This is a genomic window from Mycobacterium sp. 1245111.1, assembly GCF_001673405.1.
Classification (GTDB): Bacteria; Actinomycetota; Actinomycetes; order Mycobacteriales; family Mycobacteriaceae; genus Mycobacterium.
This window is the reverse complement of record NZ_LZLV01000044.1, coordinates 57,299-113,287: the sequence shown is the minus strand read 5'-3', so window position 1 is coordinate 113,287 and position 55,989 is coordinate 57,299. Positions and strand designations below refer to the sequence as shown.

General features: G+C 64.4%; 52 protein-coding genes and 2 pseudogenes (1 of these 54 running past the window's edge). 34 read left to right on the top strand and 20 right to left on the bottom strand.

Annotation, left to right across the window (positions count from 1 at the left end; translation table 11 throughout):
- Positions 1-586 (top strand): ATP-dependent DNA helicase (locus A5658_RS09275; RefSeq protein WP_304442070.1); only part of this gene is annotated, 586 nt, incomplete at its 5' end.
- Here A5658_RS09275 and A5658_RS09270 read toward each other — a convergent pair.
- Positions 583-3,195, bottom strand: coding sequence for a glycosyltransferase family 1 protein (locus tag A5658_RS09270; RefSeq protein WP_067333201.1), 2,613 nt, complete (start codon positions 3,193-3,195; stop codon positions 583-585). The genes A5658_RS09275 and A5658_RS09270 overlap by 4 nt on opposite strands.
- Before the next feature lie 178 nt (positions 3,196-3,373).
- Between A5658_RS09270 and A5658_RS09265 the strand changes: the two genes are divergently transcribed.
- A complete protein-coding gene (locus A5658_RS09265; protein ID WP_067333199.1) occupies positions 3,374-5,461 on the top strand; it encodes an alpha-1,4-glucan--maltose-1-phosphate maltosyltransferase in 2,088 nt (695 codons plus the stop codon).
- A 7-nt stretch (positions 5,462-5,468) separates the two neighbouring features.
- Positions 5,469-7,673 carry a 1,4-alpha-glucan branching protein GlgB gene (gene glgB, locus A5658_RS09260; RefSeq protein WP_067333196.1) on the top strand — a complete coding sequence of 735 codons (2,205 nt, stop codon included), beginning with the start codon at positions 5,469-5,471 and terminating at the stop codon, positions 7,671-7,673.
- Positions 7,674-7,683: 10 nt separating this feature from the next.
- Here glgB and A5658_RS09255 read toward each other — a convergent pair whose 3' ends face one another.
- Positions 7,684-8,583, bottom strand: a complete 900-nt coding sequence (locus tag A5658_RS09255; protein ID WP_067333194.1) for a tetratricopeptide repeat protein — start codon at positions 8,581-8,583, stop codon at positions 7,684-7,686.
- 162 nt (positions 8,584-8,745) lie between these two features.
- Positions 8,746-9,927 carry an acetyl-CoA C-acetyltransferase gene (locus tag A5658_RS09250; protein ID WP_067333188.1) on the bottom strand — a complete coding sequence of 394 codons (1,182 nt, stop codon included), beginning with the start codon at positions 9,925-9,927 and terminating at the stop codon, positions 8,746-8,748.
- Positions 9,928-10,006: 79 nt separating this feature from the next.
- Here A5658_RS09250 and mce point away from each other — a divergent pair, with 79 nt between their 5' ends.
- A complete protein-coding gene (gene mce, locus A5658_RS09245) occupies positions 10,007-10,492 on the top strand; it encodes a methylmalonyl-CoA epimerase (RefSeq protein WP_197503083.1) in 486 nt (161 codons plus the stop codon).
- Here mce and A5658_RS09240 read toward each other — a convergent pair.
- Entirely contained in the window at positions 10,489-10,785 is a 297-nt protein-coding gene (locus tag A5658_RS09240) for a hypothetical protein (RefSeq protein ID WP_067333183.1), read from the bottom strand. The two genes, mce and A5658_RS09240, sit on opposite strands and share 4 nt — an antisense overlap.
- A 23-nt stretch (positions 10,786-10,808) precedes the next feature.
- Entirely contained in the window at positions 10,809-11,480 is a 672-nt protein-coding gene (gene nucS / locus A5658_RS09235; RefSeq protein WP_067333237.1) for an endonuclease NucS, read from the bottom strand.
- Between the two features lie 43 nt (positions 11,481-11,523).
- Here nucS and A5658_RS09230 point away from each other — a divergent pair, with 43 nt between their 5' ends.
- The gene (locus A5658_RS09230) at positions 11,524-13,131 is read left to right on the top strand and encodes an adenylate/guanylate cyclase domain-containing protein (RefSeq protein WP_067333182.1); all 1,608 of its coding nucleotides are present in this window, start codon (positions 11,524-11,526) and stop codon (positions 13,129-13,131) included.
- A gap of 7 nt (positions 13,132-13,138) precedes the next feature.
- On the opposite strand, the gene A5658_RS09225 is transcribed toward A5658_RS09230, so the two are convergent.
- Positions 13,139-13,753, bottom strand: coding sequence for a TetR/AcrR family transcriptional regulator (locus A5658_RS09225; RefSeq protein WP_067333181.1), 615 nt, complete (start codon positions 13,751-13,753; stop codon positions 13,139-13,141).
- A gap of 89 nt (positions 13,754-13,842) precedes the next feature.
- On the opposite strand from A5658_RS09225, the gene A5658_RS09220 reads away from it, so the two are divergent.
- The 3 genes from A5658_RS09220 to A5658_RS09210 all read left to right on the top strand — a co-directional run bounded on the left by A5658_RS09220 (position 13,843) and on the right by A5658_RS09210 (position 16,851).
- The gene (locus tag A5658_RS09220) at positions 13,843-14,295 is read left to right on the top strand and encodes a PAS domain S-box protein (protein ID WP_082993037.1); all 453 of its coding nucleotides are present in this window, start codon (positions 13,843-13,845) and stop codon (positions 14,293-14,295) included.
- A gap of 67 nt (positions 14,296-14,362) precedes the next feature.
- On the top strand, positions 14,363-15,979 hold the full coding sequence (locus A5658_RS09215) for a chloride channel protein (RefSeq protein ID WP_067333235.1): 1,617 nt from the start codon (positions 14,363-14,365) through the stop codon (positions 15,977-15,979).
- Between the two features lie 95 nt (positions 15,980-16,074).
- Complete coding sequence (locus tag A5658_RS09210; RefSeq protein WP_067333179.1) at positions 16,075-16,851, top strand: SDR family NAD(P)-dependent oxidoreductase; 777 nt, start codon at positions 16,075-16,077, stop codon at positions 16,849-16,851.
- A gap of 485 nt (positions 16,852-17,336) precedes the next feature.
- Here the strand turns inward: A5658_RS09210 and fadD4 are convergent.
- The 4 genes and pseudogenes from fadD4 to A5658_RS09190 form a co-directional block, all read right to left on the bottom strand.
- Positions 17,337-18,848, bottom strand: a pseudogene (gene fadD4 / locus A5658_RS09205) (fatty-acid--CoA ligase FadD4); the annotation flags it as partial.
- Positions 18,849-18,876: 28 nt separating this feature from the next.
- Positions 18,877-19,815: a TIGR03619 family F420-dependent LLM class oxidoreductase gene (locus A5658_RS09200; RefSeq protein WP_197503082.1), complete on the bottom strand. Its 939-nt coding sequence runs from the start codon at positions 19,813-19,815 to the stop codon at positions 18,877-18,879.
- Positions 19,812-20,423: a nitroreductase family protein gene (locus A5658_RS09195; RefSeq protein WP_067333231.1), complete on the bottom strand. Its 612-nt coding sequence runs from the start codon at positions 20,421-20,423 to the stop codon at positions 19,812-19,814. Before A5658_RS09195 ends, A5658_RS09200 begins: the two co-directional genes overlap by 4 nt.
- A gap of 44 nt (positions 20,424-20,467) precedes the next feature.
- Positions 20,468-21,580 carry a dihydrodipicolinate reductase gene (locus A5658_RS09190; RefSeq protein WP_067333178.1) on the bottom strand — a complete coding sequence of 371 codons (1,113 nt, stop codon included), beginning with the start codon at positions 21,578-21,580 and terminating at the stop codon, positions 20,468-20,470.
- A gap of 96 nt (positions 21,581-21,676) precedes the next feature.
- On the opposite strand from A5658_RS09190, the gene A5658_RS09185 reads away from it, so the two are divergent.
- Both A5658_RS09185 and A5658_RS09180 read left to right on the top strand, forming a co-directional pair.
- Complete coding sequence (locus tag A5658_RS09185) at positions 21,677-22,585, top strand: enoyl-CoA hydratase (protein ID WP_067333229.1); 909 nt, start codon at positions 21,677-21,679, stop codon at positions 22,583-22,585.
- A gap of 17 nt (positions 22,586-22,602) precedes the next feature.
- A complete protein-coding gene (locus A5658_RS09180) occupies positions 22,603-23,013 on the top strand; it encodes a PaaI family thioesterase (protein ID WP_067333177.1) in 411 nt (136 codons plus the stop codon).
- Here A5658_RS09180 and A5658_RS09175 read toward each other — a convergent pair.
- Entirely contained in the window at positions 22,992-24,011 is a 1,020-nt protein-coding gene (locus A5658_RS09175; RefSeq protein ID WP_067333176.1) for an acyl-CoA dehydrogenase family protein, read from the bottom strand. The two genes, A5658_RS09180 and A5658_RS09175, sit on opposite strands and share 22 nt — an antisense overlap.
- 105 nt (positions 24,012-24,116) lie before the next feature.
- On the opposite strand from A5658_RS09175, the gene A5658_RS09170 reads away from it, so the two are divergent.
- Positions 24,117-25,274 (top strand): acyl-CoA dehydrogenase family protein, encoded by a 1,158-nt coding sequence (locus A5658_RS09170; protein WP_067333175.1) that lies wholly within the window; start codon positions 24,117-24,119, stop codon positions 25,272-25,274.
- Here A5658_RS09170 and A5658_RS09165 read toward each other — a convergent pair.
- A complete protein-coding gene (locus tag A5658_RS09165; protein ID WP_067333174.1) occupies positions 25,263-26,042 on the bottom strand; it encodes a TetR/AcrR family transcriptional regulator in 780 nt (259 codons plus the stop codon). The two genes, A5658_RS09170 and A5658_RS09165, sit on opposite strands and share 12 nt — an antisense overlap.
- A gap of 309 nt (positions 26,043-26,351) precedes the next feature.
- On the opposite strand from A5658_RS09165, the gene A5658_RS09160 reads away from it, so the two are divergent.
- Complete coding sequence (locus A5658_RS09160) at positions 26,352-27,539, top strand: amidohydrolase family protein (protein ID WP_067333173.1); 1,188 nt, start codon at positions 26,352-26,354, stop codon at positions 27,537-27,539.
- 10 nt (positions 27,540-27,549) lie between these two features.
- On the opposite strand, the gene A5658_RS09155 is transcribed toward A5658_RS09160, so the two are convergent.
- The 4 genes and pseudogenes from A5658_RS09155 to A5658_RS09140 all read right to left on the bottom strand — a co-directional run bounded on the left by A5658_RS09155 (position 27,550) and on the right by A5658_RS09140 (position 31,527).
- Positions 27,550-28,374, bottom strand: a complete 825-nt coding sequence (locus tag A5658_RS09155; RefSeq protein WP_067333172.1) for an enoyl-CoA hydratase/isomerase family protein — start codon at positions 28,372-28,374, stop codon at positions 27,550-27,552.
- Positions 28,375-28,392: 18 nt separating this feature from the next.
- Positions 28,393-29,478 carry a hydroxyacid dehydrogenase gene (locus A5658_RS09150; RefSeq protein ID WP_067333171.1) on the bottom strand — a complete coding sequence of 362 codons (1,086 nt, stop codon included), beginning with the start codon at positions 29,476-29,478 and terminating at the stop codon, positions 28,393-28,395.
- Positions 29,479-29,509: 31 nt separating this feature from the next.
- The gene (locus tag A5658_RS09145; RefSeq protein WP_067333170.1) at positions 29,510-30,625 is read right to left on the bottom strand and encodes a TauD/TfdA family dioxygenase; all 1,116 of its coding nucleotides are present in this window, start codon (positions 30,623-30,625) and stop codon (positions 29,510-29,512) included.
- Between the two features lie 52 nt (positions 30,626-30,677).
- Positions 30,678-31,527: pseudogene (locus A5658_RS09140) on the bottom strand (HpcH/HpaI aldolase/citrate lyase family protein).
- Between the two features lie 35 nt (positions 31,528-31,562).
- On the opposite strand from A5658_RS09140, the gene A5658_RS09135 reads away from it, so the two are divergent.
- The 3 genes from A5658_RS09135 (at position 31,563) to A5658_RS09125 (ending at position 34,402) form a co-directional block, all read left to right on the top strand.
- Positions 31,563-32,708, top strand: coding sequence for an acetyl-CoA acetyltransferase (locus A5658_RS09135; protein WP_067333168.1), 1,146 nt, complete (start codon positions 31,563-31,565; stop codon positions 32,706-32,708).
- Positions 32,708-33,112, top strand: coding sequence for a Zn-ribbon domain-containing OB-fold protein (locus A5658_RS09130; RefSeq protein WP_067333167.1), 405 nt, complete (start codon positions 32,708-32,710; stop codon positions 33,110-33,112). Before A5658_RS09135 ends, A5658_RS09130 begins: the two co-directional genes overlap by 1 nt.
- Before the next feature lie 309 nt (positions 33,113-33,421).
- On the top strand, positions 33,422-34,402 hold the full coding sequence (locus A5658_RS09125) for a PE-PPE domain-containing protein (protein ID WP_231997258.1): 981 nt from the start codon (positions 33,422-33,424) through the stop codon (positions 34,400-34,402).
- On the opposite strand, the gene A5658_RS09120 is transcribed toward A5658_RS09125, so the two are convergent.
- Positions 34,399-35,943, bottom strand: coding sequence for a class I adenylate-forming enzyme family protein (locus A5658_RS09120; protein ID WP_082993043.1), 1,545 nt, complete (start codon positions 35,941-35,943; stop codon positions 34,399-34,401). The genes A5658_RS09125 and A5658_RS09120 overlap by 4 nt on opposite strands.
- A 109-nt stretch (positions 35,944-36,052) precedes the next feature.
- Here A5658_RS09120 and A5658_RS09115 point away from each other — a divergent pair, with 109 nt between their 5' ends.
- The gene (locus A5658_RS09115; protein ID WP_067333165.1) at positions 36,053-36,919 is read left to right on the top strand and encodes an SDR family NAD(P)-dependent oxidoreductase; all 867 of its coding nucleotides are present in this window, start codon (positions 36,053-36,055) and stop codon (positions 36,917-36,919) included.
- 3 nt (positions 36,920-36,922) lie between these two features.
- Here A5658_RS09115 and A5658_RS09110 read toward each other — a convergent pair whose 3' ends face one another.
- The gene (locus A5658_RS09110) at positions 36,923-37,750 is read right to left on the bottom strand and encodes an enoyl-CoA hydratase/isomerase family protein (RefSeq protein ID WP_067333164.1); all 828 of its coding nucleotides are present in this window, start codon (positions 37,748-37,750) and stop codon (positions 36,923-36,925) included.
- A gap of 51 nt (positions 37,751-37,801) precedes the next feature.
- Between A5658_RS09110 and A5658_RS09105 the strand changes: the two genes are divergently transcribed.
- From A5658_RS09105 to A5658_RS09055, 11 genes are all read left to right on the top strand, one after another.
- The gene (locus A5658_RS09105) at positions 37,802-39,052 is read left to right on the top strand and encodes a hypothetical protein (protein ID WP_067333163.1); all 1,251 of its coding nucleotides are present in this window, start codon (positions 37,802-37,804) and stop codon (positions 39,050-39,052) included.
- 4 nt (positions 39,053-39,056) lie between these two features.
- Positions 39,057-39,863 (top strand): enoyl-CoA hydratase/isomerase family protein, encoded by an 807-nt coding sequence (locus A5658_RS09100; RefSeq protein WP_067333162.1) that lies wholly within the window; start codon positions 39,057-39,059, stop codon positions 39,861-39,863.
- The gene (locus tag A5658_RS09095; protein ID WP_067333161.1) at positions 39,860-41,107 is read left to right on the top strand and encodes an acyl-CoA dehydrogenase family protein; all 1,248 of its coding nucleotides are present in this window, start codon (positions 39,860-39,862) and stop codon (positions 41,105-41,107) included. Before A5658_RS09100 ends, A5658_RS09095 begins: the two co-directional genes overlap by 4 nt.
- Complete coding sequence (locus A5658_RS09090) at positions 41,104-41,919, top strand: enoyl-CoA hydratase/isomerase family protein (protein WP_067333160.1); 816 nt, start codon at positions 41,104-41,106, stop codon at positions 41,917-41,919. Before A5658_RS09095 ends, A5658_RS09090 begins: the two co-directional genes overlap by 4 nt.
- Positions 41,916-42,716: an enoyl-CoA hydratase/isomerase family protein gene (locus tag A5658_RS09085; RefSeq protein WP_067333159.1), complete on the top strand. Its 801-nt coding sequence runs from the start codon at positions 41,916-41,918 to the stop codon at positions 42,714-42,716. The genes A5658_RS09090 and A5658_RS09085 overlap by 4 nt, the downstream gene beginning before the upstream one ends.
- The gene (locus tag A5658_RS09080; protein WP_067333158.1) at positions 42,713-44,164 is read left to right on the top strand and encodes a class I adenylate-forming enzyme family protein; all 1,452 of its coding nucleotides are present in this window, start codon (positions 42,713-42,715) and stop codon (positions 44,162-44,164) included. The genes A5658_RS09085 and A5658_RS09080 overlap by 4 nt, the downstream gene beginning before the upstream one ends.
- A 360-nt stretch (positions 44,165-44,524) precedes the next feature.
- Positions 44,525-45,226 carry a hypothetical protein gene (locus A5658_RS09075; RefSeq protein ID WP_231997257.1) on the top strand — a complete coding sequence of 234 codons (702 nt, stop codon included), beginning with the start codon at positions 44,525-44,527 and terminating at the stop codon, positions 45,224-45,226.
- A 93-nt stretch (positions 45,227-45,319) separates the two neighbouring features.
- A complete protein-coding gene (locus tag A5658_RS09070) occupies positions 45,320-45,682 on the top strand; it encodes a hypothetical protein (protein WP_156751331.1) in 363 nt (120 codons plus the stop codon).
- Between the two features lie 13 nt (positions 45,683-45,695).
- Entirely contained in the window at positions 45,696-46,298 is a 603-nt protein-coding gene (locus tag A5658_RS09065; protein WP_067333218.1) for an SDR family oxidoreductase, read from the top strand.
- A complete protein-coding gene (locus A5658_RS09060; protein ID WP_067333157.1) occupies positions 46,295-47,053 on the top strand; it encodes an SDR family NAD(P)-dependent oxidoreductase in 759 nt (252 codons plus the stop codon). Before A5658_RS09065 ends, A5658_RS09060 begins: the two co-directional genes overlap by 4 nt.
- A gap of 153 nt (positions 47,054-47,206) precedes the next feature.
- The gene (locus A5658_RS09055) at positions 47,207-48,385 is read left to right on the top strand and encodes an amidohydrolase family protein (RefSeq protein WP_067333156.1); all 1,179 of its coding nucleotides are present in this window, start codon (positions 47,207-47,209) and stop codon (positions 48,383-48,385) included.
- 9 nt (positions 48,386-48,394) lie between these two features.
- Here the strand turns inward: A5658_RS09055 and A5658_RS09050 are convergent, their stop codons facing one another.
- Entirely contained in the window at positions 48,395-49,270 is an 876-nt protein-coding gene (locus A5658_RS09050) for a helix-turn-helix domain-containing protein (RefSeq protein WP_067333155.1), read from the bottom strand.
- Between the two features lie 104 nt (positions 49,271-49,374).
- On the opposite strand from A5658_RS09050, the gene A5658_RS09045 reads away from it, so the two are divergent.
- From A5658_RS09045 to A5658_RS09015, 7 genes are all read left to right on the top strand, one after another.
- Positions 49,375-50,415, top strand: coding sequence for a zinc-binding dehydrogenase (locus A5658_RS09045; protein ID WP_067333215.1), 1,041 nt, complete (start codon positions 49,375-49,377; stop codon positions 50,413-50,415).
- Positions 50,415-50,822: a nuclear transport factor 2 family protein gene (locus tag A5658_RS09040; protein ID WP_067333154.1), complete on the top strand. Its 408-nt coding sequence runs from the start codon at positions 50,415-50,417 to the stop codon at positions 50,820-50,822. The genes A5658_RS09045 and A5658_RS09040 overlap by 1 nt, the downstream gene beginning before the upstream one ends.
- Positions 50,815-51,648 (top strand): SDR family oxidoreductase, encoded by an 834-nt coding sequence (locus A5658_RS09035; RefSeq protein WP_067333153.1) that lies wholly within the window; start codon positions 50,815-50,817, stop codon positions 51,646-51,648. Before A5658_RS09040 ends, A5658_RS09035 begins: the two co-directional genes overlap by 8 nt.
- Positions 51,649-51,656: 8 nt before the next feature.
- The gene (locus A5658_RS09030; protein WP_067333152.1) at positions 51,657-52,610 is read left to right on the top strand and encodes an LLM class flavin-dependent oxidoreductase; all 954 of its coding nucleotides are present in this window, start codon (positions 51,657-51,659) and stop codon (positions 52,608-52,610) included.
- A gap of 15 nt (positions 52,611-52,625) precedes the next feature.
- A complete protein-coding gene (locus tag A5658_RS09025; protein ID WP_067333151.1) occupies positions 52,626-53,177 on the top strand; it encodes a hypothetical protein in 552 nt (183 codons plus the stop codon).
- A gap of 167 nt (positions 53,178-53,344) precedes the next feature.
- Positions 53,345-54,613, top strand: a complete 1,269-nt coding sequence (locus tag A5658_RS09020; RefSeq protein WP_067333150.1) for a cytochrome P450 — start codon at positions 53,345-53,347, stop codon at positions 54,611-54,613.
- A 3-nt stretch (positions 54,614-54,616) separates the two neighbouring features.
- Positions 54,617-55,741, top strand: coding sequence for a dihydrodipicolinate reductase (locus A5658_RS09015; RefSeq protein ID WP_231997255.1), 1,125 nt, complete (start codon positions 54,617-54,619; stop codon positions 55,739-55,741).
- Positions 55,742-55,753: 12 nt separating this feature from the next.
- Here A5658_RS09015 and A5658_RS09010 read toward each other — a convergent pair whose 3' ends face one another.
- Positions 55,754-55,989: the 3' end of a class I adenylate-forming enzyme family protein gene (locus tag A5658_RS09010; RefSeq protein ID WP_067333149.1), read on the bottom strand. Its footprint extends 1,321 nt past the window's final position; 236 of the gene's 1,557 nt are visible here — the last part of the coding sequence; its start codon lies beyond the right edge, outside the window; it ends in the stop codon at positions 55,754-55,756.

The following is a 55,989-nucleotide window of genomic DNA, read 5'->3' as shown; positions in this document are numbered from 1 at the left end:
CCGGGACGGCACTGGCACAGCCGAACAGCTGACCGAAATCGCCGAACTGATCACCGCGGCGGGCGGCCGGACGCTCGGGCTGTTCTCGTCGATGCGGGCCGCCCGCGCCGCCGCCGAGGCGATGACCGAGCGGCTGACCACACCCGTGCTGTGTCAGGGCGACGACACCACCGCCACGCTGGTCGAGCGGTTCGCCGCCGACGCGGCCACCTCGCTGTTCGGCACGCTGTCGCTGTGGCAGGGCGTCGACGTGCCGGGCTCGTCGCTGTCGCTGGTCATCATCGACCGCATCCCGTTTCCGCGGCCCGACGACCCGCTGCTGTCGGCCCGGCAGCGGGCGGTGGCGGCCGCCGGTGGCAACGGATTCATGGCCGTGGCGGCCAGCCACGCCGCACTGCTGCTGGCACAGGGTGCGGGCCGGCTGCTGCGGCGCGTCGACGACCGCGGAGTGGTCGCGGTGCTCGACTCGCGCATGGCGACCGCTCGCTACGGCAACTACCTGCGGGCGTCGCTGCCGCCGTTCTGGGCGACCACCGATGCGGGCGCCGTGCGTGCGGCGTTGGAGCGGTTGCGCGGCGACAGCTAGGCCAGCGTGATCAGCCCGAGCTCGGCGTCGGAGGCCAGCATCGGGTGATGCGGCAGCACCCGCACGGTATAGCCGACCGACCCCGCGACCGGCAGCGGCGTCGTCGTGGCGAACACGTGGTCACCACCGGAAGCCGTTCCGGTGTAAGGCATTTCGACGGTGACCGGGTCGACCAGCTCGTCACCGACCTCCACCCGGCCGACGACTGCCTGCACGGTGACCTCTTCCGGCCGTAAGCCAGCCAGCTGGACCGTCGCGGTCAGGGTCAGCTTCGATCCGAGGACCGGCGTGTCGGGCAGACCCGTGCTGTCTACATCGGTGATCTGGATATTCGGCCACGCATCGAAGGCGCGACGTCGGTAGACCGCCAGTTCGCGAGCCGGGTCGAACGCGACCTGGCCGTCACCGTCGACCGAGACCGTGCGTCGCAGCGACTCGGCCGCCGGCAGGTAATAGTCCTCGGTGTAATCGCGAACCATCCTCGAGGCCAAGACTTTCGGCCCCAGTGTCTGCAGGGTATGGCGGACCATCTCGATCCACCGGCGCGGCACACCGTGTTCGTCACGCTCGTAAAACTTTGGCGCGACCGACTTCTCGAGCAGGTCGTACAGCGCGGCCGCTTCCAGGTCGTCGCGGCGTTCCTCGTCGGCGACGCCGGAGGCCGACGGGATGGCCCAGCCGTTTTCGCCGTCGTACCACTCGTCCCACCACCCGTCGAGGATCGACAAGTTGAGGCCGCCGTTGAGCGCGCTCTTCATCCCCGACGTGCCACACGCCTCCAGTGGACGCAGCGGGTTGTTCAGCCAAACGTCACAACCCCAGTACAGCAGCCGGGCCATGGACATGTCGTAGTCGGGCAGGAACGCGATCCGGTGCCGCACCTCGTGCCGGTCGGCGAACTGCACCACCTGCTGAATCAGCGCCTTTCCGCCGTCGTCGGCGGGGTGCGACTTGCCGGCAACGATCAACTGGATCGGCCGGTCCTCGTTGAGCAGCAACTGCTCCAGCCGGGCCGGGTCGCGCAGCATCAGCGTCAGGCGTTTGTAGGTCGGCACCCGACGGGCGAACCCGATCGTCAGCACGTTCGGATCGAATGCGTTTGCAATCCAGCCTAATTCGGCTTCCGGCGCACCGCGGACCAACCACGAGCGATGCAGCCGCGCCCGGACGTCTTCGACCAGCAGGGCGCGCAGTTGCGACCGGATCCACCAAAGATGGCTGCCGTCAACTTCATTCACCCGCAGCCAGACGCCGGGGTCGCTGAACGAGTCTGACCCGAGCAATTCCTGGCCCAGCTGCAGCCATTGCGGCGCCGCCCAGGTGCGGGCATGGACGCCGTTGGTGATCGAACCGATCGGCACCTCGTCGGCGTCGAAGCCGGCCCACAGTTCGTTGAACATCTCCCGGCTGACCTCGCCGTGCAGCAGCGAAACGCCATTGGCGCGCTGGGCAAGTCGCAGACCCATGTGGGCCATGTTGAACTTCTCCGGGTCGTCCTCCGCACCCAGCGCGAGGATTCTCCCGACCGGCACGCCGGGTAGCAGCACCGACCCGGCGGCGACTCCTGCGGCGTCCGTCGGGCTGCCGGCGAAGTACCGCTGCACCATCTCCACCGGGAATCGGTCGATGCCCGCCGGTACCGGGGTGTGCGTGGTGAACACCGTGCTGGACCGCACTACGGTCAGCGCGGTGTCGAAATCCAAACCGGCGTCGACGAGTTCGCGGATCCGTTCGGCACCAAGGAAACCGGCGTGGCCCTCGTTCATGTGGAACACCTCGGGCGCGGGCAGGCCTTCGATCGCGGTGTAGGCGCGAATGGCCCGCACGCCGCCGATCCCGGCGAGGATCTCCTGCTGCATGCGGTGCTCCTGGTCGCCGCCGTAGAGGCGGTCGGTGACCCCCCGCATGTCGTGCTCGTTTTCCGGGATGTCGGAATCCAGCAGCAGCAGTGGCACCCGACCGACCTGCGCGACCCAGATCCGGGCCCGCAGCGAGCCGGATTCCGGCAGCGCCAACTCGACCAGCGCCGGCGCGCCCGAGCTGTCGGTGAGCAGACGCAGCGGCAATCCCGCGGGGTCGAGCGACGGGTACTCCTCGTGCTGCCAGCCGTCGGCGGTCAGCGACTGCCGGAAGTAACCGGAGCGGTAGTACAGGCCGACCGCGATCAGCGGCAGCCCCAGATCCGAGGCTGCCTTCAGGTGGTCGCCGGCCAGGATCCCCAGACCGCCGGAGTAATTCGGGAGCACCTCGGCGACGCCGAACTCCATCGAGAAATATGCGATGCCGTTCGGCATCGGAGTGCCGCGGCTCTGCTGCTGCTGATACCACTGCGGACGGCTCAGATAGTCGTTGAGTTCGCCGGCCAGATGATCGAGCCAGTCCAGAAAACCGCTGTCGAGTGCCAACTCGTCGAGCCGGGTCGGGCTGACCGCGCCGAGCAGGGCGACCGGATCTCGCCCGCACTGCGTCCACAGCGTCGGGTCGATCGTCTCGAAGAGATCCTGCGTCGGCTTGTCCCACGACCATCGCAGGTTGATCGACAGCTGCTCGAGCGCCGCCAGGCGCTCGGGAAGGTGGGCGCGGACCGTGAACCGACGAAGTGCTTTCACGCATCATCACCTTACTGACGGGCATGCAGGTTTCGCCTACCGAACAAGCCGCGCCACCCGACCTCAGGTGTGGCTCGACACTACGGTGGGTATTGGGCGCAGAGTGCATTTCGAAGACGCGCAGGTCGCGGTTCGACCGCGCCCAGGACGACAACCGACTAGCTCAGAAGGAGTAGCGGTGCCCGGTCGTGTCGAGATCGACGACGTCGCACCCGTCGTGTCATGTGGCGCCTACCCGGCTAAAGCCGTGGTGGACGAGGTGGTTCCGGTTCGCGCGGCGGTGTGGCGCGAAGGCCACGACGCGGTGGCGGCCACGCTGGTAGTGCGTTACCTGGGGCTGCGCTACCCGCAGGTCGGCGAGACGCGCCGGCTCAAGGCGACGCCGGCACCGGCCGTCGCAGAGCCCACCGCCGAACCCGCGGTCCGGGTCAAGCCGCTGCATGTGCCGATGAGTCCGGACGGCCTGGAGCCCTATGTTTTCCACGGCGCGTTCACGCCCGATCGCGTCGGGCTGTGGACCTACCGGGTCGACGGCTGGGGCGACCCGATCCACACCTGGCGGCACGCCGTCGAGGCCAAGCTGGACGCCGGACAGGGCGAGAGCGAAATGTCCAACGATCTGCTAGTCGGTGCGCAACTCATGGAGCGCGCCGCGGCCGGGGTCCCCCGCGCCCGGCGCGACCCGCTACTCAAGGCCGCGGACGCGTTGCGCGCGCCCGGCGACCCGGTAACCCGAGCGGCGCTGGCGTTGACCACCGAGATCGACGAGCTACTGACCCAATTCCCGCTGCGCGAGCTGGTCACCCGCGGCGAGCAGTACGGGATCTGGGTCGACCGGCCGCTGGCCCGCTTCGGATCGTGGTACGAGATGTTCCCCCGCTCGACCGGCGGCTGGGACGCCAAGGGCAATCCGGTGCACGGCACCTTCGCCACCGCCGCGGCGGCCCTGCCCCGGATCGCGCAGATGGGCTTCGACGTGGTGTACCTGCCGCCGATCCACCCGATCGGCAAGGTGCACCGCAAAGGCCGCAACAACACCGCGACGGCCGCGCCCGGTGACGTCGGGTCGCCGTGGGCGATCGGCAGCGACGAGGGCGGTCATGACGCCATCCACCCGCAGCTGGGCACGATCGCCGACTTCGACAAGTTCGTCGCCGCCGTCGAAGATCTCGGCATGGAGGTGGCGCTCGACCTGGCCCTGCAATGCGCGCCGGATCACCCGTGGGCCAAGAACCACCGCGAGTGGTTCACCGAACTCCCGGACGGCACGATCGCCTACGCCGAGAACCCGCCGAAGAAGTATCAGGACATCTACCCGATCAACTTCGACAACGACCCGGCCGGGTTGTACGACGAAGTGCTGCGTGTGGTGCGGTTCTGGATGGACCACGGCGTCAAGGTCTTTCGTGTCGACAACCCCCACACCAAGCCGCCGAACTTCTGGGCCTGGCTGATCGCACAGGCCAAGGCGGCCGATCCCGACGTGCTGTTCTTGTCCGAGGCGTTCACCCCGCCGGCCCGCCAATTCGGTTTGGCCAAGCTGGGATTCACCCAGTCCTACACCTACTTCACCTGGCGCACGTCGAAGTGGGAACTCACCGAATTCGCCCAGCAGATTCCGGCAATCGCCGACTTCCGGCGACCCAATCTGTTCGTGAACACCCCCGACATCCTGCACGCCAGCCTGCAGCACAACGGACCGGGCATGTTCGCAATCCGGGCGGTGCTGGCGTCGACGATGAGCCCGACCTGGGGCGTGTACTCCGGCTACGAGCTGTTCGAGGGCCGCGCCGTCGCCGAAGGCAGCGAGGAGTACCTCGACTCCGAGAAATACGAGCTGCGACCCCGCGACTATGCCGGGGCGCTGGCGGCTGGGCGATCACTCGAGCCATTCATCGCACGGCTCAACAGTATTCGCCGATTGCATCCAGCCCTTCAGCAACTGCGCAACATCACGTTCCACGCCATCGACAACGACGCGTTGCTGGCCTACAGCAAGTTCGACCCGATCACCGGCGACTGCGTGCTGGTCGTCGTGACGCTCAACGCGTTCGGGCCCGAAGAAGCCACCTTGTGGTTGAACATGGACGCATTGGGTATGGAACACCACGAGCGGTTCTGGGTGCGAGACGAGATCACCGGCGAGGAATACCAGTGGGGTGCGGCCAATTACATCCGCATCGATCCTGGCCACGCCGTGGCTCACGTGATCAATATGCCGCTCATCCCGTCCGAATCACGAATCAGGCTATTGCGCCGGAGGTGACGCCGCGATGAAGGCAGGAAACCAACTCGCCGGGGCCCGCTTGGCGCCCGAGCCAGGCGATCTGGCCCGGTTGATCGCCGGGGAACACCACAACCCGCACGGCACCCTGGGCGCCCACGAATACGGCGACCACACCGTCATCCGCGCCTACCGCCCACACGCTGCCGAAGTCGTCGCCCTGGTCGGCGGCGACCGATTCCCGTTGCAGCACATCGACTCCGGCCTGTTCGCCGTCGCACTGCCGTTCGTCAACCTGATCGACTACCGCCTCGAGGTGCGCTACGACCACGGCGAACCACGCGTCGTCGCCGACGCCTACCGGTTCCTCCCGACGCTGGGCGAGATGGACCTGCATCTGTTCAACGAGGGCCGCCACGAACGGCTGTGGGAAGTCCTTGGCGCGCATCCGCGTTCATTCAAGACAGCCGACGGCATCGTCGACGGCGTGTCCTTCGCGGTGTGGGCTCCTAATGCCAAGGGGGTCAGCCTGATCGCGGAGTTCAACGGCTGGAACGGCAACGAGGCACCGATGCGGGTGCTCGGCTCGTCCGGGGTCTGGGAGTTGTTCTGGCCCGAGTTCCCGCACGACGGCCTGTACAAGTTCCGGGTGCACGGCGCCGACGGCTCGGTGACCGACCGCGCCGATCCGATGGCGTTCGCGACCGAGGTGCCGCCGCAGACCGCGTCACGGGTGAACGTGAGCAGCTACCGCTGGGGCGACGAAGCCTGGATGACGGCCCGCGCCAAGCGCAATGCGGTATTTGAGCCGATGAGCACCTACGAGGTGCACCTTGGCTCCTGGCGGCCAGGCCTGTCGTACCGCGACCTCGCTCGCGAGCTGACGGACTACGTTCTGGCGCAAGGATTTACCCATGTGGAGCTGTTGCCTGTGGCCGAGCACCCGTTCGGCGGCTCGTGGGGGTATCAGGTCACGTCGTACTACGCGCCCTCGTCGCGGTTCGGCACCCCGGACGACTTGCGCGGGCTGATCGACGCGCTGCACCAAGCCGGCATCGGCGTGATTATCGACTGGGTGCCGGCCCACTTTCCCAAGGACTCGTGGGCGCTGGGTCGCTTCGACGGAACCCCCCTCTACGAACACTCCGACCCGCGTCGCGGCGAGCAACTCGATTGGGGCACATACGTCTTCGACTTCGGCCGTGCCGAGGTACGCAACTTCCTCGTCGCCAACGCGCTGTACTGGCTCGAGCAGTACCACGTCGACGGCCTGCGGGTGGACGCCGTCGCATCGATGCTCTACCTGGACTACTCGAGGCCAGAAGGCGGTTGGACGCCGAACATCCATGGCGGCCGGGAGAACCTGGAGGCCGTGCAGTTCCTGCAGGAGATGAACGCGACCGCGCATCGGGCGGCACCCGGCATTGTCACCATTGCCGAGGAGTCGACGTCATGGCCGGGTGTGACACGCCCGACTACCGTTGGCGGCCTGGGCTTCTCGATGAAGTGGAACATGGGCTGGATGCACGACACGCTCGACTACATCGGTCGCGACCCGGTGTATCGCAGTTACCACCATCACGCGATCACGTTCTCGATGCTGTATGCGTACAGCGAGAACTTCGTCCTGCCGATCAGCCACGACGAGGTCGTGCATGGCAAGGGCACGTTGTGGGGGCGGATGCCCGGCAACGACCACGTGAAGGCGGCCGGGCTGCGCAGTCTGCTGGCCTACCAGTGGGCCCACCCGGGCAAGCAATTGCTGTTCATGGGGCAGGAATTCGGCCAGCGCGCCGAATGGTCCGAGGAACGCGGCCTCGACTGGTTCCAACTCGACGAGCACAGCTTCTCCACCGGGATCTCGCAACTAGTGCGCGATCTCAACGAGATCTACCGGGCGTCGTCGGCGCTGTGGAGTCAGGACATCAAGCCGGAGGGCTATTCCTGGATCGACGCCAACGACTCGGCCAACAATGTGTTGAGTTTCCTTCGGTACGGCAGCGACGGCTCGGTGATGGCCTGCGTGTTCAACTTCGCCGGCGCCGAACACAGCGGATACCGCCTTGGTCTACCCGGCGCCGGACGCTGGCGCGAGGTGCTCAACACCGACGCCACCGTCTACAACGGCAGCGGGATCGGCAACCTGGGCGGCGTCGATGCGACCAATCATCCATGGCACGGGCGCCCGGCCTCGGCGGTGTTGGCGCTGCCGCCCATGTCGGCGCTCTGGCTCGAACCCGCGGGGCCGCCGTGAACAGGGCCGCCTAGTACAACGCGTTAGCCAGGTTGCGTCGCCCGGCGATGACGTCTGGGTCGGCGGGATCGAACAGCTCGAACAGCTCGATCAGGCGCGTGCGCACCAATGTCCGCTCGTCGCCGGAGGTCCGGCGCACCAATGTGACCAGACGATCGAAAGCGCCCGACACGTCCTGGCTGAGGAGCTGCACGTCGGCCGCGGCGAACGCGGCCTCGATGTCGCCGGGAGCGGCGTCGGCGGCCGCGATCACCTCCGGCCCGTGGGCGGTCGCGCGCATCAAGAACGCGATCTGGCGCACCGCGCCCTTGGCTTCGGCGTGGTTCGGATCCTCGTCCAGAATCGCCTGATACGAATCGAGCGCCGCGCCGAGCTCATTGTCCTCAAGCTGCCGACGGGCCTGCGCGAGCGCCGGGTCGACTTGCTCGGGCTCGTCGGAATCGGTTGCGCCGCTGAGCTTTCCCGCGGTCGCAGAGAGCAGCGAGTCAATCCAGCGGCGTAACTGCTCCGGCGGCTGGGCGCCCTGGAAGCTGGACAGCGGCTGTCCGGCGGCCAACGCCACGACGGTGGGCACCACCTCGACGCCGAAGATCTGTGCCACCCGGGGAGACACGTCGACGTTGACGCTGGCCAGCGACCACTTTCCGGTGTCGTCGGCGGCCAGGCCGGACAGAATGTCGGCCAGTTGCAGGCAGACTTCGCTGCGCGGCGACCACAACAGCACGACCACCGGCACCTGGTTGGAGCGCAGCAGTACTTCTTCTTCGAAGTTGGTCTCGTTGACCTCGACGCCCGCGGACGCGGAGGCCTCCCCGCGGCTGTCGCCGCTGGAGGGAGGGGGCTGCTTGAGGGCGGACAAATCGACCGCGCCGGACAACGCGGGCCCGATCGGGGGGCGTGGACGGCTCACGTGATCAAGTCTGGCACGGCGGCGTCAGTGCCGTTTCATCCGGTTCAGACGCCCCTATGAGCAACATCACATCAACCGCCGCCAACCGACCCTCGACACCCTTCCAGCAAACTTCTGGACGTCTGTCCAGTCACACCGGCCACAAACCGTACTGGCCGGTAACTAGCCAGCGCGCAAGATCAGGGCGTCGCCTTGACCGCCCGCCCCGCACAGCGCAGCAACGCCGTAGCCGGACCCCCGGCGGGCCAGTTCGAGCGCCACATGCAGGGCGATCCGGGCGCCGGACATGCCGATCGGATGGCCGATCGCGATGGCACCGCCGTTGACGTTGACGATCTCAGGGTCAACTCCCAGCTCCTGCATTGACGCCAGGGCCACCGCGGAGAACGCCTCGTTGATCTCGATGACGTCGAGCTGGTCGACGGAGATGCCTTCGCGCTCGATCGCCTTCTTGATGGCGTTCGCCGGCTGCGACTGCAGCGTCGAGTCCGGGCCGGCCACCACGCCGTGCGCGCCGATCTCGACCAGCCAGGTCAGGCCCAGCTCGATCGCCTTGTCCTTGTTCATCACCACGACGGCGGCGGCGCCGTCGGAGATCTGCGACGCCGACCCGGCGGTGATGGTGCCGTCCTTGCGGAATGCCGGCTTGAGCCCGGACAACGACTCCGCCGTGGTGTTGGCCCGGATGCCCTCGTCCTCGGTGAACTGCAGCGGATCACCCTTGCGCTGCGGGATGCTCACCGGCACCACCTCGTCGGCGAAAACGCCGTCCTTCCACGCCGCGGCGGCCTTCTGGTGGGACCGCGCCGCGAATTCGTCCTGCTGCAGCCGGGTGAACTTGTCGACGTCGTTGCGCTGCTCGGTGAGCGCGCCCATCGGCTGGTCGGTGAACACGTCGTGCAGCCCGTCGTAGGCCATGTGGTCGCGCACGGTGACGTCGCCGTATTTGTAACCCGAGCGACTGTCGATCAGCAGGTGCGGCGCCTTCGTCATCGACTCCTGACCGCCGGCCACCACCACGTCGAACTCTCCCGCGCGAATGAGCTGGTCAGCCAGCGCGATGGCGTCGATGCCGGACAGACACATCTTGTTGATGGTCAAAGCCGGCACGTCCCAGCCGATACCGGCGTCGACGGCCGACTGCCGGGCCGGCATCTGGCCGGCACCGGCCGTCAGCACCTGGCCCATGATCACGTACTCGACCAGCGACGCCGGTACCTTCGCTTTCTCCAGAGCGCCCTTGATCGCGATGGCACCCAAATCGCTGGCGCTGAAGTCCTTCAGCGAGCCCATCAGCTTGCCGACCGGCGTCCGTGCTCCAGCAACGATCACCGATGTCGTCATGACTACCTCCACAGCGTGATTCAGGGACCGATCGCCAAGATCGGGAGAAGCGGATTCTCATCGGTCAGGTTACCGTTACGTGATGACCACCGATCAAGTTGACACCCGTCGAGTACTCAGCACCGCACTGGTGACGGCTGTCGACCATGTCGGCATCGCGGTTCCTGACCTCGACGATGCGATCGCGTGGTACCACGACCATCTCGGCATGATCGTCCTGCACGAGGAAGTCAACGACGATCAGGGCATTCGCGAGGCGATGCTGTCGGTGCGCGGCGCCGCCGTCGGCAGCGCCCAGGTCCAGCTGATGGCCCCGATCGACGAGTCATCGGCAATCGCGAAATTCCTCGACAAGCGTGGTCCCGGCATCCAGCAGATCGCCTACCGCGTCAGCGACCTCGACGCCCTCACCGAGCGCCTGCGCGACCAGGACATCCGGTTGCTCTACGACGCGCCTCGTCGCGGCACCGCGAACTCGCGGATCAATTTCATCCACCCCAAGGACGCGGGCGGCGTGCTGATCGAGTTGGTCGAACCGGCCGACGACTCAGCGTCCGCGCACTAAGACCACTTTCGGGTCGGGCTGCGCGTTGCGCGGTTGGCCCAGCACGGCGTGTGCCAGTGCCGTCGGTCGTCGACGGCCACCTCACCGAAATCGGCCAGCCACACCACGACATGGGCTGTGCGGATGCGTATTTCATGATCACAGCCCGGGCAGCGGTAGGTTTTGAGCGCTCGCGCTGCGGCCACCGGCCGCACTTCGTAGTCCTGCCCATCCGGGCCCATCTCGATGCGGCGCGGGGCGGGCAGCGGCCCAGGAGACTGCTGCCGACGCGGTGAACTGCGGCGTCGAGCCATGGTCGCAAGTCTAGTGAGGCAGCTCAGAACAGCCGGAACTCGTCGGAGTCCATGCCTCGCATCTTGTCGTAATCCAATGTCAGACAACGGATTCCACGATCGGTCGCTAAAGTTTTCGCCTGCGGCTTAATCTGCTGGGCCGCGAACACCCCGCTCACCGGCGCCAGCAGGCTGTCTCTGTTGAGCAACTCCAGGTAACGGGTGAGCTGCTCGACTCCGTCGATTTCGCCGCGGCGCTTGATCTCCACCGCCACCGAGCGCCCCTGGTCGTCGCGACACAACAGGTCGACCGGTCCGATCGGCGTCATGTACTCGCGACGGACCAAGGTGTAGCCGGCTCCGAGTAGCTCGACGTGCTCGGCGAGTAACACCTGCAGGTGGGCTTCGACGCCGTCCTTGACCAGACCCGGGTCCACTCCGAGCTCGTGGCTGGAGTCGTGCTCGATGTCCTCGACGGTGATGCGCAGTTGTTCGCCGGCCTTGTTCTGCACCACCCAGACCGGCGCCTCGCCCCCGGTCTCCTCGGAAAGCCAGCACGGTGGACTCATCCAATTGAGCGGCTTGTAGGCACGGTCGTCGGCGTGCACACTCACCGATCCGTCGGCCTTGAAGAGCAGTAACCGACGGGCCGACGGCAGGTGAGCGGTGAGGCGTCCGACGTAATCGACGGTGCAGCGGGCGATGACGAGGCGCACCAACACACCTTAAGCGCGGCCGTCCACATAGGCTGACGCCACCATGATGGCTAAGCGATCGACCGCGCAACGGCTGGGGCGAGTGCTGGAACGGGTGACTCGGCAGAGCGGTCGGCTGCCGGATACCCCGGCCTACGGGTCGTGGCTGCTGGGGAGGGTGTCGGAGAGCCAGGCCCGCCGGCGGGTGCGCATCCAAACCATCCTGACGGTGTTCATCGTGGGCGCGAACGTGATCGGAATCGGCGTCGCGGCGCTGCTGCTGACCGTCGCGTTCCCGAGTCCGAGCGTGTTCAGCGACGCGCCGCTGTGGATCACCTTCGGCGTGGCACCGGCATACTGTGCCGTCGCGTTGGCCATCGGCACGTTTTGGATCACCCACCGGACCATCGCCGGATTACGGTGGGCGATCGAGGAGCAGGAGCCCACCCCGGCGGATGAACGGGCCACCTTCGTCGCCCCATTCTGGCTGGCCTTCGGGGTGTTGATGTTGTGGGTGATCGGCGCCGCATTGCTGACCACGCTCTACGGGCTGGCTAACAGTACGTTCATCCCGATCCTGGGGTTCTGCATCAGCTTTCCCGGCATCCTGGTGTCGACCGCCTGCTATTTGTTCACCGAGTTCGCACTTCGACCGGTGGCCGCCCAGGCGCTCGAGGCTGGGCGGGCGCCGCGACGATTGGCGCCGGGAATCATGGGCCGCACACTCACGGTCTGGCTCCTCGGCTCTGGTGTACCGGTCTTCGGGATTGCCCTCACCGCATTGCTGGGCGGCCTGCTGCTCGACAACCTGAGTAAGGACCAGTTAGCGGTCGCCATCCTCGTAATATCCACTGCCGCATTGATTTTCGGGTTCGTGCTGATGTGGATTCTGGCCTGGCTGACCGCGACGCCGGTGCGGGTCGTGCGGGCCGCACTCAAGCGCGTCGAGGACGGCGACCTGCGCGGCGAGCTGGTGGTGTTCGACGGCACCGAACTCGGCGAGCTGCAGCGCGGATTCAACGCGATGGTCGACGGATTGCGCGAACGCGAGCGGGTGCGCGACTTGTTCGGTCGTCATGTCGGACGCGAAGTCGCTGCGGCCGCGGAGCGAGACAAGCCCGAACTCGGCGGGGAGGAGCGCCACGTCGGCGTGGTGTTCATCGACATCGTCGGCTCGACGCAGCTGGTGACGAGCCGGCCCGCCGCCGAGGTGGTGCAACTGCTCAATCGCTTCTTCGCGGTGATCGTGGAGGAGGTTGACCGCCACTGCGGGCTCGTCAACAAATTCGAGGGCGACGCGGTGCTGGCGGTGTTCGGCGCGCCCAACCATCTCGACCGACCCGAAGATCAGGCTCTCGCCGCAGCCCGCGCGATCGCCTGTCGTCTCGACGACGAAATACCCGAAATCAAGGCCGGCATCGGTGTCGCGGCCGGCAACGCCGTCGCCGGAAACGTCGGGGCCAAGGAAAGATTCGAATACACGGTGATCGGCGAACCCGTCAACGAGGCGGCACGGCTCTGCGAGCTGGCCAAGAACGAGCCCCGCCGACTGCTGGCATCGTCGGACTCCGTCGATGCGGCGAGCGACGACGAAAAGGCCCGCTGGGCATTGGGCGACACCGTCACGCTGCGCGGCCACGATCAACCCACCCGACTGGCGACGCTCGTCTAACGCCGGCCTAGTCGGTGGGAACCCCGTGGGTGAACACCGCACGGCTGAGCCGCAGCCACGCATCCCGGAAGCGGTCGGGATCCATCTCACCCGGCGGGCGTCCGAGCAGGACTTGCATGATCGGCATATAACTCAGTGCGGCCAACAACACCGCGCTGATCGCCTCGGGGTCCTCGACCTCGGAACCGTTCTCGTTTGCGGTGACGCGCAGCGTATGCCCCATCGTGGTGTACGCAAAAGCCAAGTTGCGCATCCACAACTCGTCCACGAGGTCTCGTGCGGCATCGGGTTCGTGCAACATGAGCCGAACCAGATCAGCGTTCTCGATGACGGTCTGGTGCGCCGCATCGGCGACTCGGTTCAGCGCCTCCAACCGGTCGGCCGGCGTGGTGGCCTGCCGCCACGCCCTTGAGTCCCTCATCCGGTCCAGACCTCGGCGGAGCGCAGCTCGCAAGACCTCGTTCTTACTGCGGAAATGCCGGTAGAGCGCGCCAGAGCCGGGCGACATTCCGGAGGCCTTCTGGATTTCTGCGGTCGAGGTGGCCGCGTATCCCCGACTGGCAAAAAGCTCGAGTGCGACGTCAAGAAGCCGATCGCGACTGGAGGGGTCAGCCGATTGCACGCGATTGACGCTACTCGATTGAAACGTGACCAGTAAGTAAGTACTCTCTCACTTCAGGGGCTCGGGGATCACCGAAAGGCAACGCGACCATGAGGTCTCAATCGGCGTCCGCAGCGGTGGACCGGCGCAAAGCCCAGTCTCGCGGCGAGTCGGCAACTGAGGTACTACGCGACTTCTCCGCCCTCCTCGCCCTGAGTCGACTCCCCGTCCCGATCCTGGCCGTCGACGACAGGGGCGTCATCGACTTCGCCAACGAGGCCTTCGCGGCGATGGTCGGCTACGACCGTCAGGACCTGCTCCTGATGACCGCGCAGTCATTGGTCGACTGCGCCGCGTCGCTCGAACGCGGCATCGTCGCCATGTTGCGCGGGCGCGCGAACTCGGTCATCCGGGTGCGACACGCGGACGGCTGGACCATGCCGGCACTGCTCAGTGAATCGGTGTTGGTCCGCGACAACGAGAAATTCGCGGTCGTCGCGTTGACCGATCTCACCGAGATCGCCTGGCACACATCACCCAACGACGAATTGCTGCCCGGCTAGCTTTCCGTCGCCATCGACCTGGGTCCCCCGACACAAGATCTCCAGGTTGGTGCGCGATACTGCGGCGATGAGCACTCGGTTGGCAGACTTCGTCGTTGATCGACGGATGCTGCTCATGGTCACCCTCGCGGTGCCGATCGGCGCGCTGGCCGCGGGTGCGGCGTGGTGCCTGCTCCGGCTCATCGGGTTGGTGACCAACCTCGTCTTCTATCAACGCTGGGGCGTCGGCCTGGTAGCCCCGGGTGCTCAACACCATCCGTGGTGGCTGGTGTTGGGCGCACCGGTGGCCGGCGGCCTGGTTGTCGGTGTGATGGCCCGGCTTGGATCGGAGAAGATCCGCGGCCACGGCATGCCCGAGGCGATCGAGGCCATTCTCACCCAGGGTAGCCGAGTCGAGCCGAAAGTTGCTGTGCTGAAGCCTATTTCGGCGGCAATCAGCATCGGCACCGGCGGGCCGTTCGGCGCCGAGGGTCCGATCATCATGACGGGCGGGGCGCTCGGTTCGATCCTCGCGCAGCATCTGCATTTGACCGCCGACGAGCGGAAGATTCTGTTGGTGTCCGGCGCTGCCGGCGGAATGGCGGCGACGTTCAACTCTCCGTTGGCGTCCATCCTGCTCGCCATCGAACTGCTGTTGTTCGAGTGGCGCCCGCGCAGCACGGTCCCGGTCACCGCCTCAGTCGCGACGGCGATCATCGTGCGCGAATTCATTCTCGGCAGCGAGCCGGTATTTCAGGTGACTCAACACGTCACCCATATCGGGTGGAACATCGACGTTTTGGCTTTGGTGGCCGGCGTGTGTGGTGCCGCGATCGCGATCGTCGCCACCCGATTGGTGTATCTGTCCGAAGATCTGTTCGCGCGCTTGCCGTTTCACTGGATGTGGTGGCCGGCGATCGGCGGCCTTATCATCGGGATCGGCGGCCTCATCGAGCCGCGCGCCCTGGGCGTCGGATACGACGTGATCGGTGCGCTGCTCACCGGCAACGCCACGCTGTCGCTGATCGTCGGAATTCTTGTTGTGAAGACCGCGATCTGGTCGCTGTCGCTGGGATCGGGTACCTCGGGCGGTGTGCTCGCCCCGCTGTTCATGATCGGCGGTGCGCTCGGAGGCCTTGTCGGACACTGGTTCCCAGTGGTGTTCCCAGGATTCTGGGCGCTACTGGGATTGGCTGCGGTGGTGGGCGCCGCGATGCGCGCACCGCTGACCGGAATCGTCTTCACGCTCGAACTCACTCACGCCTGGCCGGCGCTGTTCCCGCTGACCATCGCCTCCTTCGCGGCATACGCGGCGTCGGTGCTGATCCTCGACCGCTCGGTGCTGACTGAGAAGATCGCCCGACGCGGCCTACATCTGACGTGTGACTACACCACGGACCCACTCGAAGCCTTCTTCGTCGAAGAGGTGATGCGTACCGAACCGCCCCCCGTAGCGGTGGGAGGCACGATCAGCACCCGGGACACCTTGCGGCATGCGGCGAATGTGTTGGCCGAGGCCGGTGGACGTCCGTTACTCGTCCTGTCACCGGATGGCAGCGAGCGCGGCCACCTTGTGATGGACGACCTGCTAGTGGCCCGACTGCACGACCTGAACGAAGACACCCTGCGGACTCGTCACTTCGTCACCTTCGCCCGTCCGCGGCCGATGACCGACCGTCCCGGACGGGGTACGGCTCCCCACTGACCTAATTCAGCAGTGGCACACGGTATTTCGACCAGGCCCGGCGGTAGATAACCGCTGCCGTGAAGCCGAAAGTATCCACTGCTTAGGATGTCGACGTGGATATCAATGGAGCTAGCGCTGTCGTCACCGGCGGCGCGTCAGGAATCGGTGCGGCGACTGCCCGTCAGTTGGCCGCCAAGGGTGCCCGGGTCGTCGTCGCCGACCTTCAGGCCGACAAAGGCGAGGCACTCGCCCAGGAGATCGGCGGCGTCTTCGTCACCGTCGACGTCACGAAGACGGACCAGATCATCGACGCGGTCAAGACCGCCGCGGACCTCGGCCCGCTGCGCGCGCTGGTCAACTCGGCCGGCATCGGCTGGGCGCAGCGCACCATCGGCAAGGACGGCGAGTTCTCGTCGGCCCACGACCTCGGCGCCTACAAGAAGGTGCTCGAGATCAACCTGGTCGGCACCTTCGACTGCATCCGCATCGCGGCGACCCAGATGAGCAAGAACGACTTCACCGAGACCGGTGAGCGTGGCGCGATCGTCAACATGACCAGCGTCGCGGCCTTCGACGGCCAGATCGGGCAGGCCGCCTACTCGTCGTCCAAGGGCGGCGTCGTCGGCCTGACGTTGCCGGTCGCCCGCGACCTGTCGGCCGTCGGTGTCCGCGTCAACACCGTTGCCCCCGGCCTGATCGATACCCCGATCTACGGCGAGGGTGAGGCCTCGGAGGCGTTCAAAGCCAAGCTCGGCGAGTCGGTGCTGTTCCCGCACCGGCTGGGCAAGCCCGACGAGCTGGCTTCGATGGTCATCGAGCTGCTCACCAACTCGTACATGAACGCCGAGGTGGTCCGCGTCGACGGCGGCATCCGGATGCCACCGAAGTAGGCCTGCAACGCCGAAAGGCCACCGCGGCTACAGCGGCCGTAGGTTCATACTCCTTGTCATACGGCGTCGCTTTGCCCTGCAGTGATGACGCTTGCCTCATGCTGTGTCACACGGAAGTTGTCTCGACTTCGTGTCATATCCTCGGCCTAGTTCGACGGCCCATCATGGGACGGTATGGGCCTGTTGAGACCGAGGCGGCTGGCACAGACCCGTTGGCCGACGGCTGGCGACAAAGCAAGGCCCATTGAACGCCGAGGCGATCAAGGCGGCCGCGATCAAATGCTGATATGCGGCACGGATGACCGAGCGGGCGTTGGGATGTCGTGATTGTTGCCAGGGTCTTATTGCGAACGATGAAGTGGGAGAACGTCTCTAGATACCTAAGAGGGTTTCCCTGAAGAGGGTTGTCGCCACGTTGGCTGTTGACCTCCGCATCCCTCCGGTCGCTCAACCTTGCTGACTCCACTTCTAGTCTCGTAGATGGCCGCATACCTGGCGATCAACTCCCGCTTGTAAAGCTTGCCGGCATCCGTCCGCGGCAGCTGAGTCTCGAAGTGCAGAGCGCGGGGACATTTATAGTGCGCCATACGACTTCGCAGCCACGCGATCAATTCTTCAGCGAGCCCCGTAGACGCGAGGGTGGGATCGGCCAGCTGTACGACAGCGGTCACCGACTGGCCCATCACCGGATCCGGAACGCCGAACACTGCGGCGTCGACTACCAGTGGGTGACTGACGAGAAGGTTCTCCGTCTCCTGCGGGTAGATGTTCACTCCCCCGGAGATGATCATGTGGCTGCGCCGATCGGTGAGGTACAGGTAACCCTCTTCGTCGAGGTAGCCGACGTCTCCGACCGTGACCCAACCTTGCGGGCTGCGCGCCGCGGCGGTCTTAGCCTCGTCGTTGAGGTACTCGAACGGGTAACCACCCTCGTAGTAGATCTCGCCAACGTGCCGTGGCCCGAGCTCGACGCCTTGGTCGTCGAGGATGTGAGGTGTACCAAGCAGCGGCTTGCCCACCGATCCCGGATGTGCCAGCCACTCCTCGGCGCGGATGAATGAGATACCTGCGCCTTCCGATGACCCGTAGTACTCGTCGACGATCGGTCCCCACCAGTCGATCATCTGGCGCTTGATCTCGGGAGGACATGGCGCGGAGGCGTGCACGACGCGTTGCAGGGTCGACACGTCGTAGCGCCTCTGAGTTTCTTCGGGTAGCCGCAACATTCGTACAAACATCGTCGGCACGAACTGCGCGTGCGTCACCCCGTAGCGTTGTATGCACTCTAGGGCACCTTCGGCGTCGAACTTCTCCATCAAAATCGTTGTCGCACCGGCAGCTTGGGCCGCCATGGTCCACATCGCTGGCGCGGTGTGGTAGGTCGGAGCAGGGCTCAGATAGACCGAGCCTTCAGTCACGCCGAGTGCTTCGAAGACGGGTGTCGACAGACTCGAAAGGCCCGCGCGCGGCGGTTCTAAGGGCCGGCGTATCCCCTTCGGTCGACCGGTGCTGCCCGCCGAATACTGCAAAAGCTGCCCATCGCATTCATGGTCAATCGGTGTCGAAGGCTCGCCCGCGACGCATGCAGGATAGCGCTCCCAGCCTGCCAGTTCGTCGTCAGCGATCAGCGCAACGAAGGGTAGTCCTGCCGGAAGTTGTTCTGCCAGTTGCCCGCACACATCCCGCATCCCGCGGGAGGAGATGATGGCCTTCGCGCTTGAATCGTCCACGATGTACGCGATCTCGGAGACGCTGAGATGTGTGTTGACCAGGGTGTAGTACAGCCCGCTCCGCTTGGCCGCCCACATCGCGGCGTGGATGTGCTCGTTGTTCTCCATCAGCACCGCGATGCTGTCGCCGGCAACCAGACCCGTATGCCGCAAGAATTGGGCAAGCCTGTTGGCGCTAGCTTCAAGATCCGCAAAGCTGACCTTGACGCCGGAATGGTAGAGAATCACAGCGGGTTTCGAGGAAGCCGCGTGATCACGTAGCTGCATGAATAAGCCTTTAGCGGGTAGACGCTTCTTAACGGGTGACGCCGCAGAACGCCTCGACAAGCGGGGACAGGACCTCGACAGCGTGCAAACCATTGTCGGGCACCGCAATAGTGAACCGAATATCGGTCACGCCGGCGGCAACCAGTGCGGGTACCGATGCGACGGACGCGGCGTAGTCGATCGATCCGTCATCGCCCTTGACGGCTCGCGCGGCGCCTTGAACCTGCAGATTGCTGGGGTCGCCGCCGTGGTCGACCACTTTGTCTTTCATCGCCGTGATTGCGGTGGGCAGGTCAGCGAACGCGGAGCCCCAGGGGATCCAGCCACTGCCGAATCGCGCGATTCGCTTTGCGACGGCGTCGTTGACGGTGCCGCTGATCCAGCAGGGCACGCCGCCGGACTGGACCGGCTTGGGCATCTGGTGGATCCCCTCGAAGGACAGTTCGGGTGAATCGTAGGACGCGCGCTGTTCGGTCCATAGCGCCTTGCAGACTTCGAGAGTGTGATCCAACAGTCGACCGCGACGAGCAAATGACAGACCGGCGGCGTCGTATTCTTCGCGCTGCCAACCCACTCCGACACCGAGATCGACTCGGCCGCCGGATATCACGTCGATTGTTGCGAGTTGCTTGGCCAGCACGGCGGGTCGCCGAAGCGCGGCCAGCAGTATCGACGTTCCGAGTCGGATCCGAGTCGTGGTGGCCGCGATCGCCGTCAGAACAGCGAGCGGTTCCAACCAGCTTCCGTCGGGCCCGGTGGGTTGGCGACCCCCGGATACCCCGCCCACGGCCGGGTCGGCATAGGCCTCGGGATGTTCTCCGAACACAACGTGATCGGACACCACGACGCGATCGATGCCCGCGATGTCCATCGCTTGTGCGATAGCCAGCGTTGCGCGCCAATCATATTGGGGGCCGTCGGTGAAGGTCTTCAGGTACAGCGAGATCTCCGGGGTGCTTACCGTCATGTCGCCTTCGTCCCCCAGGATTGATCCCAACGGTCGGTCGCCGCGACCTCATTGAGCGGCTTTCGCCGAACCGGGTGATGTCCGCCCTTGGGCCAGCCGACCGTCAGCAGAGTGGCGATCTTCCAGTCGTCGGGAATGCCGACCATGGAACGTAATTCGTCTTCACACGACCCGTGCCACAGGGTGATCGCCGCGCCGAGACCTTGCGCACGCGCCGCCAGGAGGAAGTTCTGCACGGCGGGAAAGATCGAGCCGCCCTGCTGTAATTCCGTGGTACCTCGCTGCGGCTGGACGCAGAACAGCACCAGCACCGGCGCTGCCCCGCCGACGCGCATGTGTTCGGCCATCGCCCGCAGAACGCGTGACTTGGGGTCGTCTGCCGTGTCCTCGGGCATCGAGAACTTGTAGAACTCGGCCATCACGTCCCATGTCTGGTGGGCCGCGGTGGTGATCACATCGCGCACGCTGCTCGACCTAAGGACGACGAACTTCCACGGCTGCTGGTTGCCACCGGACGGCGCCCAACTCGCCGCGCGCAGACAGGTTTCGATGACCTCGTCAGAGACGGGGTCATCGCGATAGCGCCGCACTGCCGACGACGTCCGCATGACCTCCCACAGATCTGCGGGCACCGGCGGCACGATCTGCCCGCTCACGGCGTCGCCGCCGCGGGCATCACACCGCGCCAGGTTCCGCCGCGGACGGGGCCGGTGACCAGGGGCAGATCGAGTGTCGACAGCAATCCAGTCGGCGCGGCCATCACGGCAGGGATCGCGTTGAGTTCGCGCATGACGGTGGCGTAGGTCAGGCCGCGCATGTTGTTACCCCGGCCGTGCATCTCGATGTCGACGGTGTAGGTGGGCAGGCCGTCGACGATGACCCGGTAGCCGCCGTGCGGCGAGGGATGCCGCGGCCAGTCCGGTGCGGAGCCGTCGCCCATGCGTGTGACGTGTTCCAGCACGACGCGCTCCTCCCCGTTCACGATGCCAGCAAGTTTGAAGCGCATTCCGCCCATCGTGCCCGGCTCGATCCAGCCTGAGGCGACCTCGTATCGCGTTGTGGCCAACCACTTCTCGATCGAGGTGTCGACGCGGTCAAGCGGCAGCCCGACGCCGTCAGCGACCAGGTGAACGGTGGGCGCCCACAGCGCGGCGAGACGCTCGGGGTCGAATAGCGGCGCCGGATGATCGGGGGTGTGGCCGAAACCCATGAAGTCGAACATGATGTCGGGTTGGTTGATGGGGCCGTAGTCGAGTATCTCGAGCATGGTGATGCTGTCGACGCGGCTGCTGAAGCCGGTCATCGTCAACGCGATGACGTCGTTGGCCCAGCCGGGGTCGACGCCGCTGTTGAAGAAGCTGGTGTCGCCCTCCAGACATGCCGCTTGGAGCAATTCGACCGTTTCTTTGTCGGCGGCCGGCGGGTAGCACATCGGGACCAGCGATGTGCAGACCACATGCTTGCCCGCGCGCAGGCAGCGCGCGATGTCATGCGCGGCTTCGTGATAGCGATAGTCCCCCGACGCGAAGTAGGCGACCACGTCGGCGTCGATCGACAGCGCGGCATCCACGTCGCGCGTGGCGATGATGCCGGTGACCGGCATTCCGCAGAGTTCGCCGGCGTCCTTGCCGTCCTTGGCTTCGGCGTGCACCACCACCCCGGCCAGCTCGAGTCCCGGATGTGCGATCAGGGCGCGCAATGCGCCGACGCCGACCTGGCCAGGACCCCACAGAATTACTCGCGGACTGCGTTGACCGTCCGCCATCCGCACCCCTTCCGGTCATCGCCACTAACTGTGAGAACATACCTTCTCATATGTTGATAACACCATTGCCGTAGCGAGAGAACCGTGGAGGAAGCGATGAGCGAGTACGAGTTCCTGAAGTGGGAGTCCTTTGACGACGGCCAGATCGTGCGGATCTCCCTGAACCGTCCCGAACAACGCAATGCGCAGAACCGCGGCATGTTGGTCGAACTGGACGACGCGTTCGCCAAAGCCGAGGCCGACGACAATGTCCGCGTCGTCATCCTCGCCGGCGAGGGCCCGATGTTCTCCTCCGGTCACGACATCGGCTCCAAGCAAGCCCGCGCCGAGTTCACTCCTGGACCGGACCAACACCCCACGGCAAAGATCAACGGTGGGACCCGCGAGGGCGCCGAGAAGATCATGCTGCAGGAATGGCACTACTTTTTCCAAAACAACCTGCGTTGGCGCAACCTTCGCAAGATCACCATCGCCCAGGTCCACGGCGATGTGTTCTCGGCTGGCCTGATGTTGATCTGGGCGTGTGACTTGATCGTCGGCAGCGAGGAAGTTCGATTCGCCGACGTCGTCGGCACCCGACTCGGCATGTGCGGCATGGAGTATTTTGGCCATCCCTGGGAGTTCGGACCGCGCCGCACCAAGGAACTCATGCTGACCGGCGACGCCATCGAGATCGAGGAGGCCTACCGGCTCGGGATGGTCAGCAAGATCTTCAAGCGTGAAGAGTTAGCGGAACGGACCTTGGAGATGGCTCGGCGCATCGCCACAGTGCCGACGATGGCGGCCCTGCTGATCAAAGAGTCGGTCAACCAGTCCGTCGACAACATGGGTTTCTACAACGCCCTGCAGTCGTGCTTCACGTTGCATCAGCTCAACCACTCGCACTGGGTGGGAGTGCGTGACGACAAGCGTGCGACTGCCGGTGAGGAACAAGGGGTTCCAGATTGGCGGACCGCTCCCCCGATTGTCACGTCGGTGAAAGACCGGGTGCGGGCCGACGCGTGACACCCACTCCTCGCCCCATGGAGGTGACCATCCCGGGCCACCTGTTCGAGCAGCTGCCCTTCTACGACGTGGTCGACGACGATGACACGGTGGTGGTGGATCTGCAGAACCGCGACGATCTGGTCAACATTCGCGGTGCGCTCCAGGGTGGCCTGCTTGCCACACTCATCGATGTGGCAGGCGGTCGGCTCGCGATCAAGTACGCCAAGGCCGGAGCGGGCACCGCCGACATGTCGATTCACTTTCTCGCGCCGATAGTCGAAGGTCCGGCTCGGGCCACCGCGACGCTGGTTCGCGCGGGCAAGCGATTGATCGTCGTCGCGGTCGACGTCGTTGACGTGGCCAGGGATCGGCTGGCCGCCCGAGCGACGCTGAGCTTCGCGGTGATGGAGCCTCGCGAACCGGCTCAGCCCGCCACGGCCCCATAGCGCGCATCAGCTACGCGGTCCAGGGCGCTGGCGGGGTCACCGAAAACCATTGCCCAACCTCGTATCCGGCGGTAGTAAAGCTGGATGTCGCCTTCCATGCCGAACCCGTATCCGCCGTGGATCTGCAGGCTGCGCCGTGTGGCGTCGCGCGCCGTTTCGTAGGCGAACGCAAACGCCATCGCCGCCAGTTCGCGGACGCGATCAGGCTCGTCGGCGAAGGCGCACGCCGCCTTGAGTCCGAGCAGCCGTGCCCCGTCGGCGGCGGTGGCGCTGTCGGCCAAGGGGTGCGACACGGCTTGGAACGTGCCGATCGCGGTGCCGAAGGCATGGCGTTGTTTGGCGTAGTCGACGCCCATCTCCACGGCCCGTTTGGCCGCGGCTGCCATCGCAATCGCGGTCAGCGCCAGCCACAGGTCGAGAGCAGTGGAGAACATTTCACGTGCACCTGATCCTTCAGCGAGCACGACAGGTTCATCGTCGATCGTGATGTCTGCCAACGGCATTGACGCTAGATTCGCCACCGCATTGCGGTTACTCCCGATCGGTATCGCCAGTAGCCGGCCCTCGACCAGAGCGACGACGTGGTCTGCCACTGCTCCACCGGGCACCATGCCCAACCGCGGACCCCGGGCTTCGCGCGGCGCGAACGTGACAAGGTGCTCACCGGCGAGAACCGCGCTCAGTAGCCCCTTGGCGGCCTCGCCCGATTGCGCCAGCACGCGCGCGGCAATCTGCGCTTCGATGAGCGGAGCAGAGGCGACCGCGCGACCGAACTGCTCAGCGATCAGTCCGAGTTCGAGTTCCGATGCCCCCCAACCTCCGGCAGCCTCACCGACCGACATTTCGACTGCGCCCGTCTCCTGCAGCGCCTTCCACAACTTGAGGTCGAAGCCCGACGGCTCAACCGCCCGGATACGCTCGGAGGTCGATTCGCGGGCGAACAGAGCGGCGAACGAATCCACCAGCTGTCGTTGCTCGCCCGTTACGCTCAAATCCACGGCTTCGGTCCCATCACGTGCGGATATCTGTGCTCTCAGATTTGAGAGTAACATTATCGTCCACACTCGCCTTGGCCGTACGCGACAACAGATTGGCATGCACAGATGCATTTTCAGCTCGACGCAGACACCGCTGCGTACCGCGACGGAGTCCGGGCTCACCTCCACGATGTCCTGACCCCCGAATTCGAGGAGCGTCTCTATCGCAGTGGTGTTTCACACGACGACGAGTTCGCGAAAGGGCTTGTCGCGCACGGTTACTTCGCGCCGGGGTGGCCTGTCGAGCTCGGAGGGCAAGACCGCAATCTGTGGGACGACCAGATCGTCAAAGAGGAGTTGATGCGCGCCGATGCGCCGGTCTACCTCTCGGAAACCACCAGGATGGTCGCGGCGATCATCCGTCAGATCGGCACACCGGCGATGAAGGACAGCATTCTGCCCGGCGCGCTCAACGGCGATATCACCATCGCTCTCGGCTTCACCGAACCAGAGTGTGGGTCAGACGTGGCCGCGGCTGCCACGAAAGCGGTCCGCGACGGTGACGACTGGGTGATCAACGGCTCCAAAATGTTTACCACCAACGGCCACATCGCCGACTACGTGTTCCTACTCGCGCGGACCAACCCCGACAAGCCGAAACACAAAGGTTTGACGATGTTCTTGGTGCCGTGCGATACCGACGGCTTTGATGCACAAGCGGTGTGGACGCTGTCCGGGGAGCGCACGAACATCACCTTCTACAGCGACGTCCGCATCGCCGACGAGTGGCGGATAGGCGAGGTCGACGGTGGATGGCAGGTGCTTGGACTGTCCCTGCAGGATGAGCACGCATCGGGCTGGGGCCCACACCTGACACGACTGCTGCATCATTCGGAGCGGTGGGCCACCACGCCCGACGATCAAGGCACACAACCTATTACCAACAGCGACGTCCGCCGTCGACTCGCCCGAGTCGCGATGGAGAACGAGGTGTCGGAGCTGCTGCTGCGCCGGTGCGTATGGATGCTCGAGCAAGGTGACATACCAGTATCGGAAGGCCCGATGTCCAAAGTGTTCAGCACCGAGGCGCTCGTTCGCGCCAGCCAGGACATGATTGAACTCGTCGGCACTGACGGATTACGTAGCTACCTCGAGCCGACCGCTCCTGAACGCGGGAGGATCGAGCATTCACTACGGTTCTCGTTGGGAACCACGATCTACGCGGGGACCAGCGAAGTCCAGCGCAACATCATTGCGCAGCGTGGGCTCGGCCTACCCCGTTAGCTTTCGAGGCCGACGGTTCGAAGTCGCGCGCGGCGCAGTCTTGCGGGTCGGCTTGGCCTGAAGAGGCGGTGTGACCGCTTGTTTGCACCACGCCCACAACTGATCCTCGGTTAGCTTCGGACTCTTGCCGCCCAGATGGAAGACGCCGATCTGCGCCAGCGCCGTAAGCGTCGTGTTCATCAAAGTGGTGAGCTGCGCAGGCGTCAGGTCGGTACGCACCAGTCCCGCCCGAGCGCATGAAGTGAGGATCTTCGTCAGCAGCTTCAGATGCGGCTCCCACACCTTGGCGAAGTCGTCGGGCCGCTCGATCTCCAAGCTCAGGTTGTAGATCGTCATGACTCGGCCGCCCACGGCCTCCGACGACTCCGCGCGGGATAGTACGCCGCGGCAAAAGGCCTCAAGTTGCTCCATTGGCCCGTCAGCCGCGGCGACGTCTTGTCGGATGTCCTCAGTGAACTGACTCGTGACGTTCTCGTAAAGCGCCAACATCAATTCTTCTTTGCCGGCGAAGTGTTGGTAGAACGCCCGCAGGCTCAGATTCGACCGGTCGATGAGCGTCTGGATGGTGAAGTCGGCCTTTCCCGACTCCTCAACCAGTTCGAGGGCAGTGGCCAGGAATCGCGAACTGCGCGCGAGAGCGCGCGCTCTAGCCGTGCTCAATCGCCGCTCGATCGTGCGCTCTTGCCACGACCCGGGCACCTCGACCTCGGCATCGACCAATTCCAAGCCGGAGTCAACGTCGGATCTGGCGGGCTTCTTTGTAGGCATAGTGCAGCCAGAATACCGCGCCGGCCTAACAAAATGCGCGTTCTACCTACACGTGTATGTTGATTGTCACTCCTAAAAAGTGCCGATTTCCGTTTTACTCTTCGGTATAGCCGCCGCATGCCAGTCGCCTTTGCCTCCAACTCCTAACCGCCATGCGCCGATTGGAGTCAGGCCCCAGTGCCGCCGGCCGCATATGCACGCCCGGGAGCGCCGCGCCAGTCTCGTGCGGTACGGTGGAAATGGTCATTCTCAATGTTCGAGTCAATGTGCCGAGGCTGGAGCCGCAGCCCGTGTCGAAGGAGTGAAACCTTGAGCGTCGACATCCGAATCGTCTCGCCGGACGATCATCTGGTGGAGCCCGCCGACCTGTGGACCAGCCGGCTGCCGGCACGCTACCGCGAGATCGGTCCGCGGATCGTCCGCACCCGCGGACGGATGAATCCAGCCGTCACGTCCGACGTCGCATTCATCGAAGACGACGAGGGCCGCGACGCCGACATCTGGCACTACGAGGACTCGGTGATCCCGATTCCCCTCATCAGCGCGGCCGCTGGATATGAAATCGACGAGCTCACCACCGACCCGATCACCTACGACGAGATGCGGCCGGGATGCTACCGCGTTCAGGATCGGCTGGCCGACATGGATATTGCCGGCATCGAGGCCTCGGCCTGCTTCCCGAATACCCTGGTGCGCTTCTGCGGTCAACGCTTCCTGTACGGCAAGGACAGGGAGCTCGCCAAGCTCTGCGTCCAGGCCTACAACGACTTCCAGATCGATGAGTGGGGAGGCGGCTCGAACGGCCGGCTGATCCCCTTGGGCATCATCCCACTGTGGGACGTCGAGCTGGCGGCGAAAGAAGTCGAACGGGTCGCGGCAAAGGGCATGCACGCGATCTGCTTCTCAGAGCTGCCTTCTCGTTTGGATCTGCCGTCCATTCACAGCGGCTACTGGGATCCGTTCTTCGCGGCGTGCGAACAAAATCAGGTCGGCATCATGCTGCACATCGGGTCGAGTTCGTCGTTGACCAAGTCCTCCCCGGACTCTCCGCATGTCGTCACCAGTGCGCTGATGGCCGTCAACTGCACCATCGCCATGGTCGACTGGCTGTTCTCCGGCAAGCTCAGGCAGTTTCCCAACCTCAAACTCGCGTTCGCCGAGGCTCAAGCCGGCTGGATCCCGTACTACCTACAACGCGTCGACGAGGTCTGGGAAGACCGGCGGGCCTGGGGCGGTATCCATCCGCTGCTGACCGAGCCGCCGAGCACCCAAGTCCCCGGCCGGGTATGGTTTTCCACGTTCGGTGATCCGGTCGCTTTCCGGATTCTCGATTTGGTCGGTGAAGACCAGCTGATGTTTGAGACGGACTACCCGCACAACGACACCAATTGGCCGCACAGCACCGAAGTAGCCAACAAAGCCACTGAGGGCCTGGACGAGGCGACCAAGCGAAAAGTGCTGTCCACCAACGCCAAGAACTTCTTCGGAATGGTGTAGCGCGCTGGCGTTACCGAGCCTGCCAGTTAGCCTTGCGTTTCTCCAAGAAGGCCCGCGGGCCCTCGATAGCGTCCTTAGTCAGCGCAACCTTCATGCGATAGTTCTCGGCGAGGAGCTCGGCCTCGTAGATCGGCAGGGTGAGCCCCTTGCGCACAGCCATCCGTGAACCCCGGACAGCCAGCGGCGCATTGGAATTCACGATTTCGGCGATCTCCCACGCCCGCGTCATCAATGAGTCGTGCGCGACCAGCTCGGTGAAGACGCCCAGATCGTAGGCGCGCTGCGCGTCGAGTCGCTCGTGTTTGCCCATCAGAATCAGCCGCATCGCCATCGGCAGCGGCAGGATCCGGGCGAGCCGGACTCCTTCGCGCCCGGAGGTCACCCCGATGCTGACATGCGGGTCCATCAAAGAGGCACGCTCCGAGGCGATCGTGATGTCCGCGGTCGTCACCAGGTCCATGCCGGCGCCACACGCAATCCCGTTGACCGCGCAGATGATTGGCTTAGTCATCTGCAACCACGGTGGCGTCGCTTCCTGCGGTGCATCCCATTGCCGCAGCGAGCTGAGAATGGGTTCGCCCTGGTTGTCGATGCCGGCTGCGTTCTCCACGTCGTGGTCGGCGGCCTTGTTGACGTCCGCTCCCACACATAACGCGCGGCCGGCACCGGTGATGATCACCGTCCAGATATCTTGCGAGCCTTCGATTTCCGCGTACACCGCACCGAGTTCCGCGATCATCTCGTCGTTGATCGCGTTCAGCACCTCGGGACGGTTGAGAGTCACACACGCGGTGTGATCCCTGACCTCGACCTCGATCGTCTCGTAGCGTGTCACCTGATCGGGGCCCTTCTCTTAGTGCGTCGACGGGGCTGTCGCGACGCGGACAGTCGGATACTCACCCAGGATCTCGTGGAATCTCTCGCAGTACCGGGGCCAGACATCCGGATTCAACAGGCGCGGTGGCATCTGGCCATCGAAGATCGTCTGCCATTGCGTCGCGGTCGCGATGGCGATATCGCGCGCGGCCTCTACGGTGATGCCGGCGGTGTGCGGTGTGGCAACGACGTTGTCGAGCTGCAACAGCGGGTTGTCGTGCCGGGGGGGCTCTTCGTGGAACACATCGAGGCCCGCCCCCGCAATTTCACCTGTGACGAGTGCGTCGAGCAGTGCCGTCTCATCGTGCACGGGCCCGCGGGCTGTGGTGATGAAAAAGGCAGTCGGCTTCATCGCGGCGAACTGCTCTTTTCCGATGAGCCCGCGGGTTTCCTTCGTGAGTGGGCACGTCACTTGGACGAAGTCCGAGCGCTCGATGAGCTCGTCAAGGCTCACCTGCCGGACACCGCGCATCGCGGCAGCCGCTTGATCGACGTAGGGATCGAAGACCAAGACCTCCATGGCGAATGGTGCGCACAGCTCGACCAGTCGGCCGCCAATGGCGCCGAGTCCGACGACGCCGAGGGTCTTGCCGAATAGCTGACTTCCCCGCAACACCATCCGATCTCCGAGCGGCCCGCGGCGCAATGCTCGGTCGGACACGGTGATCTTCTTGGCGAGGTCGAGCATGAACCCCAGGGCGTGCTCGGCCACAGCCTCGGCCCCCGGCCCGGAGTTGTTGCACACCGCTATCCCGGCGCGCGTGCACGCATCGACGTCAATGACGTCGTAGCCGGCCCCGGCCGAACAGACCGCGAGCAGGGACGGGCAGCGTTTGATTAGTGACTCTCCGGCCAACCACTGGGCGCCGTCGGTGACGCGGGCGACGTCGGTTCGCGTGGCGACTTGATAACCATGCGCAGATTCCAGTGCTGCCCAACCTTGTTCGGCAGGCGCCGTCAGGTCGAGACCGATGATGTCGATATCGGACTGCGCAAGGACATCTCCGGCGGCGGGGTCAGTCCACCGCTCAACGACCAATCGCGGTCGTGGCGCGTCGGTCATCTCTGGTGGGCGCCTGCTGGTGCACCGGCCGTCATGGCCGCGCCTTGGGTTTCGCCTGCGCCGCCTTGAACATGTCGGCAAGTGCCGGGTCGACGTTGCGGTAGTCGTTGCGTGCAATCGTGCCGTCACGACCGGGCACCACGTCGTATCCGAGACGCAGGTCTTTATTTTCCATGTGGAAGTACTCGCGGCCCAGCGGCAGTCTACGATCCGCGAGCGGAACTTCCATCCACGCACGCAGGAAGCAGCGTGCTTTCTTGGGATCGTTACTGCTGACGAAGTCAGACCGGGAATGACACATCGCGAAGTTGTTGGCAACCGCCGCTTCCCCCGATTCCAAACGGAATTCCACTTGTTGCTCGACGAGGATGTTGCGGAGCAGCTCGACCGCCTCCTCTTGTTGCGGCGTGAATTCGCGGCCGAGTGTCTTCATCGCCGGCAGGATGCTGCTGTAGGTGAAGTTGATGCAGATTCGCCCGTCGATCTGAGAGAACACCGGGACGTCGTAGGGCGTGACGTCGGGCTGATCATCGGGTTGTTCGCTGCGTCGGTGGTGTGGGAATCCCTGGTAGAGGACCTCGAGCAGGTCCGGGCGTTCGGCAAGGATCCGGTTGTGGGCCGCGGGTCCGCTGGCAAACTGGCTCTCCCCGCCCTGTGCCGCCGGGTACACACACAGCAGCGACAAGATGTCGGCCGCATCGTTGTGCATGGCCAGTTCCGCGCGGGACTTGGTGCCGCGCGCGGGTTGCACGCCCCCGGGCAGGATCTCCTCCTGAACGCGCACCATCCGGTGGCCGAATGAGTTGTTCGACACCAGGTAACCGAGGTGCGTGCAGAACGCCCAGTAGATGCGTTCGAGATCCTCAATGGCGTGCTGCTCGACGGGAAAGCCGCGCACGCACGCCAGCCCTTTGCCGTACATCAAGTCGTGGTATAGCCGGCCCAGATCGTCGTCGAGGTCTGGGTGCCGAGCGTCTTCGGGGGTGATCTCATCCCGGTCCTTATGAGCAGTCTTGGCCAGAATTGATTCCAGCGCAGCCACATTGCGCTTCGACAGGTCGAACGCGAAGTCTTCCTTGCTCGCGAAGTCCGACCCGGTCCACGCCATTGAATCGGCAACGGGTTCGGTGTAGATGGCGGTGGGCATCCGGTCCTCCAGGTCTTGTCGACGTCGCTGCGAAGCTATCGGTTGGGACTGATCACGAGGGTTCTCGTTGCGGCCCCTCGAGCCCACGGAGCGCGCGCGCACGGGCGGTAGCCGCCTCGGTCATCATCCCGACGTCAGTTCCCGCCGAGACGAATCGCAATCCCAGGCCCACGAAACGATTCAGCAGGTCAAGAGACTTTATTCCGGCTATCCCGAGCGCCACGCCGTGATCACGACAAGCCGCCGCGACCGATTCTACTGCACGATGGAAATGAGCATTCTCATACTGCCTGTGAATACCCATCTCTGCGGTCAGATCGCTCGGACCGACCAGGATCATGTCGACCCCCTCGACTGCGGCGATCGCGTCAGATGCCTCGACCGCCGCGGGCGTTTCGACCATCACGGCGACCACCGTGCGTCGTTCCAGCAACTCCACCAATTCATCTGCTGCCCGCGGCTGATATCCGCTCACCGCGTTGGGGCCGGAAATCGACCGATGCCCGATCGGGGGAAAGCGCGCAGCCTGAACGACCGCCTCTGCCTCTTCTTTCGAATTGACGTGTGGGACAATGATTCCCACTGCACCACCGTCTAACACCCGTGCGATGACGCTGGGATCGTGCGACGGCACGCGCACCAGGCCGGCGATTCCGGCACCGGCCGCGGTTGCGCACAACATCTGCGCTGTCTCCAGCGACGTTGCTGTGTGCTCGAGGTCGACGTAGACGGCGTCATACCCACTGGCCGCCGCGATCGCGGGCACCTCCGGAGTGCGTGAATTCAGCAGCGCGAGACACAGGACAAGCGCTTCGCCCCGCAATGCATCCCTCAGCGCCGCCGCCATGCGCTTAACCGTAGCGGACCGAGAATGCTGTTTCCACGATATCGTCAACGGTCATTATCGGCGCCGGCTCTGATGTGATAACCATTAGCTATGCCGTCGAACCGCGTCGCCATTGTGGGCGCAGCCCTCTCCGATTGCGGACGCGTTCCTGATAAGACCGCGATGGCACTGATGGCGCAGTCGTCGCGGCGCGCCGTCGCGGACGCCGGTCTCTCCAAAGACGACATCGACGGTTTCGGGGGTCACGGATCGCTACTGCCCCCGGTGGAAGTCAGCGAATACCTTGGCCTGCAACCCTCCTGGGTCGACGCGACGAATGTCGGTGGATCGTCGTGGGAGGTGATGGCCGGCCACGCCGCGTCGGCGATCGCGGCGGGGGAAATCGAGGTTGCTCTGCTGACCTACGGTTCGACCGCTCGCTCTGACGTCAAGCGTCAGATTCGCACCTCTGCTGCGGCGATGGGCACCGGAGGCGTGTTGCAGTATGAGGCGCCCTACGGTGCCACCTTGATCGCCAAGTACGCCATGGCGGCGCGGCGTCACATGATTGAATTCGGGACCACCGTCGAGCAGCTGGCCGAAGTCGCAGTCGCCGCCCACGAGTGGGCGTCGTTGAATGAGAACGCATTTGAACGGGACCGCATCACAGTTGCCGACGTCGCGGCCGCGCCGATGTTGGCGGACCCGTTCACGTCGAAGCACGTGTGCTTGCGCACCGACGGTGGCGGCGCGGTCGTGCTTGCCAGCGAGCGGGTGGCGAAAGATTGCGCGAAGGAACCGGTTTGGATTCTCGGCGCCGCCGATGCGACGTCGCACGTCAGCATGAGTCAGTGGCCCGATTTCACCACGTCGGCGGCGGCGCGGTCTGGTCCGCGGGCGTTCGCGCAGGCCGGCGTCGGTCCGGGCGATATCGATGTATGCCAGCTCTACGACTCCTTCACCTCCACCGTCCTGTTGACCGTGGAAGACCTCGGCTTTTGCGCCAAAGGCGAGGGCGGGTCCTTCATCGGGTCGGGCGCCTTACGACCCGGCGGGGCGCTGCCCACCAACACCGATGGCGGCGGGTTGGCGTCATGTCACCCCGGGATGCGCGGAATGTTCCTCATGGTGGAGGCCGTGAGGCAACTGCGCGGGGAATGCGGACCACGCCAAGTCGATGACGCGAACTTGGCATGCGTACATGCCATGGGCGGCTTTTTCACCCACAGCGCCACCATGATTCTCGGGAGGCAGTAATGACGACTCCTGACCGGCCCACGATCGACACGGACGGGCAAGCGTGGTGGTCCGCGGTGCAGGACCGCACTCTGATGGTGAACGCCTGCCGGAGCTGCGGCCGGAACTCGTTGTACGCGAGGCCTTTCTGTCCGCATTGCTGGGGCGACGACGTCGAGCTGGCGCCGGCCAGCGGACGCGCACGGCTCTACACCTGGAGCGTGATCCATCAGAATGGCCCGCCCTTTGACTCCCGTGTGCCCTACGTGTTGGCGATGGTGGACCTCCTCGAGGGGCCACGGCTGATGACGGTGGTGGACGATTGCAGCGGCGACGATCTACGCCCAGACCTGGAACTGGTGATCGCCTTCCGCGAGAATGACGACGGGTTTGTCGTCCCAGTGTTCGTACCGGCCAACAGCTAATTAGCGGTTGTCAAGCCCGAGGAACACCGTACGCGGCTGGGGCGGGTCCCTAATGATAGCGGGAAGAACGAAGACCTCGATGTAATGTCTTGCTACGTCAGCGTTTTCGCTGTTAGCAACAATGCCGAGCAGCAGACTCAGGACGGTTGTAACACGGAACTGGGTCGGCCACCCGCGTCACCGTGGCGCTGTTGGCCTGTCGGACTTCGTTTCTCCAAACATGCGCCACCTACAGCACAAAAATGATACATTCGCCGCGATTCGTGTATTTTCGGAAAATCCATCCGAACGAGACTGGAGGAGTCGCACATGAGTCGTCATGCGTCTGATTGGTGGCGGGTCGGGCTGCTGGCGGGTACCGGCGGCGCCGTGATGGTGCTGACGTCGATGCTGACGGCGGCAGTCGCGTTCGGCGACGCCGACGGCCCGCTCTGGGGCAGCGAGACCGCCATCATCCTCGGCGGCACCGGCGAGCCGACCCCGTCTCTCTCCTTCGCCCAGGCTGCCGAAAACCTCTACCTGCATCCGCTGGGCTTCGACGGTGGCGCGACCTCCTCGACGGTCTGCGACATGGTCGCAACCGACCCATGTGCGGCGCCGTTGCAGGTGCTGACGACGCCCGAATTGTTCCAGCAGGGCCCCAGCAGTGTCACCGACGCAGACGACGTCGTCCTCGCCGTGCGCAACGAATTCGATGCCAACCCAGGCGCTTTCGACGCCGAGCACCCGCTGACGATCTTCGGCTACTCTCAAAGCGCCACCGCGGAATCGATCGCCATGACACGACTCGCCCAAGAGGGCATCCCCAGCGCCGATCTGCACTTCGTGTTCATCGGCGACCCCTCCCTCCCCAGCGGAATAGGGCCCAACCTGGTGCCAGACCTCGACCTGGTCTATGGCCACGGCTCGAGCCAGGAAAACGCCATCCTCAACGCGCTCGGGATGGACAGCGCCGTGGAACACGTGACGCCGAACGACCTCTATCCGACAACGATCTACACACTCGACGGCGACGGCATCGCCGACTTCCAACAAGACTTCACGGCGGGCGGTCTGATGAACGCCTTCATCAACGTGTTCACCACACACACCGCCTATCTGGGGCTGACACCCACCGAAATCGCCGACGCCACCACCTCAATCGACGGCGACCTCACCCAAATCGACATCTCCGGCAACATCAACACCCTCGACGCACTCATCGGCGCAGTCGAACACGGGCTCGCCAGCAGCGGCGCGTTCGACAGCCTCTTTCAGTCCCTGGAGCTGTACCTGACCAACATGTTCTAAGCCGAGTCACGGGAGCGCCCGGAACGGGCGAGGCGCTCGGCGAGCAGGCGCGGCCGGCCGTCCGCCCGGGCGCCGAGTCTGTTGCGGTCGACCTTGCCGTTGGCGTTGACCGGAAGCGGGTCGCTCCACAACACCAACTCCTCCGGCAGTTTGTATTTCGGCAGACCCTCCGAGGTGAGCGCGCTGGCGACATCGGTGAGCGACAGTTCGATGTCGGGATCGAGCACGACTGCCATGGCAAGCCGCTCACCGGTGGTGCTGTCGGCGACGGAATAGGCGGCGCATTCGCGCACTCCGCTGATCCTCGCTACGGCCTCTTCCACCTCGGCGGCCGGGATCTTCAGTCCGTTGCGAATCACGATGTCTTTGATACGTCCGATGATTCGCACCCGGCCATCGACGATCTCTGCCACGTCACCAGTGCGGAACCACTCTCCGTCGAACGCGGGCCCGTCGTCATCGGCGTCGATATACCCGAGAAAGGCATGCGGGCCCTTGACGCAACACTCGGTCGGTTCGGACGCCGATCCGACGCGTACGTCGACGTCGTCGAGCGGCACCCCATCGTCGCCGTGGCGCACGTCGCGGGACTCGTTGCGCAGACCTGACGTGCTCACCGGGATCTCTGAGGAGCCGTAAGCCCGCATGACCACGATTCCGAAATCGTCTTCGATCCGTTCCACGATGCGCCGGTCGAGCATCGTGCCGCCAAGATAGACCGCCCTCAGAGCGATGTCGGCGCGACGCTCAGCCGCCTCGTCGAGCATCCTGTTCAGCAGCCGGTCGGGGCCGCCGTACCAGGTCGCGCCGGAGTCGACGAGTAGATCGCACGTCCCCACCGGGTCCCAGTGATTCTCGAGAATGACCGGTATCGCAAGCATCGGACCGATGAACAGGGCTTGCACTACTCCCGTGACCGACGCCAACGGACTGATCAAGAAGATCCGGTCGTCTGGGACCAGACCAGCTGCCGCGATGTAATTTGCCGACGCCTTGGCCAGCGTGCTGAGCGAGTGAATGACCCCCTTGGGCCGAGACGTGGTGCCCGACGTGTAGAGGACAAACGACGGCTCATCGGCTGACCTCACCGGGCTCAGGACCGGGGCAGACTCCACCTGCCCGCCCTCACCATTCGGTAGGATCCATCGACAGCTCCCCGCTAGTTCAGGCTCGGCGATCGTGGTCCAGTTCGGTGCAACCCCGAACTGTGCGCCTGTGCGCGTGAGGACATCGGCAACCTGCGAAGCCCCGGCGCTTCGGGGAACAACCAGCAGCACCGCGTCGATTCGCAGCGCCGCATGGACCATCACAACCGAGTCCACGTCGTTTTCCACCACCAGCACAATGGCGCTACCTGCGCGGACACCGGCGTCGAGCATCGCTCGCGCCGCGGCGTCGACGCGCTCGTCGAGTTCGCCGTACGTCAGTTCGGCGCCGCGATCCGCAACGGCGAGCCGGGTGGGGTGTCCCGTCGCCGCAGACCGCACCAGGTCAACGGGCTCGGCGGTCCACAAACCCGCGGCACGGTAGCGGGACCGCAACTCTTCGGCTCGCCTGTGCGCTGATCGCAGCAACTCGGTCGGGCCATCCATCAACGTGTCCTCCGATGCAAATGATGGTTCTCTATTGGGTAAATGTAACCTCTCACCCATGGAGTCAATGACTTTCGACAATCAGGTGGCCATCGTGACCGGCGCCGGCGGTGGGCTAGGCCGCTGCCACGCGCTGGAACTCGCTCGGCGCGGTGCACGCGTCGTGGTCAACGACCTGGGTAGCGCAGTAGACGGCAGCGGCGCGTCGACCTCAGCAGCCCAGAGCGTCGTCGACGAGATCACCGCGGCCGGCGGCACCGCAATAGCCAACGGCGACTCCGTCGCCACTGATCGCGGGGGCGCGGCGATCGTGGCGGCCGCGATGGAGGCGTTTGGGCGGGTCGACATCCTGGTCAACAACGCGGGGATCCTGCGCGACGCTGCGTTCAAAAACATGACTGCTGAACAGGTGGACGCGGTCATCGAGGTTCACCTCGCGGGCACGTTCAACGTCACCCGCGCGGTATGGCCGATCATGCGTGAGCAGAACTACGGCCGTATTGTGCAAACCACCTCTGGCACCGGTCTTTTCGGCAACTTCGGTCAGGCAAACTACGGCGCGGCGAAGATGGGCCTGGTCGGGATGATGCACGTCCTGGCGATCGAAGGACAGCGCAACGGCATCGCGATCAACGCGATCGCACCAATCGCGCGTACCAGGATGACCGAGAACATCATGGGAGACGCCGGCAAGGCCATGGACCCCGAACTGGTCACCCCGGTAGTCGTATACCTGTCGCACCGCAGTTGCGATCGCACGGCACATATCTATTCGGTCGGTGGCGGGAAAGTCTCGCGTGTCTTCATCGGGGTCACCAAGGGCATCGAGGACGGTGCGCTTACTGCGGAGACCGTCGCCGACTCCATCGATCGAATCGATGACAGCTCGACCTTCACCATCCGGGGCGGCCCAACCAAGGCGTGACCGTCAACGACCTTGAAAGTTCGGATCACGGCGCTCAGCGAAGGATTTCAGACCCTCTTGCAGGTCAGCGGTGCGCGACACCACCTCCTGCGCCCACGCCTCCTCCTCGAACGCACGGTCACGCCCTGACTCCGACGACACCGACAACAACCGCTTGGTCAGCGACAGCATCACCGTCGGCCCGGCGGCGAGACGTCCGACGATCTCGTCCGCGAGTGCATCGGTGTCCTCAGGCGCGGTCACGCGGTTGACCAGCCCCAGCCTCTCGCAGGTGGCAGCGTCGACAGGCTCACCGAGCATCAGCAATTCGGTAGCCTTTCGCAGCCCCACGATCCGCGTCAGCAGGTGTATGGCACCGGAATCCGGCAAGATCCCGCGGTGCACGAACGCCTCGACAATCCTTGCGTCGCTGGACATGACGACCAGATCGCATGCTAACACCAGACTCGCTCCAGCACCCGCAGCAGTTCCCTTGACCGCAGCGACCACGGGCTTGTCACAGTCCAAGATGGACGCCACCAACCGCTGCCACCCCTGCTGGAGCATGCGAGCGATGTCGCCCGGACGCCGCTCGGCGACCGGGCTCGGGGAGGCTCCTGACTCCTGTGTCTGTGGCGCTAATCCCGCCCCCGCGCAGAAGTGCCGATCACCTGTTGCACTCAACAGGACAGCACGAACGCCAGGATCATTGTTTGCCCGCACGAACGCATCGGTCAGCGCGTCACGCGCCAAGGGCGACAACGAATTTCCGACTTCCGGGCGGTCGATCGTAATTCGCTGCACTCCGTTGTCATCGACGACTACAACGATGCCGATTGCCTCTTGGCTCATTTTCCCATCCTGCGTTAACGGCGTTTCCGCTTTTCGGGTATCTTAATTTCCATGTCTGAGAGCGGTCAGATTACCGACGAGGGACTGGCCCGGTTGCGCGCCACCATCGGCATCGCTGTCCCTCACACTCAGCCGCCGCATTACTTTCGCCCGAACGAGGACAGCTTCCGGCACGTAGCCGAAAGCTACGGAGACGCCAACCCGCTGTGGACCGATCCGGAGTACGCCGCCAAATCCGTGTGGGGCGAGTCGATCGCGCCGCCCGCCCTTGTCGGCGGTGACACTCTCATCGGTGAGGACGAGGTGACCGTGCTCTCCGAGGACGACCGGGTGTTGACCAAAGGTGATCCGTTGCGCGGCGTTCATGCGTTCTATGCATCGTCGTCGCGCGAGTGGTGGGCGCCGCTGCGGGCGAATCATCGGATCTTCCGCCGCAACGCTCTTGTCGCGGCACTGGACAAAAGTAGCGAATTCGCCGAGCGCGCCGTCCACGAATGGTCCGCGCAAGTGTTCCGCGACGACGAAGGCGTCATCCTGGGCGGCCAGTACCGCAACATGATCCGGACGGAGCGCAGCAAGGCACGCGGTCGTAAGAAGTATGAAGCCGTCGAACTGAAGTCGTGGACACCTGATGAGATCGCCGAGATCGACGACAGATTGGCACGCGAGGCGCCGCGCGGCGGTGAACCACGATGGTGGGAAGACGTCGAAGAGGGCGACGAGGTTGGCCCGTTGACCAAGGGTCCGCTAACGGTGACCGATATGGTCTGCTGGCACGTCGGAATGGGGACCGGCATGTACGGCGTGCGGCCGCTACGGCTCGCGTGGCGCAACCGGCAGCGCATTCCCCGTTTCTACACCCCCAATGAGCACGGTGTCCCCGATGTTCAGCAGCGGGTGCACTGGGAGCCGGACGCGGCGCGAAATGCCGGCAATCCCACCACCTTCGACTACGGGCGGATGCGCGAAACCTGGCTCATCCATTTGTGCACCGACTGGATGGGGGACGACGCATGGCTATGGAAGCTCGACTGCGAGTTCCGGCTTTTCAATTATGTCGGTGACCTCCACACCATCACCGGAACGGTAGTCCGCAAATACCTTGCTGAGGGTGATCGCCCGGCCGTCGATCTCGAACTCGCGGCAACAAACCACCGCGGCCAAATCACGTCTCCCGGTCACGCCTCGATTCTCCTGCCCAGCCACGAACGCGGGCCCGTTCGATTGCCTGATCCACCCGGCCGAGCGACCAATCTGACGGAACTGCTCACAGCCGTATCGGCACAGTTTGCCGAGCGTTGAGGCCATGACCTACGCCAGTGTCCCGGGCCTTCGCGCCCAGCACGACGGTCCCGTCCTGCAGCTGACCCTGGATCGCGCCGACCGCCGAAACGCAATCAACGACGTCGTCCTGGACGCGATGATCGCGCACCTGGCCGCTGCCGGCACTGACGAGTCGGTGCGTGTTATCCGGATCGACGGTGAGGGACCGGACTTTTGCGCCGGATCCGACTTGGTGGCCAACAACGCCCGTTCCGAGCGCAAACCGAGGGTGGGCAGCACCCAGCGCCGCCTGCCGAACAAAGCCAACCGGCTCATCCCGTTACTCCTCGAGACGCAGGTGCCGATTGTCGCGGTGGTTCGCGGCTGGGCGGCCGGCCTCGGATTCCACATCGCGATGGCGTCGGACTTCTGCATCGCCGCCGACGACGCTCGCTTTTGGGAGCCGTTCATGGCACGGGGTTTCACCCCTGACAGTGGTGCGACGTGGCTCTTGCCGCGACTCATCGGATTGGTGCGCACCCGACAGTTGCTCATGCTCGGCCAAGAGATCACCGGAGCGACAGCAGCCGATTGGGGCATCATCCACGCTGCAGTTGCGGACAGTGAGTTAGCTTCAGCCGCAGAGCTTTTGGTCACCCAGTTGAGCGACGCGCCCACTGTCTCACTGGGGCTCACCAAGTGGCTGTTGCAGAGTGGCAACGGCCTCGACCTCGATCGCCATCTGCAGAACGAAGCTTTAGCACTCGAATTATCCAGCCGCAGTGAGGATTTCAAGGAAGGTCTAGCGGCCTTTCGCGACAAGCGTGACGCGAAGTTCCAGGGTCGATGATGACACTGCCGATCACCGACACCACCAGTGCGGACGATGCCGTTGCCGCGGTACAGCAATGGGTCGATGCCGAGGTACCCGACGCCTGGCGGACCGCGGCGGCCCAGAGCCCAGCCGCCCTGCGGGCAGTACGCACCCCCGAGGACTACCGGCGGTGGTATCCCGCCTTCGCCGCGTCGGGCCTCGTCGTACCGACGTGGGCGCGCGAACATGGGGGCCTCGGGATCGGCAACGAGGTCGCCCGCGCGATCGAACACGTGCTGGGCCCGCTGCGTTTGACGCGGCTCAATCCGTTGGGCCTCAACAACGCTGCTGCGGCTCTGTTCAGCCACGGCACCGAAGAACAGCGGTTGCGATTCCTGCCGCCGATCGTGCGCAACGAGGAAAAGTGGTGCCAGCTGTTCAGCGAACCGGGCGCCGGTTCCGATCTGGCTTCGTTGGCAACGCGCGCGGTCCGCGATGGTGACACCTGGGTCGTCAATGGGCAGAAGGTCTGGACCACGTGGGCCGACCAGGCCGACTTTGCAATCCTGCTCGCCAGAACCGATCCAGAGGCGCCCAAGCACAAGGGCATCACCTACTTCCTGCTCGACATGCATCAACCAGGCGTACAGGTCAGACCACTGCGTCAGATCACCGGAGAAGCCGAATTCAACGAGGTCTTCATCGACGATGCGCGCGTCCCCGATGCTCACCGGGTGGGTGACGTCAACGACGGGTGGCGGGTCAGCGCTTCGACCTTGTCCAGCGAGCGACAGATGGTTTCCGGCTCCGGGTCCGGGGGCATGGGTCGCCTCGGCGGCTCCGGCGCCGAGCGCCTGATCACGCTGGCGAAGCAGACCGGGAAATGGAGCGACCCGGTGATCCGTAACAAGGTCATGCGTTTGTGGGCGCAGGAGCAGATCCGCGGCTGGACGAACGCCCGTGTGCGCGCAGCCCTTTCGGCTGGCCAATCGCCCGGGGCGGCATCGTCGATCGGCAAGGTGCACCAGGCCGTGCTCAACCAGCAGATACAGGACCTAGTGGTCGATCTGCTGGGCACCGAGGCGATCGCCTGGCCGGCCACCGACGACCCCGATGCGCTGCCGCGCGACGTCCAGGGAATGATGCGCAGTCTCGCCAACGGCACCGAGGGCGGGACCACGGACATCAACAAAAACATCCTGGGCGAGCGAGTACTCGGCTTGCCCAAGGAGCCTGACCCGTGGAAAGGCAAGCCCTGGAAGGATATCCCGCGCTCGTGAGCACCTACCAGCGTCTCGTGGTGGAGAAATCCGACGGAATCGGCTGGCTGATCTTGAACAGGCCCGACGCCGGCAACGCCTTCGACTCGCAGATGCTCGACGAACTCGAGGCCGCGTGGGCCGAACTCGACGCCGATCCCACCATCCGGGTGATCGTCAACACCGCCAACGGCAAGCCATTCTGCACCGGCATGGACGTGGTACAGGTGGCGCGCGACAAAGAGGCGATGCGGCGCCACTCACGCCGGACCCGGGACGCGGAATTGAAGATCTCTTCGTGGCATTGCGGGGTATGGAAGCCGGTGATCGCGGCTGTCAACGGGGTATGCGCCGGCGGCGGTCTGCATCTGGTGGCCGACGCCGACATCGTGATCGCCGCCGAAGAAGCGTCGTTCGTCGACCCACACGTCTCGGTCGGCCAGGCCGTCGCTTACGAGGCGATCACCCTACTGCGCAAATCCCCCATGGAAGCGATCACTCGGATGACATTGAGCGGCAAGGGTGAACGCATTACCGCGCAGCGCGCCTACGAATTGGGAATCGTGTCCGAAGTTGTCTCGGGCGAGGAACTCCGCGCAGCCGCGTGCCGGCTCGCCACCGCAATTGCCGCGAATTCGCCGACGGCGATGCGGGCCACCAAAAAGGCGCTGTGGCGTTCCCTGGAAGTTGGTATGGCGCAGGCTCGCAGCGAGGCCGCTGATGAGATCTGGCGGTTGCGCAACCATCCCGACCATGGCGAGGGTGTCCGGGCGTGGCGCGAGAAGCGCATACCCCAGTGGCACCCGGTGTCGGACGCAGTGGAGGTTTCATGACATATCAGCGACTGATCGTCGAACGGCACGGGCCGGTCGGATGGATCATCAACGACCGACCAGAGCGCCTCAACGCCTATGACGCTGCGATGCGCGAAGAATTCCCCAGAGCCTGGGCGGAATTGAACGCCGACCCCGATGTTCGCGTGATCGTGCACACGGGCAACGGACGCGCTTTCCAGGTGGGCGCCGACGTCGAGGAGCTCGATGGCGAGGCTGTGCTGCAGTTCCAGGAGACCATGCGAACACTCGATCTGAAGCTGACCGCGTGGCACTGCAATGTCGACAAGCCGGTCATCACCGCCGTCAACGGTGTGTGCGCCGGTGGCGGACTGCACTGGGTGGCCGATGCCGACGTCGTCATCGCATCGTCAGATGCCAGCTTCGTCGATCCGCACGTCTCAATCGGTCAGGTCAGCGCCCTGGAGACCATCGCGCTGATGCGCAAGATGCCCGCGGAAGCCGTGCTGCGGATGGCGCTGGTGGGCAGCCACGAACGGCTCAGCGCTCAACGCGCGTACGAGCTCGGCATGATCAGCCAGGTCGTCGACCCGCCCGACCGACTGCGTGAGGTCGCGCAGGAACTCGCCGAGAAGATCGCGCGCAATTCCCCTGCGGCGATGCGCGCCACCAAGCGAGCACTGTGGGGTGCATTGGAACTCGGTCTCACCGATGCATGCCGTGAGGGTGCGAAGCATCTGACATCGATGTGGGGGCATCCGGACCAGAACGAGGGACCGCTGGCCTTTGCAGACAAGCGGACTCCGAAGTGGGCTCCGCTGGAGAATAACTCGTGAGTCTCGCCGAGCTGCTTAACGGCCTGCCCGACGTCGCAGTACATACGCTGCGCGCTGATGTTTCGCGCCACGAATTGGCGTCCAGCGCAGATCAACTCGGCGCGCTGCTGGCCCAAGGGGGTCTGCACGCCGGGCAGGTGGTGGCGGCCATGCTGCCCAACGACGCCACCACTATCGCCGCGCTGTTCGGCACGTGGCGCGCCGGTGGCGTCTACACGCCGCTGAACCCTCGGGCCGCCGATGCCGAAATCGTCACCCAGATTGCGACATTGCGACCGGTTGCCGTCATCACTACCCCCGAACTCGCACAACGGTTCTCGAGCTTCGACTTGCCGATCGTCGCCGGAGAGGCGCTGGCGTGGGCTACCGTCGGATCATCACGCCAGCCCGGCGATGCGCGATCCTACGAAGACGATGTCGCGCTGTTGCAGTTCACGTCCGGCACCACCGGACCACCCAAACCAGTCCCGCTGCGGCACAGCACGGTGCTCGATCTCATCGACCGCCTGCTGGAAAAACTGCGTGGCTCCAAACCCGCCGGCAGCAAGCCCAAGAGATCCCCCATGCCGAATCTGGTGCCGCTGTCGTTGTCGTTGTGGGCCGGTATCTACCAGGTGCTGTTCGCCTTTCGCGCCGGCTCCGGCGTCGTCCTGATGGACCGGTTCTCCGCGACGGACTTCGCGGCACTGGTCAAGCGACACCAGTTGCGCTCCACGGTCTTACCGCCGGCCGCGCTGACGATGGTGCTGCACGACGACTCGGTCACCGACCTGGCCCCCCTGAAGATCGTGCGATCGATTACCGCTCCCCTGTCCCCTGTGCAGGCGGCCCGGTTCCGCGACAAGTTCGGTGTCATCGTCCTGAACTCCTACGGCCAAACCGAACTCGGCGGAGAAGTCGTCGGCTGGTCGGCGGCCGATGCCCGCGATTGGGGCGAAACCAAACTCGGGTCGGTCGGACGACCGCTGCCCGGCATCGATGTCGCGATCACAGAAGACGAAGTGATGGTTCGCACCCCGACGACAGCGGCACGCAAGATCGATGCGGCGTTTCTCGATCGGCTCACCGACGACGGCTGGTTTCACACCGGTGACCTGGGCTGGTTCGATGACGACGGATTCCTGTGGCTCGACGGTCGGGTGTCGGACATGATCAATCGCGGTGGGCTCAAGGTCTTTCCCGGCACCGTCGAAGATGTCCTGCTCTCCGCCGACGGGGTCCGCGAGGCAGCCGTGGTGGGGATTTCCGACGAACGCCTCGGCGAGGTTCCCTGGGCTTTCGTCGCGCGCAGCGATGACGAGGTATCCGAGGACGCGCTGATCGCATGGTGCCGCGAGCACCTGACTCCCTACCGCGTTCCCGCACGGATCATCTTCGTTGAGCAGCTGCCCCGCAACGACGTCGGCAAGGTGGTCAAGCGCGAATTGGCCCAGCTGGCCGAAGCGTAGAATACTCACTCTCAGTTAGTGAGAACGGTGATAGCATCACGCGGAAATATACATTTCCACTGTTGCCGCCGTGACGGGAGCGCTCCCTGTGATCGAAGAACTGCTACGGATGATCGTCACCTGGGGAGTCATCTGCGGACTCGTCGCTTTCTTCTACTGGATGCTCTCGAACATCGGCACCTTCTGATCGTCCGTTATCAGAATGCCGTCCTCGAAAGGTAGGAGGACACAGCGCAATGGAAGATCAGGACCGCCGGCGTCGACGAGCGCTCATCGTGTTCCAGGTCTGGATATACGGCCTGCTGCTGACGATGTTCCTCATCCAGCTCTCGATGCTGCTGACCAGGAACTGGTGAGCCGATGAGACTTTCTCGTGCCGCGCTCGCGCCCGCGTCGCCAACCCTGGACGAACACGAACGACAGAGCCACGCAGCCCAACGGCGGGCCGACCTCTGGCTGACTGCCGGGACAGCCCTGATGGGCACCTTGGTGCTCGGAGTTATCGGACTTCCCTTGTTCTTGCGCGGCCTATACCTGTTGCGTAACGCGCAACGAGCGGGCCTCTCGGTTCGCCCACTGATGGTCACCCTCATCGGCTACGTCATCATCTTGGACGCGGCGTTGAACAGCATCGGTTGGGCGCTCGACCTTTTCGCCAACCATGCGCTGATAACCCGCACGGTGTTCACGGCCTGGGGCAACCTGATGGACGCGGGGTACTTCTGGCACTACAACGAACTCTGGATCGGAGGCGCCGGCGCTCCCGGCGAGAAGGCATGGGTGCTTGTCTGCGTGCTGATCGCCTTCCCCATGCGGATGGCCGCGGCAATCGGCTTCCTACAGATGAGGCGCTGGGGGCACCAATGGATCATCGTGACGTGCTGGTTCGGCGTGGTGGTGTGGACCGGCTACATCTTCAACATGACGCTGTATGCCGACGTCCGCTACGCGGCGGTCGGACTTCCGGTGATTGCCTGGTGGGCCTACAACATTTTCTACATCACGCCGTTTCTCGCAATTCCCTACCTGCACACCGTCAACCGGGAAATCTTCTCGGACTAGCAGATCCCGGGGAGGGTCACAGTGTCTGAACCACTGGTAAGCGCGGCATCGGCCGAGTCGCTGCCGCCCGGCACAGCGCCTGTGTGGGCGCGGATGCACACATGGCTGAAGCGAGGCCTGTACGTCTGTCTTTTCGGGTTGGTGATCGAGGGTTCGCTCACGGTGCCAGTGATCGCCGTGTGGTACGGGTGGCCCACGTTGTCTCTCACCCAGATCTGTAGCGAGTTGCTCAAAGTCCGTTATTCCAACGAGACGCTGGAGTGCCTCCAGCCGTACCCGATCAGCGGTCCGCCGTTCGGCGGCGCCCCCGAAGCAGCAGGCCAACACACCGCGAGAGATGATTGGGGAATACAGCCCCGCCCGCGTTATGACCGAATCGGCTTTCGCGAACTGATCAAGATCCACGATGAGCGAGTCGCGCGGCAAGGCGGAGCGGTCCCAGCCCCGAAACCGTAGCGGCTTCGCAAAGATGACAACCCCTCATGTGATCGGACACAGTGACGCCGTCTCGTGGGCGATCGCAGCAAGCCTCAAGACGGTCGTCCACGGTAGCGACGAAATGATCCCGCCGGGAACCGATTCCGTTGTCGTCGCGGTTGGCGTTGATCCGACGCTGGAGCCGACCCACCTCCAGTCGATGAGCGCGGCTGACTGGCGCCGTTTCGCGGAGCAACCAATGCAGCACGCGCTGACCGCATTGCAGCGCTCGTACGTATCAATGCGCCAGCACGGAGGACGGATCGTCGTGGTATTGCCGTCGGTCGGGATGACCGGCGGGCCGCACGTCGTCGCGTCGGCTACAGCTCTCGAGGGAATACGAGCGATGGCCAAATCCGCCGCCCGCCAATGGGCCCATGCGGGCGTGATCGTCAACCAGATTGCCACGCCACTGCGCCTGTTCGCCCCCAGGTTGGGCGCAGCAGAGGCTCACGTGAGCGCGGCCGCCCTCCCGGAGAACGAGAAGATCATCGAATCGGTCGTCGAAGCAACACGATTCCTGCTCAAGCGTGAGGTCGCGGGTGTGGTTGGTGAGACGATCATTGTCGATGGCGGAGCGATGATGCTGCCATGACACTAGACGGGTACACGGTGCTGCTGACCGGAGCCGGGCGCGGTGTCGGCCAGGGCATAGCCCGCGCCCTCGCAGCGCAGGGCGCCCACGTGTTCGTCGGCACTCGGTCGGACAACGGGCAAGAGGTCGCCGCGCAGCTCGCCAGTGAGAGTTATCGAGCGACCTGGGTCCGCTGCGACGTCACCGGCAAGGACTCGATAATCCGCGCTGTCGAGGCGGCCATCACCGAGACCGGTCGGCTAGATGCGCTGGTACACAATGCCACCAGCAACGCGTCGAGCCAGCCGCACCAACTCGAGGACGTCGATGAGGCTCTGTGGCAGGACCATGTTGGCGTTTCGGTGACCGGTGCCTACCACTGCGCGAGTGCAGCCTTCGAGGCGCTGCGCGAGCGGAGGGGAACCTTCCTGGTCATGACATCACCCGCCGGCATTGAAGGCAGCGCGACGCTGCCGCTGTACGCCACGATGAAAGGAGCACTGCGGGGCTTCGCCAAGAGCTTGGCCCGCGAATGGGGGCCGCACGGTATCACCGTCAATGTCATTTCACCCCTTGCCTATTCGCCGGCGATGACCGCGGCCATCGAGGCCGATCCCGAGATGGAGGAACGGCTCGCACGCCGGATTCCGCTGGGCCGAATCGGCGATCCGGAAACCGACATCGGTTCGGCGGTTGCTTTTTTGGTAGGTCCCCAGGCCCGTTACGTCACCGGCCAGACGATCGGCGTCGACGGCGGCCATTTCACCAATCTGTGAGGCCCGCCGAAACGCGACCGAACCATACTTGCGGTCGGACGCTAATCTCAGTAACTTTCAGCGTGAGAACGCTCCCTCTCACTTTGCGATAGCGACGTTGTCACCCGCCGGGTCGGCGCGGGAAGCCCGGGCAGCTTTCGGAAGGAATTAACGATGAGCGAGGCGAACGCCTTCGAGGTTTGGGACGCCGACAACCACATGTACGAAACGATCGACGCCTACACCCGATACCTGCCGGAGAAGTATTCCGAAGCACTGAAGTTCGTCGACGTCAACGGGCGCAAGAAGCTGCAAATCCTTGGCGTGATCACCGAGACCATCCCGAACCCGACCTACGAGGTGATCCCCACGCCCGGCGCCTGGGCCGACTACTACCGAGGGATCAACCCTGAGGGCAAGACACTTCGCGAACTCGCCGAGCCCATCCGCTGCCCGGACGAATTCCGGCGTCCCGACCTGCGCCTGGCGTTGATGGATCGGCAGGGCGTCGACGGTGCGGTGATGTTCCCGACCACGGCGGGCATGCTCGAGGAGCGCACGAAGTCCGACACCGAGTTGACCCACGCAGTGACCCACGCATTCAACCGCTGGCTACTGGACGACTGGACGTTCAACTACCAGAACCGGATCTTTGCGGTCCCAGCGATCTCACTGAACGATCCCGCGAAGGGAGTCGCTGAACTCGAGTGGTGCTTGGAGAACGGGGCGAAGACCGTCTTGATCCGGCCGGCACCCGTACCGCGGGAGGACGGCACGTCGCGGTCCCCCGCACTGCCCGAATTCGACGACTTCTGGCGGCTGGTCGAGTCGTCGGGCATCTCGGTGCAGATGCACAACTCCGATGCCGGCTACGACCGCTATCTGTCGGACTGGGAGGGAGGAGACGAGTTCCAGGGCTTCCAGTTGACGAAGTTTCGCGGGTTTATCTACGAGGAGAGCCGTCACATCTTCGACACGCTTGCGGCGTTCATCGCCCACGGCGTGTTCGAGCGGTTCCCCGGGCTACGCATCGGTGTCGTCGAAAACGGTGGCTCGTGGGCGAATCGGCTGATGGATGTCTTCGATCGCGTCTACCGGAAAAAGCCGCAGGATTTCACCGAGCATCCGTGTGACGTCTTCCGCCGGCACGTGTGGGTCAACCCGTTCCACGAGGAGGACATGTCGCACCTCATCGACACTTTGGGTGCGGACCGGGTGATGTTCGGGTCGGACTTCCCGCACCCCGAGGGACTCGCCGAGCCCGCGGATTTTGTGAAGGAACTCGAGAACCTTCCGGACGCCACGACGGCGAAGGTGATGGGCAGCAACCTCAAAGAACTCATCGGCCTCTAGGCATCATTCTCAATTGCGTGGGCTAAGCCCTCCCACTCGGTCGATCTCGCGCAGCAGCGGCTGTGCGGCAGCATGGATTTCGCCCGTCGTCATAACGCGTAGCGGATGGATACCGAGAATGAGTCGCACATGGCCTCTCTCGTCCAAGACAGGCGCGGAGATGGTGGCAACCGGGAGCGCGTCGCGCGCGCTGTCGCCGGATAGCAGGTTTGCCGATATGAATTCGATGCGCAGTTGGTCAACGACGGAACGCAGATTCTGGGGCACTGTCTCGTTGGACAACGTTTCGATCGCGTGAGCCGCCTGCGCCAGCGCGGGAGTCATCCAATCGACGTCGTACCCGCGGTCTCGCGTCTGAGCCAACATTGTGTGAAGGCGCTCCGCCAGCGACGGGTCTCCGGCGGTTCCGCGCAGAATCCAGGATTTTTGTTCGCGTGGGATATCCCAAGCGGCGCAGGCGATCCCGAACGGCGGCGCATATGGAATTCGCTCGAGGGAAGCGACCGGTTGGGTAGACCCGTCGGGAGTCTCGAACGCGGTGATCACCAATTCGTCTGCCGTGCGCTCGACTACCGAGGCGGGCGCACCGGTTGCATCAGCGAGACGGCGGATGGCTTCGCGGGCGACAGCCAGAAGTGGGCGCGCGGCTTCCAACCTGTCCGCGACGAGCGCCACCGCGGGGCCAAGGTCGAACTTCTTGGAGATGGGATCCCGGGTTGCCCAACCGCGGTCGCACAGGGTCTTGAGTATGGAGTGCGCCGTCGCCTGAGAGAGGCCGAGTTCGCGAACGACGTCGGAAAAGCGGTGCCCGCCACTTTCCGGCCTGCTGAGCAGCTCAACGACATCGAGGACACGCTCGGCCGGTGCTGAAGTGGCTCCGCGCATCTTGACTCCCCTCGCACCGCATTCTACGGTCGACTCAGTAATTAGACGAATTATTCTCTAATAGTAGAGATTATTCCACGAGGATGTGACAGCCAGTGCGTGCCGTGGTGCTGCGAGGCGGTGAGCTTACGGTTCGCGAGACTGCCGATCCCGTTCCCGGGCAGGGCGATTTGCTACTCAAGACCCTTAGCACCGCGATCTGCGCGTCCGATGTGCACTACATGGACCATCCGGAGTTGGCGATCGACGATCCGACGGGCCGATCGCTCTACGACCCCGACCGCGACATCGTCATGGGTCACGAGTTCGTGGGTGAAGTGATCGGCCACGGCCCTGGATGCAGCGACGCCTTTCCCATCGGAGCCCGGGTGACATCGATGCCGATTCGGTTGGTGGACGGCGGCGCCGGGGGCTTGCGCATCATCGGACAGCATCCCGAGGCGCAGGGCAGCTTTGGTGAATTGCTCGTCGTACCCGAGGCGACGGCGAGGGTGGTAGGGGGTTCGGTGTCAAGCGATGCAGTCGCGGTGGTCGACGCCTTCGCGGTCGGCGAGTTTTATGTCCGCGCCTCGAACTTGCAGCCCGGCGAAATCCCGATCGTTCTCGGCGCCGGTGCCATCGGACTGTCCGCGGTCGCTGCGCTCAGCGCACGCGGGATTGATCCCATCATCGTCTCCGACTTCAGCGCCGATCGTCGCGAACTGGCCCAATCCGGTTTCGGCGCGCACGTTTTGGTCGACCCAGCACAGCAGTCGGTGTTCGAGGCCTTCCGCACGGTTCGTGCCGAACGCCGCCTCGCCGGCTCCGCGGTGGTGTTCGAATGCGTTGGTGCTGCGGGTCTCATCGACAAGATTGTCGCGGAGGCTGAGTTCTCGTCGCGCATCTACTGCGCGGGCGGCTGGTACACCGGCGACACCGTCGACATCACCGCAGCCACTCGAAACGGCCTCACTCTGCAGTTCGGTGGAGGGCCGCTACCGCAGGACTGGTATGGCGTTCTGGATGCGGTCGTCGAGGGGAAGCTGAACCCACTGCCAAGCGTCGGCAACATCATCGGTCTCGACGAGGTGCCCGCAGCGCTCGAGGCGGTGCGGCGGTCCGAAGGACCGCCGCGCGTCGTGATCCACCCGAACGGCGACCGCTGATGTCCGACCACGACGACCTTTTCGACCTCACGGTCCGATACGCGACGGCAATCGATAGCCAGCAGTACTCGCTTCTCACGGCGGTCTTCACCGAAGATGCCCATATCGACTACGGCGTGGTCGGCCAGTGGACCGGTGGCTCAGAGATCGCAGCGTTTATGGAGGCAGCCCACGTCGGCGCGGCGCACACGATCCATCGAATGACCAACCAGGCCATAGCAATCGACGGCGACACCGCGACGATCCGCACCTACGTCGACGCTCTCATCCTGATGGAGGATGGCTCGGGTGCGAATCCCGTCGGCTACTACGACGACCACGCCGTGCGCACCGCAGATGGTTGGCGGATCGACCGTCGTACCTACACCTCGGTGCGGCTCGCCGGAGTGGCGGCCGCCCATGGGTGACATCGCCCGGAAATACGGGCCGTGGGCGCTGATCGTCGGCGCGTCCGACGGATGCGGCACGCTCTTCGCCGAGCGGTTGGCGCAGGAAGGAGTGAACGTTGCGCTCGTCGCTCGTCGCCAACACCTTCTCGACACGGTGGCTGAGGCGATTCACTCGCGCACCGGTGTCGAAACTCGAACGCTCGCCGTCGATCTCATTGAGGCCGACGCTGCGCAGTCCATTATCGACGCCACCGCAGACCTCGAGATCGGCATGCTGGTGTACTGCGCCGGGGGGGATCCGAATTACCAACCATTTCTTGCCAATCCGGTATCGGCAGCCGAAGCGCTGTTGCAACGCAACTGTCTGGTGCTGATGCGGCTGTGTCACCACTTCGCCGGCCTCATGGTGGAGCGAGGACGAGGCGGCATCGTGAACTTTACTTCGGGGGCCGCGCTGGCCGGTGGACGAAACATGGTGGCATACGGTGGAACCAAGGCCTTCGACATGGTTTTCACCGAGGGGCTGTGGGCGGAGTTGCACGACAAGGGCGTCGACGTCCTGGGTCTGGTCCTTGGCATGACCGACACGCCCGCTCTGCGGCAACTGGAGTTCGAGCGCGGCCGGCTCACATCTGTCGACGAGATTCCCCCTGGTGCAGTGACCGCGGCCAGCGTGGTGGATGAGGCGTTCGCCAATCTTGGCAACGGACCGACGATCGCCACGGGCGATGACGTCCGCATGGCGTCTGAACTCTTCAAGTCCATGACACGCAACGAAGTGGTTCGTCTGATCATGCAGGCAAGTGCCGATGTCATGGGTTCCGACGCGCGGCAGCGCGGTTAGACAGCCCTATGTTCACCCTTCGGTTCGACATGCGAGCGCCCTCCATCGGGGCGCCCGCCAGCGAGTTGTACAGCGCGGCCAGTGAGATGTCGGCATGGGCCGAGCAGCACGGCTGTATCGCCGTCGTACTATGTGAACACCACTGCGCAGACGACGGGTATCTGCCGTCGCCGTTGCTGCTCGGCGCGGCCATCGCCGCTCGCACGAAGCAGCTGATGCTGACCCTGACGATTCTGCTGCCCTTCTACGATCCGGCACGGCTAGCCGAGGACATCGCCGTGCTGGATCACATCAGCGCGGGCAGAGCCACCTATGTATTCGGAATCGGTTATCGCGCTGAGGAATACGATCACTTCGGACTCTCCATGTCCGACCGCGGCAGGCTGGCGGACGAGAAACTCGGCTTACTACGCCGCCTCCTCGCCGGCGAAGAGATCGAACATGACGGCAGGCGAATGAAGGTCACCCCGCGACCGCGCACGCCGGAAGGGCCCATGATGAGCTGGGGCGGTGCCAGCCTGGCGGCCGCCCGGCGCGCCGGACGCAACGGTCTTGGGTTGCTGGCCAACGGCGGAGTGCCCGGAATGCGGGAAGCCTACGAAAAGGCGTGCCGCGACAACGGGTTTGAGCCCGGCCTCGTGCTTATCCCCGAGCGTGACGCCACGACCAACTGCTTCGTCGCCGACGACGTCGACGCCGCGTGGGACGAGATCGGCAAGTACCTCCTGCACGATGCGACGGCCTACTCGGAGTGGAACCCCGACAACGCCGTGTCTGCCAACATCACCACTGCCACGACCATCGACGAGCTCCGCAATACGTCGTCACACGTGATCCTCTCGGTCGACGAAGCGCGCAAGCGCGTCGCAGCGGGTGAGGTGTTCAACGTCTCGCCGTTATGCGGCGGGATACCGCCCGCGATCGCATGGCCCTATTTAAAGAGGTTCGCCGAGCTGTATTAGCCGAAAGGACATGAGATGCCCCGGAACCGCGTGGAGCTACACGAAAGGATTGCCTTCGCCAAGTGGGAGGGCTACGCGAAACCGATTGAACGCAACCGCCACGTCACATTCGGCGACGAGTTCGTCTGGGCACCCGATTCGGTGATGATGAGTCCACTGTTCAACGACGGTGTCCCGCAGTCGGCCGCCGATATGCTCTCCGACGAGGTCGCGGCGGCCATCGCCAAGTACGCGCCGGACGGCGATATTCTCACTCCGGAATGGCGCATGTGGTGGAAGCACATGCCGGACTACCAACTAATCAGCCCATTCGAATGTGTGGCCGGGGATTGGGGCTTCTCCTCCTGCGACACCTATGCGGGCACACTTCAGGACGGGACGCGGCTGGAACTGAGGGAATGGGACTATATCTGGACCGACGAGAACGGGCGCATCACGCGCTGGGATTGGTTTGTCGACTCGGCCGAGTGGAAGTCGTTGCTGGCGCTGATCGGGCTCGAGCCCGACGGGCTGACCGGCCAAGAGTACACCATCAACTTCCTAAAGGAGGGCGGCGTGGAGGCATAGCGCTCCAGCCAAGGCGAGGCCAGCCCGTACGATCATCTGAGAAGGTAGATTCTCAATATTGCGAAGAAGAATTTACGCCGAGAGGACATGGAGAGACCAGGACCGCCGAACTCACCGGCCACATGACGCAACATCACATGGCGCACATCGAAAGGCGAAGAGAAGCAATGAACGATCGATCCGGCACGTCTCCGGGATCCGTTCACTTCGATCCCTTCTCGGATGAATTCTTCAACGATCCATTCGAGACTTACCGCCAACTACGCGATCGGGCGCCCGTCTATCACAGCACGCAGTACGACTTCTGGGCGCTTTCCCGCTATGCGGATGTCGCGAGCGCAATGCGTGATCACGAAACGTATTCCTCGACGAAGGGTGTGACGCTCGATCATTTCGTCGATCCTGACGCGGTGATCCCGCAAGGGGCGATCATCATGATGGACCCTCCGCAGCACACCAGAATGCGGTCGCTGGTGAACAAGGTATTTACCCCGCGTGCAATCGCCAAGCTCGAGCCGATGATCAGGAAGGTGATCGACACAATCGCGCAAAACATCGATGTGACGTCATTCGACATGGTCGAGGACTTCTCGGCGCTGTTCCCCGTCGAGATCATCACCACGATGTTGGGGGTGCCGCCGGACGGTCGCCAGCAGATCCGGCGCTGGCTCGACACAATGCTGGAACGCGAGCCGGGAAACGTCAGCACGACGCCGCACGGCCGCGAGGCGGCGGTGACCATGTGGAGGAATTACTACGACCTTGTCGTCGAGAAGCGCGCCAACCCGCAAGACGACATGATTTCGCGGCTCACCCAGGTTGAGGTCGAACGCGATGACGGCACGATGACCTGCCTCGACGACGTGGAGATTTCGGCCTTTGCGTCGTTGCTCGGCGGTGCGGGCGCCGAGACGGTGACCAAGCTGGTCGCCAGCGCCGCTGTGGTGTTTGCGCGACACCAGGACCAATGGCAGGCACTGAGGCGAGACCGAAGCCTCATCCCCGCCGCGTTCGAAGAGCTGCTGCGTTACGAGGGGCCATCGCAATACGACATCCGTTGGAGCAACGTCGATGTCGAGCTTCACGGCGCGGTGATACCCAAGCACAAGCCGGTGATGCTCATCAATGGTTCGGCCACCAGGGATGAGCGTGCGTTCGTCGATGCAGATCGCTTCGACATCAATCGTCGGCACTCCGGCCACAACCTCGGATTCGGCTACGGAATACACAGCTGTCTCGGCGCGGCACTGGCGCGTATGGAGGGACGCATTGCCATCGATGCCCTGTTGGACTTGATCCCCGAGTTCGAAGTAGACGTCGCGGGCCTGCAACGGGTCAAGATGCCGAATGTGTTCGGCTGGGGACGCGTACCGGTGCGTTCGGTGGCGCAGCGACCGCGGTCCGGCGCTCTTGAGAAAACGCATATAGGAGATTGAACGATGGCGACTGAAAAATCCAGAAAGTATCGCGTTGTTCACGTAGGTACGGGACTGACCGGGAAGGAGGCACTCCGCGCAATCATCGATGATCCGGCACTGGAACTCGTCGGAGTCAAAGTGTCCACGCCCGAAAAGGCCGGAGTCGACGCGGGTCGCCTGTGCGGCGGAGCGGATGTCGGTATATCGGCAACCGACAATCTCGACGCGGTGCTGGCTCTCACGCCGGACTGTGTCACCTACTGTGCCACCGCCGTACGGCGCGAGAACGACGCAATCGCAGACATAGTCACCTACCTCGAGGCGGGTATCAACGTCGTGACGATCTCGACGATCCCGATGGTCTACCCGCCAGCGGCGCCCCCGCAGTGGCGCGCAGCCGTCGAAGCCGCAGCGGCGAAAGGGAATTCGACGTTCTATGCCACCGGCGCCGAGCCGGGGTTCGTCAGTCTTAACATTCCTACCTCCCTACTGGCCGGTGCCGGCACCGTCGAGTCCTATCGGATGGACGAATACGCGATCGACCTGGACAAGTCCTATCCCATCTGGGATGTGCTGCACGAATCCATGGGGTTTGGAAAGCCGGACGGGCACGTACCCGCTCGAATCGCGTCGGGCAAGGTCAACCACGATTGGGAGACGGTGGTGCGCTACATCGCCGACATCCTCGGACTAGAACTCGACGGCGTTGAACTGGATTGGGAAACATTGCTAGCACCAACGGATCTGGAGTCCGCAATCGGTGTGATTCCAAAAGGGACGATTTGCGCGCACCGTTGGCAGCTCGCAGGCGTCATCGGTGGTAGGCCAGTGGTCGCGGTGCAGTATTTCGCGACGGTAAGTTCCACACCCTGGCCGGAGCGGTGGCCGAGGCCCTCGCGGCAAGACCAAGGTGGCATGGTTATCCGAGTTCAGGGACGGCCCAGCATGTGTGTGGAGTTGTACTTCGAGCAATCGCCCTCGGATCGGGTCAATCCGGGTGTCGCGGTGACAGCGCTGGCTGCGGTCAACTCCGTACCCGCGGTTGTAGACGCGGCGCCTGGCGTGCTTGGCTATCCCTTGGCAGGTCCAGCAGTCGTGAGCCGGCAATCGCGAACGAGATCTGTCTCTTACACCGCTGTCCGCTGATGGCACGGTGGGTCAACGACTCCCGAAGCGGGCCCGTAATTCGGTCTTGAGCACCTTTCCGGTGAGGTTGCGAGGCAGCGCACCGACGAGTTCGAGTCGTTCCGGGGTCTTGTGCTTGCTGAGTCCTCGCGACTGACAGTGGTCGAAGATCGACGAGAGCGTCAGTGTCGCACCTGGGTGTGCGACAACTACCGCGCAGACGCGTTCCCCGGTCCGGTCATCGGGCACACCGATGACCGCGACGTCGG

Excerpts from the sequence above, each read along its gene's own strand:
- A5658_RS09150 (WP_067333171.1), bottom strand. The coding sequence starts at position 29,478 with ATGACCGACGCGCCACGACCGCGATTGGTCGTTGAGCGGTGGACTGAC.
- A5658_RS09130 (WP_067333167.1), top strand. The coding sequence starts at position 32,708 with ATGACGACTCCTGACCGGCCCACGATCGACACGGACGGGCAAGCGTGG.
- A5658_RS09125 (WP_231997258.1), top strand. The coding sequence starts at position 33,422 with ATGAGTCGTCATGCGTCTGATTGGTGGCGGGTCGGGCTGCTGGCGGGT.
- glgB (WP_067333196.1), top strand. The coding sequence starts at position 5,469 with ATGAAGGCAGGAAACCAACTCGCCGGGGCCCGCTTGGCGCCCGAGCCA.
- A5658_RS09190 (WP_067333178.1), bottom strand. The coding sequence starts at position 21,580 with ATGGCGGACGGTCAACGCAGTCCGCGAGTAATTCTGTGGGGTCCTGGC.
- A5658_RS09030 (WP_067333152.1), top strand. The coding sequence starts at position 51,657 with ATGTTCACCCTTCGGTTCGACATGCGAGCGCCCTCCATCGGGGCGCCC.
- A5658_RS09200 (WP_197503082.1), bottom strand. The coding sequence starts at position 19,815 with ATGACGGTAAGCACCCCGGAGATCTCGCTGTACCTGAAGACCTTCACC.
- A5658_RS09040 (WP_067333154.1), top strand. The coding sequence starts at position 50,415 with ATGTCCGACCACGACGACCTTTTCGACCTCACGGTCCGATACGCGACG.
- A5658_RS09095 (WP_067333161.1), top strand. The coding sequence starts at position 39,860 with ATGATGACACTGCCGATCACCGACACCACCAGTGCGGACGATGCCGTT.
- A5658_RS09250 (WP_067333188.1), bottom strand. The coding sequence starts at position 9,927 with ATGACGACATCGGTGATCGTTGCTGGAGCACGGACGCCGGTCGGCAAG.
- A5658_RS09075 (WP_231997257.1), top strand. The coding sequence starts at position 44,525 with ATGAGACTTTCTCGTGCCGCGCTCGCGCCCGCGTCGCCAACCCTGGAC.
- A5658_RS09025 (WP_067333151.1), top strand. The coding sequence starts at position 52,626 with ATGCCCCGGAACCGCGTGGAGCTACACGAAAGGATTGCCTTCGCCAAG.
- A5658_RS09085 (WP_067333159.1), top strand. The coding sequence starts at position 41,916 with ATGACATATCAGCGACTGATCGTCGAACGGCACGGGCCGGTCGGATGG.
- A5658_RS09240 (WP_067333183.1), bottom strand. The coding sequence starts at position 10,785 with ATGGCTCGACGCCGCAGTTCACCGCGTCGGCAGCAGTCTCCTGGGCCG.
- A5658_RS09220 (WP_082993037.1), top strand. The coding sequence starts at position 13,843 with ATGAGGTCTCAATCGGCGTCCGCAGCGGTGGACCGGCGCAAAGCCCAG.
- A5658_RS09180 (WP_067333177.1), top strand. The coding sequence starts at position 22,603 with ATGGAGGTGACCATCCCGGGCCACCTGTTCGAGCAGCTGCCCTTCTAC.
- A5658_RS09165 (WP_067333174.1), bottom strand. The coding sequence starts at position 26,042 with ATGCCTACAAAGAAGCCCGCCAGATCCGACGTTGACTCCGGCTTGGAA.
- A5658_RS09100 (WP_067333162.1), top strand. The coding sequence starts at position 39,057 with ATGACCTACGCCAGTGTCCCGGGCCTTCGCGCCCAGCACGACGGTCCC.
- A5658_RS09135 (WP_067333168.1), top strand. The coding sequence starts at position 31,563 with ATGCCGTCGAACCGCGTCGCCATTGTGGGCGCAGCCCTCTCCGATTGC.
- A5658_RS09145 (WP_067333170.1), bottom strand. The coding sequence starts at position 30,625 with ATGCCCACCGCCATCTACACCGAACCCGTTGCCGATTCAATGGCGTGG.
- A5658_RS09060 (WP_067333157.1), top strand. The coding sequence starts at position 46,295 with ATGACACTAGACGGGTACACGGTGCTGCTGACCGGAGCCGGGCGCGGT.
- A5658_RS09230 (WP_067333182.1), top strand. The coding sequence starts at position 11,524 with ATGATGGCTAAGCGATCGACCGCGCAACGGCTGGGGCGAGTGCTGGAA.
- A5658_RS09055 (WP_067333156.1), top strand. The coding sequence starts at position 47,207 with ATGAGCGAGGCGAACGCCTTCGAGGTTTGGGACGCCGACAACCACATG.
- A5658_RS09110 (WP_067333164.1), bottom strand. The coding sequence starts at position 37,750 with ATGAGCCAAGAGGCAATCGGCATCGTTGTAGTCGTCGATGACAACGGA.
- A5658_RS09015 (WP_231997255.1), top strand. The coding sequence starts at position 54,617 with ATGGCGACTGAAAAATCCAGAAAGTATCGCGTTGTTCACGTAGGTACG.
- A5658_RS09215 (WP_067333235.1), top strand. The coding sequence starts at position 14,363 with ATGAGCACTCGGTTGGCAGACTTCGTCGTTGATCGACGGATGCTGCTC.
- A5658_RS09050 (WP_067333155.1), bottom strand. The coding sequence starts at position 49,270 with ATGCGCGGAGCCACTTCAGCACCGGCCGAGCGTGTCCTCGATGTCGTT.
- A5658_RS09115 (WP_067333165.1), top strand. The coding sequence starts at position 36,053 with ATGGAGTCAATGACTTTCGACAATCAGGTGGCCATCGTGACCGGCGCC.
- A5658_RS09195 (WP_067333231.1), bottom strand. The coding sequence starts at position 20,423 with ATGCGGACGTCGTCGGCAGTGCGGCGCTATCGCGATGACCCCGTCTCT.
- A5658_RS09020 (WP_067333150.1), top strand. The coding sequence starts at position 53,345 with ATGAACGATCGATCCGGCACGTCTCCGGGATCCGTTCACTTCGATCCC.
- A5658_RS09105 (WP_067333163.1), top strand. The coding sequence starts at position 37,802 with ATGTCTGAGAGCGGTCAGATTACCGACGAGGGACTGGCCCGGTTGCGC.
- A5658_RS09170 (WP_067333175.1), top strand. The coding sequence starts at position 24,117 with ATGCATTTTCAGCTCGACGCAGACACCGCTGCGTACCGCGACGGAGTC.
- A5658_RS09070 (WP_156751331.1), top strand. The coding sequence starts at position 45,320 with ATGCACACATGGCTGAAGCGAGGCCTGTACGTCTGTCTTTTCGGGTTG.
- A5658_RS09065 (WP_067333218.1), top strand. The coding sequence starts at position 45,696 with ATGACAACCCCTCATGTGATCGGACACAGTGACGCCGTCTCGTGGGCG.
- A5658_RS09185 (WP_067333229.1), top strand. The coding sequence starts at position 21,677 with ATGAGCGAGTACGAGTTCCTGAAGTGGGAGTCCTTTGACGACGGCCAG.
- A5658_RS09035 (WP_067333153.1), top strand. The coding sequence starts at position 50,815 with ATGGGTGACATCGCCCGGAAATACGGGCCGTGGGCGCTGATCGTCGGC.